Below are 47,043 nucleotides of genomic sequence, written 5' to 3'. Positions count from 1 at the left end.
TTATCAGAAGTTCTGAGTCGGAATTCCCGCCCCCTGGAGGCTGGCCCCGGAGCACGAAGCTGGCCGGGTTCCCCCTCGGGCGGAGACGTAAACGTACTGGAGCGGGGCGCCTCGATGCAAATCGAGGCGCCCCGCTCCCAGTTCACTCGGACGGCTGTCCGACGGTCCGTCAGACCTCCACGACCACCGGGAGGATCATCGGCCTGCGGCGATAGGTGTCGGAGACCCACTTGCCCAGGGTCCGCCGCACCAGCTGCTGAAGCTGGTGGGCCTCGACCACGCCGTCCTGCGCCGAGCGCTCCAGTACCTCGGTGATCCTCGGGATCACGTCGCCGAACGCCGAGTCCTCGATGCCCGAGCCGCGCGCCTGGATGTGCGGGCCGCCGGTGATCTTGCCCGTGGACGAGTCCAGCACCAGGAAGACCGAGATGATGCCCTCGTCGCCGAGGATCTTGCGGTCCTTCAGCGCCGGCTCGCCGACATCGCCGACCGAGAGGCCGTCGACGTAGACGTAACCCGCCTGGACCTTGCCCGAGATCTTCGCCTTGCCCTCGACGAGGTCGACGACCACGCCGTCCTCGGCGATGACGATCCGGTCGTGCGGGACACCGGTGAGGGCGCCCAGTTCGGCGTTGGCGCGCAGGTGGCGCCATTCGCCGTGCACCGGCATCAGGTTCCGTGGCCGGCAGATGTTGTAGAAGTACAGGAGCTCGCCCGCGGACGCGTGGCCCGAGACGTGCACCTTGGCGTTGCCCTTGTGGACGACGTTGGCGCCCCAGCGGGTCAGGCCGTTGATGACGCGGTAGACCGCGTTCTCGTTGCCCGGGATCAGGGACGACGCCAGGATCACGGTGTCGCCGTTGACGATCCGGATCTGGTGGTCGCGGTTGGCCATGCGGGACAGGGCGGCCATCGGTTCGCCCTGGGAGCCCGTGCAGACCAGGACGACCTCGTGGTCGGGGAGGTCGTCGAGGGTCTTGACGTCGACCACCAGGCCCGGGGGGACCTTCAGGTAGCCGAGGTCCCTCGCGATGCCCATGTTGCGGACCATCGAGCGGCCGACGAAGGCGACCCGGCGGCCGTACTCGTGGGCCGCGTCCAGGATCTGCTGGATGCGGTGGACGTGGCTGGCGAAGCTCGCCACGATGATGCGCTTGCGGGCGCCGGCGAAGACCTGCCGCAGGACGTTGGAGATGTCCTTCTCCGGCGGGACGAAGCCCGGGACCTCGGCGTTCGTCGAGTCCGCGAGCAGGAGGTCGATGCCCTCCTCGCTCAGGCGGGCGAACGCGTGCAGGTCCGTCAGGCGGCCGTCCAGCGGGAGCTGGTCCATCTTGAAGTCGCCGGTGTGGACCGCCATGCCCGCGGGGGTGCGGATGGCGACGGCCAGGGCGTCCGGGATGGAGTGGTTCACCGCGACGAACTCGCAGTCGAAGGGGCCGATGCGCTCGCGGTGCCCCTCCGCCACCTCAAGGGTGTACGGACGGATGCGGTGTTCCTGGAGCTTGGCCTCGATGAGCGCGAGGGTCAGCTTGGAGCCGATCAGCGGGATGTCCGGCTTCTCGCGCAGGAGGAAGGGGACGCCGCCGATGTGGTCCTCGTGGCCGTGGGTGAGGACGATGCCCTCGATGTCGTCGAGGCGGTCCCTCACGGACGAGAAGTCCGGCAGGATCAGGTCGATTCCGGGCTGCTCCTCCTCCGGGAAGAGCACGCCGCAGTCGACGATGAGAAGGCGGCCGCCGTACTCGAAGACCGTCATGTTTCGGCCGATCTCGCCGAGACCACCGAGGGGGGTGACCCGCAGGCCGCCCTCGGGGAGCGGCGGCGGCGGGGCCAGTTCAGGATGCGGATGACTCAAAAGACTCTCCTCACCACGCACGCCACGTACCGGTGGGCACGTGGCGCGCGTGACGTTCGTGCGTGTAGCAGTTGTCGTTGTGGTGCGGGCACCGGTGGCCCGCGTATTCAGTTGTTGAGTCAGGTTGCGCGCCGGGCGCGCGAAGTCTGGTGCTAGAGCTGTACCCCGCCGGCAGCAAGATCGATCTTGAGCTGCTCGATCTCCTCGGCGGAAAGTTCCACCATGGGGGCGCGCAGGGGTCCGGCGGGGAGTCCCTGGAGGGCGAGCGCCGCCTTGGTGGTCATCACGCCCTGGGTGCGGAACATGCCCGTGTAGACGGGCAGCAGCTTCTGGTGGATCTCGGTGGCCTTCTGGACGTCGCCGGAGGTGAACGCCTCGACCAGGGCGCGCAGGTCCGGGGTGACCACATGGCCGACGACCGAGACGAAGCCGACCGCGCCCACGGAGAGCAGCGGGAGGTTCAGCATGTCGTCGCCGGAGTACCAGGCGAGGCCGGAGCGGGCGATGGCCCAGCTCGCGCGGCCGAGGTCGCCCTTGGCGTCCTTGTTGGCGACGATCCGCGGGTGCTCGGCCAGGCGGACCAGCGTCTCGGTGTTGATCGGGACACCGCTGCGGCCGGGGATGTCGTACAGCATGACCGGCAGTTCGGCGGCGTCGGCGACGGCCTTGAAGTGCCGGTACAGGCCTTCCTGCGGGGGCTTGTTGTAGTACGGCGTGACGATCAGCAGGCCGTGTGCGCCGGTGCGCTCGGCCGTGCGGGCGAGCTCGATGCTGTGGTGGGTGTCGTTGGTGCCGACTCCGGCGACGACGTGGGCTCGGTCGCCGACCGCCTCCAGTACGGCTCGTACGAGGTCCGCTTTCTCCGCGTCGCTGGTGGTGGGGGACTCGCCGGTGGTGCCGTTGATGATCAGGCCGTCGTTGCCTGCGTCCACCAGGTGGGTGGCGAGCCGCTGTGCGCCGTCGAGGTCGAGTGCGCCGTCCGCCGTGAACGGCGTGACCATGGCGGTGAGGACCCGCCCGAAGGGGGTCTGCGGAGTGGAGGTCGGAGCCATGGCATACACGCTACTCGGTGCTCATCGCACGGTCTGCCCTCGGGGGCTCGGAAAAGTCAGGACAAATGCGGAGCCCGGCACTGCCTGCTCGGGGGTTCAAGCAGTGCCGGGTCCGTTTGATCAGGCTAGATGAACTTCTCCAAATGCCGCAATACGGACACTTCGCCAGGTGGACCCGTACATGTGTGCTCTGCGGGAAAACAAGCGTCCGTTACGGCGCCACACGGCCGTTCGCATTGAAGGCCGCGTAGGTGAGCGGCATGAGCTTCGCCCACTCCGCCTCCATCTTCTCGCCGACCATCTCGATCTCCCGCTGCGGGAAGGACGGGACCTTCGCCTGTTCGTGCTGGGTGCGCAGACCGAGGAAGTGCATCAGCGAGCGGGCGTTGCAGGTGGCGTACATCGACGAGAACAGACCGACGGGCAGGACCGAACGGGCGACCTCGCGGGCGACACCCTCGGCGAGCAGCTTCTGGTAGGCCGTGTAGGCCTGCTGGTAGGAGTCGTCGAGGACACTGCGGACGATCTCGTGCTGCTGCGGCGAACCCTCGACGAAGACGTACTTGCCGGGACGGCCCTCCTGGACGAGCTTGCGGTCCGCGCCGGGGACGTAGAAGACGGGATCGAGCTCCCGGTAGCGGCCGCTCTCCTCGTTGTACGACCACCCCACGCGGTGCCGCATGAACTCGCGGAAGACGAAGATCGGCGCACTGACGAAGAAGGTCATCGAGTTGTGCTCGAAGGGGCTCCCGTGCCGGTCCCGCATCAGGTAGTTGATCAGCCCCTTGGACCGCTCGGGGTCCTTCTGCAACTCGTCGAGGGACTGCTCCCCCAGGGTCGAGACTCGGGCGGCGAACAGGACATCGGAGTCCGAGGCGCTGGACTTCACCAGCTCGACGGAGACGTCGCTGCGCATGGAGATATCGGGGTCACCGACGGGGGTCACGGAAGGTCCTTCCCATCACATCTGCGGTCGGCGCCCACTCTACGCGTCAACCGATTTGGTAATGGAGGGCACCATTTGCGGTACCCGCTCGTCTGTACAGGCAGGAGTTGTCTGTTCGATCCCCGAAGGGAGAAGTGCCCCCATGCTGTTGCGTCGGCGTGAGCCCGTACCGTTCGCCTTTCTCGCCGAAGCCGACAGGTTCCGCAGCGATGTCGCTCCGCCGCCCCGTGAGCGCGCGTCCGCCGGTGAGATAGCCGGGCGTTGGCTGCTGGGGCTGACCATCGTCGCCGGACTCGTGGGCTCCCTGGTCCTCGGGATGCCGGCGCTGTCGCAGGATCAGGCGCCTTCACAGAGCCAGCAGTCCCAGGCGTCCCAGGGGCACTGACTCGGACGGGCCCCTGCAGGTGGCTCGCGGGGACGACGGCGGATAACCTCACCGGGCACATCCACGCCTGGATCGAGTGAGGACCCGCCGTGCCCCTGCCCTTCCTGACGGCCGACCGCGCATTCGACACGACGGACGACGTCGCGTTGCCGTACGACGACCGTGACCGCTGGCGGCGTCCGTACCGGCCCGGTCCCTGGCGGGTGGGGGTGGCGGCGCTCCTGCTGCTGCTCGCCTCGTACGTGCTGTTCGCGGCGGTGATCATCGCGCTGACCGACTCGCCGTCCGAGGCGGCCGCGGTGCTCGGTGTCGCGCTCCTCGTCATCGTCGGCGCGCTGCGGCTGCTGCGCATGGGGGTGTGGGTGAGCGCCCGCGGGGTCCGTCGGGTGGGGTTCCTGTTCACCCGCACGGTGTCCTGGGACCAGGTCGTCGCAGTCCGCACGGCCCAGCAGCCGGTGCGCTGGCTCGGACTTCCGCGCACGGTCCAGGGACAGGCCCTGACCCTCGTACGGCAGGGGCAGGCGCCCCAGGACGTGCCGCCGCTGCTGACCACGCACAACGCGGACTTCCTCGCGCGCGGCCAGGCGTTCGACCGGGCCGCGGACGCGGTGGAGGCATGGGCGGCGGAGTACGGGCGGGTCTGACCCTCATCGGACATGGCGAAGGGCCGCTCGCACCAAGTGGTGCGGGCGGCCCTTCTCCGTGCTGGGAAGGTCAGTGCTGCTGAACCGGCCTGCCGTCGTGCAGAGCTATCGCGCGCTGCATCGCCTTGCGGGCACGCGGGGTGTCGCGGGCGTCGTGGTAGGCGACGGCGAGGCGGAACCAGCTGCGCCAGTCGTCGGGGGCCGCCTCGGTCTCGGCCTTGCGCCTGGCGAAGACCGCGTCGGCCGAGTCGCGGTCGATGCGGCCGCCGGGCGTGCGCTTCAGCTCGTCGACGGGCAGGCCGCCCTCGGCGTCGAGTTCGGCGGCGAGGGCGTTGGCCCTGCGGACGAACTGGGTGTTCTTCCACAGGAACCACAGGCCGATCACCGGCAGGATCAGCACCGCGACGCCGAACGTGACCGTGACGAGCGTGCCGGACTCGATCAGCATCACGCCGCGGCTGCCGACCAGGACGAAGTAGAAGACCAGGACGGCGGCCGTGACGAGGTAGGACAGCTTGGCGCGCATCAGCCCAGGTCCAGGAAGTTCTCCAGGCCGAAGGTCAGGCCCGGGGTCGTGACCACGCGGCGGGCGCCGAGCAGGATGCCCGGCATGAAGCTGCTGTGGTGGAGGGAGTCGTGGCGGATGGTCAGGGTCTCCCCCTCGCCGCCGAGCAGGACCTCCTGGTGGGCCAGCAGACCGCGCAGGCGGACGGAGTGGACGGGGATCCCGTCGACGTCCGCGCCGCGCGCGCCGTCCAGAGCCGTCTCGGTGGCGTCCGGCGCCGGGGCCGTGCCCGCCTCGGCACGGGCCGCGGCGATCAGCTGGGCCGTGCGCGTGGCCGTGCCCGAAGGGGCGTCGACCTTCTTCGGGTGGTGCAGCTCGACGACCTCCACCGACTCGAAGTACGGCGCGGCGATCTGCGCGAACTTCATGTTGAGCACGGCCCCGATGGAGAAGTTGGGCGCGATGAGGACGCCGGTCTCCGGGGAGTTCGACAGCCAGCCGTTCAGCCGCGCGAGGCGTTCGTCGGTCCAGCCCGTCGTGCCGACGACGGCGTGGATGCCGTGGCCGACGCAGTACTCCAGGTTGTCCATGACCGATGCGGGGGTGGTCAGTTCGACCGCCACCTGGGCGCCGGTCTCGGCCAGGGTCTCCAGCTTGTCGCCCCGGCCCAGGGCGGCGACCAGCTCCATGTCCTCGGCGGCGTCGACGGCCTTGACCGCCTCGGCGCCGATCCGGCCCTTGGCTCCGAGAACGGCCACGCGCAGCTTGCTCATCTTCTTGCTTCCTTCACCAAACAGCCGGAACGGACGGGGTCAGGCAACGGTCTCGTGCAGTCGCGCGGCCTGCTTGTCCTTCAGCGGGCCGATGACCGACAGCGACGGGCGCCGTCCAAGGATCTCGCGGGCGACCGCGCGGACGTCGTCCGGGGTGACCGACGCGATCCGGGTCAGCATGTCGTCGACGGACATCTGCTCGCCCCAGCACAGTTCGCTCTTGCCGATGCGGTTCATCAGCGCGCCGGTGTCCTCGAGGCCGAGGACGGTGGAGCCCCGCAGCTGACCGATGGCGCGGCCGATCTCGTCGTCGGTCAGGCCGTGCTCGGCGACCTGGTCGAGTTCGTCGCGGCAGATCTTCAGCACGTCGTGGACCTGCGAGGGACGGCAGCCGGCGTACACACCGAACAGGCCGCAGTCGGCGAAGCCGGTGGTGTACGAGTACACGCTGTAGGCCAGGCCGCGCTTCTCGCGGACCTCCTGGAAGAGCCGGGAGGACATGCCGCCGCCGAGCGCGGTGTTGAGCACGCCGAGCGCCCAGCGGCGGTCGTCGGTGCGGGCGAGGCCCGGCATGCCGAGGACGACGTGGGCCTGTTCGGTCTTGCGGCCGAGCAGTTCGACGCGGCCCGCCGTGCGCACGGCACGCCTGCCGTCGCGCGGGGCGATGGGGACCGCGTCCAGGTTCTTGAGGGCGCCGGCCTTCTCGAAGGCGGCGCGGACCTGGCGTACGACCTTGTTGTGGTCGACGTTGCCCGCGGCCGCGACCACCAGGTGGGTGGGGTCGTAGTGCTTCTTGTAGAAGCGGCGGATGCGGTCGGCGGTCAGGGCGTTGACGGTGTCGACGGTGCCGAGGACCGGGCGGCCGAGGGGGTTGTCGCCGAACATGGTCTGCGCGAACAGGTCGTGCACGCAGTCGCCCGGGTCGTCCTCGGTCATGGCGATCTCTTCGAGGATGGCCCCGCGCTCGACGTTGACGTCCTCCTCGCGGATCAGGGAGCCCGTGAGCATGTCGCAGACGACGTCTATGGCGAGCGGCAGGTCGGAGTCGAGCACGCGCGCGTAGTAGCACGTGTACTCCTTCGCCGTGAACGCGTTCATCTCGCCGCCGACCGCGTCGAGGGCGGAGGAGATGTCCAGGGCGCTGCGCTTGGCGGTGCCCTTGAAGAGGAGGTGCTCCAGGTAGTGCGTGGCGCCGTTCAGGGACGGGGTCTCGTCGCGGGAGCCGACGTGGGCCCAGATGCCGAAGGTCGCGGAGCGGACCGAGGGGAGGGTCTCGGTGACGATCCGCAGGCCGCCCGGGAGGGTGGTCTTGCGGACGGTGCCGATGCCGTTCTCGCCCTTGATCAGGGTTTGGGTACGGGCGACGGCCCGCGCCTCCGAGGAGGTGCGGGCCGTCGCCGTGGAGGTGCTCGACGTCACTTGTCGGTGTCGTCCTTCGTCTCTGCGTCCTCTTCGCCCTCGATCACGGGGATCAGGGAGAGCTTGCCGCGGGAGTCGATCTCGGCGATCTCGACCTGGACCTTCTGGCCCACACCGAGGACGTCCTCGACGTTCTCCACGCGCTTGCCGCCGGCGAGCTTGCGGATCTGCGAGATGTGCAGCAGACCGTCCTTGCCCGGGAGCAGCGACACGAACGCGCCGAAGGTCGTCGTCTTCACGACGGTGCCCAGGTAGCGCTCGCCGACCTCCGGCATGGTCGGGTTGGCGATGCCGTTGATCGTGGTGCGGGCGGCCTCGGCGGCCGGGCCGTCGGCGGCACCGATGTAGATGGTGCCGTCGTCCTCGATCGTGATCTCGGCGCCGGTGTCCTCCTGGATCTGGTTGATCATCTTGCCCTTGGGGCCGATGACCTCGCCGATCTTGTCCACGGGGATCTTGACGGTGATGATCCGCGGGGCGTTCGGGGACATCTCGTCCGGGGTGTCGATCGCTTCCATCATCACGTCGAGGATGTGGAGGCGGGCGTCACGGGCCTGCTTGAGGGCCGCGGCCAGGACGGAGGCGGGGATGCCGTCCAGCTTGGTGTCGAGCTGGAGGGCGGTGACGAACTCCTTGGTGCCGGCGACCTTGAAGTCCATGTCGCCGAAGGCGTCCTCCGCACCGAGGATGTCGGTGAGGGTGACGTAGTGCGTCTCGCCGTCGATCTCCTGGGAGATCAGGCCCATGGCGATACCGGCGACGGGGGCCTTCAGCGGCACACCGGCGTTCAGCAGCGACATGGTGGAGGCGCAGACCGAGCCCATGGAGGTGGAGCCGTTGGAGCTCAGCGCCTCGGAGACCTGGCGGATCGCGTAGGGGAACTCCTCGCGGGTCGGCAGGACCGGGACCAGGGCGCGCTCGGCGAGGGCGCCGTGGCCGATCTCGCGGCGCTTCGGGGAGCCGACGCGGCCGGTCTCGCCGGTGGAGTACGGCGGGAAGTTGTAGTTGTGCATGTAGCGCTTGCGGGTCACCGGGGAGAGGGTGTCCAGCTGCTGCTCCATGCGGAGCATGTTGAGGGTGGTGACGCCCAGGATCTGGGTCTCGCCACGCTCGAACACCGCGGAGCCGTGCACGCGCGGGATGGCCTCGACCTCGGCGGCGAGCGTACGGATGTCCGTGACGCCACGGCCGTCGATGCGCTTCTTCTCCTTGATCACGCGCTCGCGGACGAGCTGCTTGGTCAGGGAGCGGTACGCGGCGGAGATCTCCTTCTCGCGGCCCTCGAACTCCGGCAGGAGCTTCTCGGCGGCGAGCGCCTTGACGCGGTCCAGCTCGGACTCGCGCTCCTGCTTGCCCGCGATGGTCAGCGCGGAGGCGAGCTCCGGGCGGACGGCGGCGGAGAGCGCCTCCAGGACGTCGTCCTGGTAGTCGAGGAAGATCGGGAACTCGCCGGTCGGCTTGGCGGCCTTGGCGGCGAGGTCGGCCTGGGCCTTGCACAGGACCTTGATGAAGGGCTTCGCGGCCTCGAGACCGGCGGCGACGACCTCCTCGGTCGGGGCCTCGGCGCCGCCCTTGACCAGCTGGATGGTCTTCTCGGTGGCCTCGGCCTCGACCATCATGATCGCGACGTCGCCGTCCTCCAGGGTGCGGCCCGCGACGACCATGTCGAAGACGGCGTCCTCGAGCTCGGAGTGCGTCGGGAAGGCGACCCACTGGCCGTTGATCAGCGCGACGCGGACGCCGCCGATCGGGCCGGAGAAGGGCAGACCGGCCAGCTGGGTGGACGCGGAGGCGGCGTTGATCGCCACGACGTCGTACAGGTGGTCGGGGTTGAGCGCCATGATGGTGGCGACGACCTGGATCTCGTTGCGCAGGCCCTTCTTGAAGGAGGGGCGAAGCGGGCGGTCGATGAGGCGGCAGGTGAGGATGGCGTCCTCGGAGGGGCGGCCCTCGCGGCGGAAGAAGCTGCCGGGGATCTTGCCGGCGGCGTACATCCGCTCCTCGACGTCCACCGTCAGGGGGAAGAAGTCGAGCTGGTCCTTGGGGTTCTTCGAGGCGGTGGTGGCCGACAGCACCATGGTGTCGTCGTCCAGGTAGGCCACGGCGGAGCCGGCGGCCTGCTTGGCGAGGCGGCCCGTCTCGAAGCGGATGGTGCGGGTGCCGAAGGAACCGTTGTCGATGACGGCCTCGGCGTAGTGGGTCTCGTTCTCCACTAGCGTTTCTCCATTACTTTTCGTCTTTTGTCCGGACCCGCCCGTGTGGCGGGGGGACATAGGTGGAGAAGCGCGCCGTCTGTTGCGGGCCGGTCTTCGATCGAAGCACCCGGGTTCGCATTGCCCGGGAGCCACTACCGAGGACCGGCGGCGGCGAGGTGCACTTCTCCTCGTGGTACTACGTCGTGCCACCACACTACAAACTAGGTGTGACACTCCGCACGTTTCCATACGTACGGCAAAGGGAGCGGCCCCCGATCGTTTCGGGAACCGCCCCCTTCACGGCGTCCTACTTGGCGCCCGCCGCACCGCGGCGGATGCCGAGGCGGTCGACCAGCGTACGGAAGCGCTGGATGTCCTTCTTCGCCAGGTACTGGAGAAGGCGACGGCGCTGACCGACCAGGATCAGCAGACCACGACGGGAGTGGTGGTCGTGCTTGTGGGTCTTGAGGTGCTCGGTCAGGTCCGAGATACGGCGCGAGAGCATCGCGACCTGGACCTCGGGGGAGCCGGTGTCGCCCTCCTTGGTACCGAACTCGGTGATGATCTGCTTCTTCGTAGCGGCGTCGAGCGACACGCGTACTCCTCGTAGTCTCTTGGGTAGCCACCGAGTGCCCCTGGTCCACTTCTCAGGGGAGCTTCCGTAACTCGGGAGGCGGGGATCCGCTGGGCGCGGCCTCCAGAGCGCTGGGCTCCGGGGGTGCGTACACAAACGGCCGTCAGCCAGGGTATCAGCCCGGCGGCAGTGCCCCGGGCCACGCCGACGTCGTCCACATGCCACGGCGGCTGCCACCCGTACGGGGGACAGCCGCCGTCGGCCGATCGGGGCGCGCGTCAGCTGGTCATGCCGCGGGCCGCCGCGTACAGGTCGAGGACCGCGAGGCACAGCGGGACGAGGGAGAGCAGCACCGCGCCCTCGCTGAGGTCGAGCATGCGGCCCCAGAACGGGGTCACGCCCTTGCGCGGGACGATCAGGGCGACGGCCACCAGGAGCATCGCGCCGAAGGCGACCGCGGCGGAGAGCCAGACGGTGCGGATGTCCAGCGGGGCGTGGTTGTGGTTGTAGAGGAGCTCTTCCATGATGTCGGCCGGCGGGTTCAGGGCGAGGCCGAGGACCAGCAGGCAGAGGGTGACGATGCCCGAGATCATCAGGGTCACGACCTGGGACGTGTAGAGGAAGAGACGGGCCCGCATCAGCATGGCGAGGCCGGCCGCCAGCGAGAGCAGCTGGGCCCAGCCGCTGGTGGAGAAGCCGAGCACCACGCCGGCGGAGGCGACTCCGGTGACCGCGCAGCCGCCGACGAGGCCGAGCAGCAGCTCGTGGCCGCGGCGGGCCTGGTCGGTGATGACCTGGTAGTCGACCGGCTCCTGCTCCTGCTGGTCCTCGGCGCGGCCGCGCTTGGCGATCTGGTCGGGCGAGCGGAAGCCGATGGGCAGCCGGGAGAAGCGGGCGGACCAGCCGGGCAGGAAGCCGATGACGGCGATCATGACGACGGCGGTGACGGCGGCGGTCTCGCGCGGCTCGGCCTCGGAGACGATCGCGGCGAAGGTGGCGAGGACGCCGACGCCGGCGCCGAACGCGGCGGCGATGAAGGCCGCGTCGTTCTGCGGGAGCATCAGGACGAGGAGCACCGCGGCCACGAGGACGGCGGCGAAGCCGACGAGGAGGTTCAGCCGTCCGGGGCCCTCGCCCGCGTCGAGGCCCATGATCCCGGAGCCGCCGACCATCAGGTGCGGCAGCGCGGCGATGCCGAGGGCGACGGCCGCGTGGTGGTCGTCGTAGACGCGGGCCCGTACGGAGGCGAGGGCGACGAGGACGACGCCGGTGACGCCGGCGATGACACCGGGCAGTCCGTGCATGTCGTGGCGCAGCGGCTCGGAGAACCACAGGGCGAACGCCATCATGGTGAGCAGCAGCGCGCCGGAGATGAGACCGACGGTGCGCATCATGCCGTCGTTCCAGCTGCGCCGGTCGGCCTCGACGGCCGCGGCCACCGCGTCCACCACGTCGTCGAAGACGGCGGGCGGCAGCGAGTCGGCGAACGGCCTCAGGAGCAGCAATTCGCCATCGCGTATCTGCTGTTCGGCGAGCGAACGGCCGTCGTCGAGGACGGAGCCGTCCCTGCGCACGAGGTTGTACCCGGTGGGCGCGGCCTCCTCGGGTGTCTGTCCCGACAGCCGCAGGATCTCCGGGTATACGTCAGAGAGCGGCACGTCCTCGGGAAGTGCCACGTCGATCCGGCTGTTCGGTGCCGCCACCGTGACCCGGCAGAATCCGGTTGCTGAAACCGTACTCACCTGACGGTTCCCCCTAGTCCAGTACTCGGTGATTCGTCGCGGTTTGCCAGGGCGAAACCCGCCCCGCGCATCGTTCGGTGCGTCACCCTACCGTCCCCTTGCGGCATCTCCTCATCCCCTCCCGGCTCAACAGGCCCGCAGAACAGTAGGATCAACGCCCGACTCATGTGAGGGCCGAGCCCCATGAGTCGACGAACGTACGGGGGCCGTCACACGGGGGCGGTTCGACATTGCTATCGCGTGAAGGACTGGTGGAACGGTGAGCGTCGTCATCGTCAAACGCCCGCCGCGGGTGTACCCGCCGGAGGTGCCGAGCGAGGAGGTCAAGCTCGAGTCCCCTCCCGAACTGCCTCGTACCGAGGACGACAGTCTGCTGATGAACCTGCTGCCCATGCTGGGCATGGGGTCGTCGGCCGCGTTCTTCTTCATGCCGGGCGCCCAGGGCTTCATGAAGATCATGGGCGGCCTGATGATGGTGTCCACGGTCGCCATGCTGGTCGCGCAGATCGTGCGGGCCAGGAAGGGCCCGTCCGGGCAGATGGCCGAGGCCCGGCGGGACTACCTCAAGTACCTCGCGCAGAAGCGGCGCGAGGTGCGGCGCACGGTGCACAAGCAGCGCGACGCCCAGTACTACCTGCACCCGGCGCCGGAGCAGCTGTGGGCGCTGGTCGCCGAGGGCTCGCGGCTGTGGGAACGGCGTTCCATGGACCAGGACTTCGCCCAGGTCCGCATCGGCCTCGGCCCGCAGCAGCTGGCCACCCCGCTGGTCGCTCCCGACACCGCGCCGGTGGACGAGCTGGAGCCGCTGACCGCCCACGCGATGCAGCAGTTCATCGCGAGCTACGGCACGCTCGGTGAACTCCCCCTGGCCATCGGGCTGCGCTCCTTCTACCACGTGACGATCTCCGGCGACGCCGAGACGGTCTACGGCCAGACCCGTTCCGTCCTCGGCCAGTTGGCCTCGCTGCACTCCCCCGAGGACGTGGTGATCGCGGTCGTGGCCTCGCCGGGCGCGGCGGTGGACTGGGAGTGGACCAAGTGGCTGCCGCACATGCAGCACAAGGAGGCCGACGGCGCGGGCTCGCGGCGTCTGCTCTGCTACGACCTCGGCGAGCTGGAGGAGATGATCGCCCACCAGCTGGAGGGCCGCCCCCGCTGGAGCCGGGACGGTTCGCCGGTGCTGGACCAGCCGCACGTGGTCGTCGTCCTCGACGGCGGCGGGGTGCCCGCTGACTCGGTGCTCGCCTCCGCGGAGGGCCTCCAGGGGGTGACCATCCTCGAGGTGGTGCCCGGTGAACTCGACGAGGCGCGGGGCTCGTTGTCGATCCGGGTGTGGCCGGACGCCATGGAGCTGGAGGCGGGTACGGGTGTCTTCACCGGCACCCCCGACGTGCTGTCGCAGGCGCAGGCCGAGTCGCTGGCCCGGCAGCTGGCGCCGCTGCGCCTCGGTGCCGCCGACGCGGACGAACCGCTGCTGGCGAACCTGGACTTCACCGACCTGATGCAGATCGGCGACGCGGCGGGCGTGGACGTCTCGCGCACCTGGCGGCCGCGCACCCTGCACGAACGGCTGCGGGTGCCGATCGGTCTCGGCGAGAACGGCGAGCCGGTCATGCTGGACATCAAGGAGGCCTCGCAGGAGGGCATGGGCCCGCACGGCCTGTGCGTCGGCGCCACCGGTTCCGGAAAGTCGGAGCTGCTGCGCACGCTGGTGCTGGGCCTCGCGGTCACGCACTCCTCGGAGACGCTCAACTTCGTCCTCGCGGACTTCAAGGGCGGTGCCACCTTCACCGGCATGGGCTCCATGCCGCACGTGTCCGCGGTCATCACCAACCTGGCCGACGAGCTCACCCTCGTGGACCGCATGCGCGACTCCATCACGGGTGAGCTGACCCGCCGTCAGGAGCTGCTGCGGCAGGCCGGCAACTACGCCAACATCACCGACTACGAGAAGGCGCGGGCCGCCGGTGCCGCGCTGGACCCGCTGCCCTCGCTCGTCCTGATCATCGACGAGTTCAGCGAACTCCTCGCCGCCAAGCCGGACTTCATCGAGATGTTCATCCAGATCGGCCGGATCGGCCGTTCGCTGGGTGTGCACATGCTGCTCGCCTCGCAGCGCCTGGAGGAGGGCAAGCTGCGCGGTCTGGACACCTTCCTGTCGTACCGCATCGGTCTGCGCACCTTCTCGGCGGCCGAGTCCCGTACGGCGATCGGTGTGCCCGACGCCTACCACCTGCCGAACGTGCCCGGCGCGGGCATCCTCAAGTACGACACCGAGACGATGGTGCAGTTCAAGGCCGCGTACGTGTCGGGCACCTACCGGCCGAACGGGCCGATGGCGCAGGGCGGCGGCCGGATCGACCGCTCCCCCGTGCTGTTCACGGCGGCGCCGGTGCCGGTGCGGATCCTCGCCGAGCCGGAGCCGGAGACCCGGGGCAACCAGGTCGACGACGCGCTCGCCGACACCGTCCTCGACGTCATCGTCAGCCGCCTGGACGGACAGGGTCCGCCCGCCCACCAGGTGTGGCTGCCGCCGCTGGACGAGCCGTTCAGCCTCGACCAGGTGCTGCCGGCGCTGGGCGTCAGCCCGGAGCGCGGTCTGCACGCCGAGGGCTACCACCTCCAGAGCAAGCTGGCCGTGCCGGTCGGTCTGGTCGACAAGCCCTTCGAGCAGCGGCGTGACGTGATGTACGCGGACCTGTCCGGGTCCGCCGGTCACGCGCTGATCGTGGGTGGCCCGCAGTCCGGCAAGTCGACGCTGGTGCGCACGATGATCACGTCGTTCGCGCTCACCCACACCCCGGCCGAAGTGCAGTTCTACGCCCTCGACTTCGGCGGCGGCGGCATGCTCGCGCTGGAGAACCTGGCCCATGTGGGCGGCGCCGCCTCCCGGTTGGACCAGGAGAAGGTCCGCCGTACGGTCGCGGAGGTGCACGGGATCCTCAACGCCCGTGAGGAGTTCTTCCGTTCCAAGAGCATCGACTCCATGGGCACCTTCCGAAACCGGCGGGCGCAGGGGCACTACCCCGACCAGCAGTGGGGCGACGTCTTCCTGATCATCGACGGCTGGGCGACCTTCAAGAACGACTACGAGATGCTCGACCCGGTCATCGCGGACATCGCGACGCGTGGTCTCGGTTTCGGCATCCACCTGATCGTCACCGCGACCCGGTACACCGAGATGCGTCCCGCGCTGCGCGACCAGATCCTCAGCCGGCTCGAACTGCGCCTGGGTGACGCGATGGAGTCGGAGTTCGACCGCAAGCGGGCCGAGAACGTGCCGATGGGCAAGCCGGGCCGCGGTCTGTCGCCGGACAAGCTGGACTACCTCGCCGCCACGCCCCGTATCGACGGGTCGACGCAGGTGGAGGACCTGGCCGACGGCATGGCGCACCTGGTGCAGAGCGTCAACAGCGCCTGGCAGGGCCCGACGGCCCCCAAGGTGCGGATGCTGCCGACGATGCTGCCCGCGTCCGAACTGCCCGGCGGCGGCGACTTCGGCAGCCGGGGTGTCGCGATCGGCGTGGACGAGCTCACCCTGTCCCCGGTGTTCGTGGACTTCGAGACCGACCCGCTGTTCGTCGTCTACGGCGAGAGCGAGTCCGGCAAGTCCTCGCTGCTGCGGTTCATCGCCAAGCAGGTCTCCGAGCGCTACCAGCCCAACAAGGCGCTGTTCGTGGTCTCGGACTTCCGGCGCGCGCTGCTCGGCCAGGTGCCCGAGAGCCACATGTACAAGTACTGCGCCTCGGGTCCGCAGCTCCAGGAGGTCATGGAGTCGCTGGCCGGCTCGATGAGCCGCCGTATGCCCGGCCCGGACGTCACCCCGGAGCAGCTGCGCAACCGCTCCTGGTACAACGAGCCGGACGCGTTCATCTTCATCGACGACTACGACCTGGTCGCCACGTCGATGGGCAACCCGATGTCGGTGCTCATGGAGTACCTGCCGTTCGCGCGTGACCTGGGTCTGCGGATCATCCTGGCCCGCACCACCTCGGGCGCCTCGCGCTCCTCCTTCGAGCCGGTCCTCACCCGGATCAAGGAACTCGGCGCCCAGGGCATCGTGTTGTCGGGCGACCCGTCGGAGGGCCCGGTGTTCAACAACATCAGGGCCACTCCGCAGCCGCAGGGCCGCGGTCAGTTCATCTCCCGGCGGGCCAGCGGGCAGTTGGTGCAGACGGGGTATCTGCCGGAGAGCTGAGCCCCTGCACACATACGGCGACGGCGGCACCCGAGGAGGGTGCCGCCGTCGCCGTATGTGCCGCCGTGAGGAGTTCCGGTCAGGTCGACCAGAAGTGCAGGACCGCCTGTGCGTAGGCGACGCGGGGGTCCAGCGCCGAGGGCTGGAGCTTGTACTTGTCGGTGATCCCGGAGAACTTCAGGGGGGCGGGGCCGCTGCCGGAGCGCCAGACCGTGCGCGAGGGCAGGTGCCAGTCGACGCCGTATCCACCGATGAGGCTCGCGGCGGTGTAGAGCAGCGTCAGAGGGGAGACCACGACGTACACCAACCACCCGGGGACGGTGCCGACCCGGCCGGTCAGACGGGTGCCGTCGGGGAGTTCCAGTTCGTACCGGCGGCCCTTCGGCGGGTGCAGCACGGCGAGCACGGATCCGTCGGGCGCCGTCACGGTCAGCCGGCCGTCCGCGCCCGGGGGGGCCACGGTGCACAGCGGCTTGTGGCCCGCCGGGTCCTCGTAGAGGGTGAAGTCCGTGGCGAGGCCGCTCGCTGTGCCGTCGCCCGATGATCCTCTGGCCACGTAGACGGGGTCCGCGCCCCGCACCTTGATGACACTCTGGAGGTCGAGGGCCGTGTTGCCCTGGGGGGCCTGCGCGTGCACACCAAAAACAGTCGTCATCGCCATCTCTCTCCGGTGACCGGCTTCAGCCAGGCAGGCAGTGCGTGATGCGGAAGCCCCGCCGCCGACAAGACCTGAAGGTACCCGTTGACCTGGTCGCGGGTTCCGTCGCGCAGCCACACGTGGCGGAACCGGAAGGCCCGCGTCAGCAGGTACAGGCTGAGCGCGAGCAGGAGGGCCACCGGGGTGCACAGCACCACGGCGACCGTCGTGTCGTACGCCGCCCCGCCCAGGGTGTCGGTCAGGAACCAGGCTCCCACCGCCCCGGGCACGAACAGCAGGCCGCCCCACGCACCGCGGGAGTTCATCCCGCCCAGCAGGTCGCGGTGACGCAGGAGCATCGCCGCGACCTGCGGGTCCGACAGGTAGTCGATGCCCTTGTCGGCACCGATCGCGCGTGCCGCTTCGGGCAGGCCCGGCACCGTCGCCAGCTGCGCGGACCTGACCTGCAACAGGTCGAGGCCCGGTGCCGGGACGGTGCCTTCGGCGTCGTTCATCCGAACACGTCTCGCACGGACTGGGCCTGGAGGGGCACGTGGGCGCCGTTCGCCGCGTCCGCGGGCCCGCTGGGGGGAACGGCCGCCGGCTGCTCGGGCACCTGCGCCTCGACCGCGCTGTCGCTGTGCACCTCGATGGTGTTCACGATGTTGAAGAACAGGTCGGAGTACAGGTCCCAGTCCTGCATGCACGGAGTGCTGAGTTCGAACAGCACCATCTCCGCCTCCCGACGGAGCGGCAGGAAGACGGCGATCTTGCCGACCTGCACCTCCTCGGTGCGGCCGGAGTCGGTGAGCTCGGCCGGGAGCGTCGTGACGTCCGCGGTGAACCGGACCGCCGCCTCGCCCGCCGTGAGCCACACCGTCTCGACCTGGGCCGCTTCACCGCCGAGGCCCGAGAGTTCCGCGGCGACGCTCGCGGCCGTCATCTTCCGGCCGTCCGGCACCGACTCCAGCAGGGCGCCCGTCACCGTCGCCGTGCTGCGCCGACCGTCGAGGTCGAGGAGACAGAAGCCGGCGTAGTCGACTCCGGCCTCCATCATCTGGGCGACCAAGGGCAGTTGGGTCGCCGCGTACTGGAACCAGAGCTCGGGCGTGCCCTGCGGGTAGATGTCCTGGGCCAGCTCGATCAGCGCCTGGCCGACCTGCTCCTCGGCCTCGTACACGGGGAGTTCGAAGAAGGCGGGGGGCACCCGGAACGTCAGGCGGGGCGTGGCGATGACCGCGGTGCCGGCTGGGCCGCCCCCGGGAAACATGGTGCTCATCGGTTACGCCGCTCCCGCCGCAGACATGAACGCGTTGCTGGGCGGCGCGGCGGCCGCCTTGGTGTCGGCGCCGCCGCCCGAGATGAGGCCGAAGGCCAGGCCCACGCCCTTGATGCCGCCCATCGTGCCGCGCATCAGCCCGCTGCCGACGTCCACCGCCTCGTCGGCGAGGCCCATCGCCTTGCCGGCCCGCGCAAGTCCCTTGTACATGAGACCGTCGGCCATGCCTCGGGCCATGTTGACCGAGGTCGCCATCTCGTCGGCGTGGGAGAAGACACCGGCGAGCCGTTCGCCCGTCGCCGCGGCCCTGGCCGCCTTCGCTCCCGCGGTGATGCCCTTGACCGCTCCGATGCCCGGCAGCACACCGAGTCCGGCCCCGACCCAGTCCATCACGCCGACCTTCTCGCCGCGGGCCGTCCTGGCGCCGTAACCGGCGAGCGCGAGGGCGCTGGCGCCGATGGCGAGGCCGCCGAGGATGGCACCCACGGGCGGGATGGCCATGGTGGCCAGGGAGAGGATGGACAGCACGGATCCGATCTTGGAGAACAGGTCCGCGTTGTCGGCGAGGAAGTCCGTGAAGCCGTCCCAGGCGCCCTTCAGACCGTCCGTGATCTTGTCCCAGACGCTGATGTCCGGCGGCCGGTTGTTCGCGGCCTCGCGAATGGCGTGCTCGGCCTTCGCGGCCTGCTCCTCCCAGTACTTGCGCAGCGCCTCGGCGTCCTGGATGAGGAGCTTGAGGTCGGTCGCGGCGTCCTGGGCCGCCCGGGTGGCGGAGTCTGCCTCCTCCGACAGGGCCTTGGCCTGCTGTTCGCTGATCTGCTGGAACTGCACGCCCTCGATCTTGACGTTGACCCGGTCGACGTCGGCGTTCTTCTGGTCCAGCCGCTTACGGGCCTCGACCGCGCGGTCCTCCAGGTTCCTGGCCTGGCGCTGCATGGTCTCCAGCTCGTCGTGCCAGCCCTTGAGCGCCTTGGAGCAGGCGGCCATCGACTCGTGGCCCTGCTGAAGGTACTTGGGCAGCTCGCCGACCTTGTCCTGGAACTTCTTGGCGGCCTCGCCGTCCCAGATGCCGTCCGTCTTCCCGATGCCGACGAGCATCTCGCGCATCTCGTCGAGCTCGTCGCCGACCGTCCTGACGTCGTACGCGAGCGACTCGATCGTGTGCAGGTCGCCCTTGGCCGGATTGAACGTCAGTCCGGGCCAGTTGGGATCGTCGAACATCCCCATCGTCTTCTCCCCGTTGTGTGCGTGGTGTCTCAGTCGCGTGTGCGAGGTGTGTCAGTCGCGTGTGCGAGGTGTCTCAGCGTTGCCGACGAGGTGTCTCGGCGTTGGTGCGGGCTACTTCTGACTGAAGCCCTTCTGCAAATCCTGGTCGACGGTCTGGTACGCCTCGAGAGTCTTCTGGAGCCCCTCGTGCAGCTGCTTGGCGCCGTCGGCGATCCGCTTGATGCCGTCGCCCCAGTCGTCCTGGAAGCCGTCGCAGGCGTTGTCGAGACCGTCCGTGCCCAGACCCTTGGGACCGACCTTGTTGAGCCGCTCCTGGGCGCCCCGCATGCGATCGCCCACCTGGTCCAGCCTGCTGATCAGGGTCTTCATACGATCTACATCGATCTGGAAGTCAGCCATCCCCGTTGCCTCCCCGTAGCGTCATCGGTGATCGCCGGTCAGACTATCGGAGCAGCAACTTCCGGCCCACCTCGCGATGTTCGCTGTCGCCAATTCATGGCATACGCACGCTAGGCGCGGTCCCACACGTGCAGCACGGCCTGCGCACAGGCCAGCCGGTGGTCCAACCTGTTCGCGGCCAGACGGTACTTGCGGCCTGTCCGGTACTCGATGGCCGGCTCGGGCTCGTCGGCCGCACGCCACCGCGTCCACGTCGGCGGCTCCATCTCCCAGGCGGCTTCCTTCTTCGCCTCGCCCTTCTCGCCGAGCAGCAGCCAGAGCGAGGCCTGGGTGGCCATGACGGCCCAGCACAGGAAGTACAGCGGGGAGATCAGGACGAACACCGTCCACGCCGTGCGGGCGCCGACTTCGCCGGTCAGTGCCTCGCCCTGGGCGGGCTGCACGCTCCAGCGCACGCGGCGGGGCCACGGCAGGGTCCTTCCGCTTCGCCGGGTGATGCGGCCGAGCGGGGCGCCGTCGCCGCCGTACACCTCGTGGACACCGTCACCGAGGGACCGTACCGAGGTGAGCGGTTGGCCGTCGGGGCCGGTCAGGGTGAACGCCGGGCGCGTCTGGCGGCCGCCGTTGGGGGCGTCCCGGGGCACGTGGACGTATGCCAGCGGCTCGCCGTTCGTGCCGGGGCCGGTCTGCTGGACGGTGGCGGTCGGCTCGCCGGGGGCGACCTTGTCGTAGCTGCGCAGTCTCTTGTCGGGGACGTGGATCACGGTCTCCGCAGGAGCGGGCGCGTGGCCGTACGGTCCCGGTCGCTGCGCCTGCGAGGCTGATGCCTGACTGCTGTGCTTCATGGCCGCCCACGGTCGGTCCGGTTGACGATGACGGTCGACAGACTCTCAAAACCGGGTCGGCGATGTCGCGGGGTGGTCGGCGTCGGCGGAGCCCGGGGCGACTTGTCCACGGAACATTCACGCCACGCCCCCCGAGGGACTACGGCCGTCCCGGATCAGCCCCCGGCGCGGCGGGCCTGCCACAGGTCCCGCAGCAGGGCGATCTCCGCCATGTGGTGGATGAGTTCGAGGTTGGAGCCCCACAGCACGGAGATGTACGGCTCGTCGGGGGCGGAGCTGTAGGGGTACTGGGAGAAGCCGATCGTGTCGAGCTGCTCCTCGGTGACCCGGCCGACGGCTTCGCGCCAGCGGTCGAGCAGGGACCAGAAGCGTTCCTGGGCCAGGGCCGCGGAGGGGGTGAAGTCGACCAACTGGTGCGGATCGGTGCGGCGTTCGCCGAAGGTCCACTCCCATTCGCCGGCGAAGCAGGAGTGGAGGTGCCCGAGTCGCCAGGCGATCGTGGTGACCGGGCTGACGTCGGGCTCCACCGGGCCGGTGTGGGCGAGGACCTCCTCGACCCGTTCGACGCTCACGCTCCAGTCCTCGGCGATCTTGGCGACGCTCATGCCGTCGGCTGCCTGCCGGGCGACCTCGGCGTACTCGTTGGAGGGGATGTCCGGGGCGCCCTTGTCGATCACCCACGCGCCGGGGCCGTACGCCCTGGGAGTCACCGCCTCGCTCCGGCGCCGGATCGACCAGCAGCCGGGCACCGGCTCCCACAGGTACTCCTCGTCACCGAGCCCTTCGAGCCGGATCTGCGCCCGCTCCCGGACGCAGTCGAACTGGTCCAGCAGTACGCCCAGTCGGTCGGTCCGTATGCGTCCCGTCTCCATGTCCGACTCCCCTCGCGGCCCGTGTCCAGGCGGAGGCTAGCCGCCCGTCCGCGGGGAGCGCGACGGATTTCCTTGGCCTTGGGTTCCGTACGGAGAGGCTCGGGCCGCGTTCGGACAGGTCTGCGCCAACTGGACCTCAGATCAGGTCAAGTGACTGTGGATCAACTTGTTCACAAGATTCGATCAAAGTTACGTTGCACCAAGAAACTTTCGAACGGGGGTCCTTGTGGGTGTAGTCCTGCCGAGCGAGCTGGATGCGGCCCTGGACCTGATAGGTATCAGCTGGCCGAACGTCGACGAGGACGACTACCGCGACATGGCCCAGGCCATGCGGGAATTCGCAGACGACATCGACGACGGCGCGGCGGACGCGCACCAGGCGATCACCGATCTGGTCGGCGGCAACGAAGGCCTCGCGATCCAGGCGCTCGAACGGCACTGGGACCTCGTCAAGGGCAAGCATCTGACCAACCTCGCCGAGGCGGGCCGGGTGGCGGCCACCGCGCTGGACGCGGTCGCCGTGCTGATCGAGGGCGCGAAGATCGCCGCGATCGCCCAACTCGGCATTCTGGCCGCGGAGATCGCGGCAGCCCTCGCCGCCGCCCCGCTCACCTTCGGTCTGTCCACACTGGGCGGGGTCGCCGGTACGCAGGTCACCCGGATCGCCGTGAAGCGCATCTTCGAGGAGGTGTGCGAGGAGATCGCCGGGCGGATCATGGAGGTCGCGATGGGCCCGGTCTTCCAGGCCCTCGGCGCGATGGCGGGCGACCTGGTGGTGCAGATCGGCGGCAACGCCCTCGGCACCCAGAACGGCGTCGACCTCGGCCAGACGGCGAAGGCCGGCGAGAAGGGGCTGGGCGAGGGCGTCGACAGCCTCAAGTCGGGCGGGATGCAGTTGGCGAGCGCGGGCGGGGGCGGCGGCTCGATGCAGCTGGCCGGTGCCGACGGCGGATCCAGTGGGTCCGGCTCGGGCGGCGGTGGTGGCGGTGGCGGTCAGTTCAGCATGGACCTGGAGTCCTACGACCGGGCGGGGAACGGCCTCAAGAGCGCGGGCGGCAAGATCCGCGACGGCGCCGGCAGCAAGCTGACCCGTGCCAGGTCCTCACACGGCCGCGCCCGCGGCAAGGACCCGCTCACCAACCTCCTCGACCCCATGGTCGACGAGGTCATGGAGGGAATCGGAAAGGGCATCAAGCGCTCCGCCGCCCACCTCGACGAGAGCATGACCGGCGGCCTGAAGCAGATGGCCAAGCGGCACAAGGACAACGACGAGGGAATCGCGACCGAGCTTCAGGGCATCAGCAGGAAGCACGTCTACCACGTGGACGATCAGGGAAAGGTCACCCGCCTCACGTCCACAGGGCACCAGGACCTGACCGCCGAGGACCGGGCCCGCCTCACCCCGCTGAATCTCCAGGGAGACAATGTCGGACGGCGGGTGGCAGCCGACTACCGACTGCCCGACCCGCCCGACCGCAAGAGGAAGTCGTCGACGCAGGTCGGCTTCGGAAGTACCGATCTGTCGCAGGCCACACGTATGGCACGCGACGCGAACAAGGACTACGGGCAGACGAGGAAGGGCAAGTTCTCGAGTCGGAACTATGCCGCGGCCCGTTACGGCGAATCGGGATCGAAGGACGAGTTCATCATTGTCGGCCGCAGTAAATGGCCTGCTTCCCATTCGGAACGCCAGGTCGGGATCCCGTTCCTCAACAATGGAACCGAAAAAGGCATGAGTGAGCTCTATACCGAGCGTGAGCCCTGCACGACCGGGCCGGGCGCGAAGGATTGCAGCGCCTGGATATCGGAACACCTGCCGGAAAGTGTGCGCGTTTCCCACACAGTGGAGTACGGCCACACCACGGATTCCAAACAGAAGGGCAACGATGAAATGGAGCGCTACCTCAACGGTATCAATCCGAAAAAGAGGCACTGATTGACCAGGGGTGGTGGCGGTCGATAAAATACCCGCCCCAGCGACAGCAGTTGTGAAATAACCGACAGGACAGATAATGCCCCAGCTTGTCGACCGCGCGATGATGGAGTCGGTCTTCTCTCCGGAAAGGCTTGTGACCCTGGAGGAGGCGAAGCTGCCCCGGGAACTCCACGAGTCGGCTCGCAGGATCCTCACCGGGGTCGGCCTGCCGGACGACCGGAGTTCCTTCTTCGTGCTCGACGGAGCCCTCTTCGAGGGAGAGACTCCCGACAAGTTCCGCCGCTGCGCGGAGCTCCGTCACTTCTCCGACTACAAGGAGATGCCGGAGGGTTGGGAGAACTGGCTCGTCCTCGGAGAGATCTTCTACGACGCCGTTGTCCTGGACCCGCTGTCCGGGACCGTGTACTGCCTGCCTGACGGCGAGCCCGGCACCTACCCGATCAACCAGAGTCTCGACTCCTTCGTCTACTTCGCCTATCTGCTGGAACTCGAGCGTCCCAACTACGACTTCACCGTGTCCGACGAGATCCCCGACTCGGAGGGCGTCGCGATGTCGCTGCGAGAGAGGATGCGCCGAGCGGATCCCCTTCCGTTCGAAGGGGTCGAGCCCGCCTGGTCCGAGGAGTTCGACTGGGAGGCCGACGACGCACCTCGCATGCCCGCGTGGGATGTTGTTCTCTCGAACGTGTACGAGTCCATTGGTTAGGCGGATTCCTTTTATGACAGCCCCTGAAGACGGTGTTCGGCGCTTCGGACAGGAGGTCGCCGCTGACGCCTCTGGTCCGCCCACGAGCATCAGCAGGCTGGCAGGGGTGGCCGTGCCCCTGCAAGTCGGGCCGTACTTCATCACCGACGCAGATGACGCCGTGCGCCTCGAGGAATACGCGGAGGCCATGGGCCGACGAGTCGCACGGGAGTCGTGCGCGGACTGGGCGCGGCTCGGCTCCGACCGGGGGTTCGAGATCTGCGCCGACCGCGAGGGCGTCGTACACGCGGTACTCCTCGACTGGAACGAGGAGTTGAGATTCGTCAACGCGACCCCGGAGATGTTCGCCGAGTCGCTCCTCGTCCTCGACCAGGCCCTCGCCGCGATCCTCGGCACCGACGAACCCCGGGCGGCCTCCGCCGCGTACGCGGAGTTGGAGCAGCGGTTGCGGAGCATCGATCCGCGGGCGTTCGAGGGGCGCGAGCACTGGTGGCCCCTCGTCCTCGACGACATCCGGGACACCGCGAGCGCGGAGTGGTTCACCGCTTTCGAGATCGTCGACGGGCAGGGCGAGAAGCAGATCCTCACGCAGGCCGGCGACATCGGCGTCCACCCGGAGGAGCGGCTGTGGGCCCGGTTGCGGGCAGCGGGGGTCGAGCCCGAGCAAGTGCTGCGGATCCACACCGAGTTGGAGGCCTGCTTCATGCCGGGCCACTACTGCTCGCTGTGGCTCGGGCAGGTCTTTCCCGAGGCGCAGCTGACGCACAACTTCCCGTACGGCGAGACGGCCGAGTCCCGCGCCGAGGGCATCCGGCAACTGCGTGAGGCAGCGGCCCAGCAGCCGCAGTAGAGGGGAATCAGCACATCATGACCGCCGGTACGACCGTCACGCCCACCGTCCCGCCGGACATGGCCGCCTGGCCGCCGCTGGACGAGGACAAGCGGTCCGCGGGGCAGCGATTGTTCCACTGGGCGGCCGACGGCGAGGGGCCCCGGCTGTGTCTGGTGCGGGGCGCCGGGGGCAGCGGCAAGAGCGCTCTGCTGGCCTGGCTCCTGGCCGGGACCGTCGGCCGACCGGGGCTCACGATCCACGCCACCGTGCCGTCCGAGGGCCTGACCACGGAGACCTTCGCCTGGGAACTGGGCCGCCAGCTCGGCTACGGCGCCCTCTCCCCCGACCGCCTGCTCGACCGAGTCGGCGCGGACGAACGGCCGTTGCTGCTCCTCGTCCCCGATCTGCACCGGGCGGGAGCGGGCCCGGCGGACCTGCCGTCCGCCGCGCCGGAGACCCTGGTCGCGGAACTGCTGGAGCCACTCCTGGCCCTTCCCCACCTGCGCGCGGCCGTCGAGGTCGGGACGTCGGCGCTGCTGGCCACGCACAGCGGTGCCACTGTCGTGGACCTGGGTGAAGGCGACGGCCGGGACACCGGGCGGGCGTCGTACGCCGATCTCGCCGCCGCGGTCCCGCGTACCGCCGACGACCGCCCCGACTGGTCCCGGGCGCCCGCGCCGGTGCGCCGCCGCATCCTCGACGCGGCACTGCGCACCGACGGCCAAGAGACCGCCGTCCGGGGCCTGTTGACTGATCCAGGTTTCCTGGTGCACGGCTCCGCCGCCGCGCTCACGGCCACCCTCGCCGACGAGCGCATCCCGGTGCCCGGCCGGCTGCGCGAGGTGTGGCGACTGGCCGCACCGGAGTTGACGGCGTATCACGCCGACAGCGCCGAACGCGCCGCCCTCCTGCACTCCGCCGCGATCGGCACGGACCCGGACCTCGCCGAGTATCTGCGGCCGCTCGCCGCACAGCACTGGTGGTCCGCGGAGTGGGCCCGGCCCGCCCAGCCGGTGACCGCGCTGGCCCTGATCCCAGGCGAGGAGCGCTGGTTGATGGCGTCGGACGCGACCGGACGGCTGCGGACGTACGACGCGAAGGGCGGGACAGGGGCACCTCTCACCGCCTCGCCCCGCCTCCCCGACGAGGCCGCCGCCTCGCCCTCGGTGCACCCCCTCGCCGTACGACCGCGCTCCCTCGCTCCTCGCGACGCCCGCTCGGCGCTGCTGCTCGACGGGTCCGACGCGCTGCTGCCGCTTGTGACCGAGGACGACCCGACCACGGCGTTCGCGCTCGGGCGGATCGCCGAGCACCATGGCGCGGCGGCGCTCAGCGAGGAGGAGTCGCTGGTCACCGCGCTCGGTGGCGGCGGTGCCCGTAGCCCGTACGCTGTGGTCGGCGACCGCGGCGGCTCGGTGCATGTGTGGTCCCTGGGCGAGTACCAGGACGTACCGCGCTCCTGCAGGGTGCACGAACAGCCGGTCACGGCCGTCACCTGTGTAGACACCGCCGACGGGCTGACGCTCACCTTCAGTGCCGGCGCGGACGGTTCGGTGCGGCTGTGGGAGATCTCGGCCGAGCCGATGCCGGTGCCGGTGCAGCAGCGGCCGTACCGGACCACCGCGCTGGCCGCGGCGGACACCTCCGTCGGCCCGGTGCTCGCGGTGGCCTGGAGCGACGGCGGGGTGCATCTGTGGCACGTGCTGTCCGGCAGGATGCGGGAGTTGCCCTGGCTCCGCGTCTGCGACGCCCTGGCGCTGACCCCCGAGGGGTTGTTGGTCATCGGGGACGCGGAGGGGCTGTGCGGCGTACGGCTGCGGTGGGATGGGCTCTGGGAGGGCTGAGGCGGGTGTCGGTCAGCCGAAGGGGCTGTCGGTCGCGGTGACCGACGCCCTCGTTGCGCGGGCCGGTGTCGGGGCAGTGAAGGAGATCCCCGCGCTCACCAGCGTGGCCGGTTCGAGGAACTCCTCCTCCGCCTCGAAGATCTCGGTGGACAGGGACCACCACCGCCTGCGGCGTCCGGGGGAAGGCGAGCTGGAAGGTGGCCGTGCGGACGGCCGACATGCTCTCCCCCTCGACGCCGAACAGCGCCCCGTGGACCGTGACCGCCTGATCGGCCACCACGACCGCGGCGAGCCCCGCTGGCAGCGGGACCACCGCCTTGTGGTCGCCGTCCTTGCGCAGGACGAAGGAGCTGAAGCGGACCAGTCCTTCCTCGACCAGTCTGCCCAGAGCGGCATCGAAGCCGAGGGCGCCAAATCGCTTCCGAACCCGGACGACCACGACCCGCACCCGCAGTTCGGGGAGGCGGCGCCGGGTAATCAGAGGTGCTCGGGAAACCGATCGAGGCTGGCGACGCCCGCCTTCAGCTCGCCTGCTCACTCCGGCAAAGGGGCAGCACCGCCATCGGTACGCGCCACCGCCTGCACCATGAAGCCGACGGCAGGAGCCAGCACACCCGTGGCAGCGACCCACCACCGCCAAGCCCCACTGTCGGGGACGAGCAGCAGGGCAACCAGACATCCCAACGCCACCGTGAACCCCGCAACCCCCGACAGAGAGGCGGTCACGAGCCATCCGGCCCCGAGGTCCAGTGTCCGAACCCGCCGCTCGGTATCGGGGCGCGCAGCTTCGGTCAGTCCTTCCGCTACGACCTCCTCGGCCACCCGTACCGGAACGGCGCCGGGCAACTGCCACCCGTCATCGCTCACCAACTCGGCGAGTACGTCCCGGCCTCGACGCTGCATGGGATGCCAGAGCAGCCAGCCCCGCGTGCCGGAGAGCACTTCTCCGGCCTGCTCGATCCCCATCTTCGAGTGAAAGGGAATCTCCTGCCCACGCCCCTCCAGCACAAGGCACAGCAACCTACGCGTGTTCTCCCGGCGCTTCTTCTCATCCACGTCTTCGGGGCTTCCTGACGGAGGTACTTCGGTGTGCTGTTTCGTACCGGTGACGGTCACTCGCAGGGCGTGCCAGTCGGGGGTCACGGTGCGGGCGGGACGGTGGATGGCCTCGGTTCGCCATGCCCCGACGAGCAGGGCGAGGGTCACCAAGACCCACACGATCCCCAGGTCCCGCGCTGTGTCCGACTCCACAGCTCGACCGGCGAGTTGGCGCTTCACCTCGGAGAGCCGATCGTCACCGATGACACCGAGTTCAGGCTGCTCCGGTACGTACGCCACGTACAACTTGCTGCCGATGCCCTGACGCCGGTGCGTGGCGGCCTCGAAGGTGGCGGATACGCCTTCCTGCGGGGTCGTCGAGGGAATCAGGACGGTGTAGTCGGCCTGTGCGGAGGAGCGAGGGCTCCAGCCCGCGTCTTCGTGCTCGATCTTCACGATGGGCAGCCGTTCGATCACCGCGCCCGCCTCGGCCAGCACGGCGCTCGTACCTGTGCCGCGAGCGTCGGCGGCGGCCAGAGCCACCCACAGCGCCGCCAGCGTAGGCACCACGACCAACAGGCTTACGAGGCGCGCCGACTGCCGGCGGGCACCGCTCAAACGCGACGGCACCGCGGCCTCGCGGTGCCCCGGAGCGGCCGAGGCTGCTCGCACGACCCACCGGTAGGTATCGCGCCGGAACTGGTCGCCGTTACGCAGCGTCGCCGTCGCCCAGACCACGAGAGAAGTGGCAAGCGACGCCAGTGAGGACCACAGGACGACGGTACGCACCGGTGTGGCTCCCAGAAAAAGCCACGCGGTGATCAGCAGCACGAGGGTCGACGGGACGGCCAGGGTGACGAACCATCCGCACCGTGGGAAGTAGCGGGTGTCGGTCACGTCCTTGCTCATGGTCCATGCGCTCACCCGAACGCTCCATATCTCCGCTGATCAGGACGGTCCCGGAGAGCCCTGGCCTCCTCACCCGCATGCTCTTTCGCATCAGCGGCCGCGCCAGGACGGTCCTTTTCCTCCTCCGCGTTGGGATCACCGTTGACCGCGCCATCGCTGGACTTGGAAAGGTTGCCACCCGCCCCGAGACCGAAGCCGATGGGGACGTTGGTGGCCAGATCGCCCGTGAGACCGCGGGCCCGCGACAAGGACCGTCCGTCCGTCGCCCGGTGAACTGCGGCGCTTCCGGCCCCACCCGTGAGCCCTCCGGCCAGGGCCCCCAGCGTCATCTGTGAGGCGTCGAACCGGTCACCGTTGCGAAGGTTGTTGACGGTGTCACCGGCAACCGAGGAGAACGCTCCCAGCGCCGCGCCGTCCACCGCCGTCGCCACGACTCCTCCGCCGAGCCTGGACGCCAGATGGCCTCCCGCGAACGTGCCGCCAAGTGCGCCGATCCCACCGTTGTACAAGTTGCTCATGTACTCGGGCTTCTCGCCCGTGGCCAGGTTCGTCACGATGCCCGTGCCGGTCCCGGCGGCCCACTGCGCACCCAGTTCGACAGCGAGCCTTAGAGCCTTTTTGTCTCTCACGCACGTCCGGATGGTTTGGAACACACGCGCGGCAGCGCCCAACAGCCGCCCCAACCTCGTAGCCGCCTCCGCTGCCTGCGCCCCCAACCGCAAGGCGTTCGCTGCCCCAGCCGCCGCCGAGAACCCCACGGTGACAAAGGAAAGGAGGACGGACGCACCTACGGAGACACCGATCTCCAGGTAGATCTTGTGGATCTCGTCGTTGATCTCCTCGATGTCGTCGGCCGCCTCCTCCAACCCCCGCGCCGCCTGTGCGAAGAGCGGCAAGGTCTCCTCGACCCCTCGTCCGACCCGCTCCCAGTGCTCACGGAACGCCTCCGCGGACTCCCCCCGCCAGTGCTCGCCAAGACTCCCCCGAACCCGCCGGTCGAGGGCGGCGTGCGTCTCCTCCAGCTCCTCCCCCATCGTCCGCCACCCCTTGGCGGCAGCACGCAGCACATCTGGACGTCCCCCGGGATTCACGACCTCGATCCCAGCCTCGTAGACCTTCTCGACGACCCCCTCTCCGCTCACCTCTTTCCTCCCTTGAACAGATCGGCAAGAGCGTCGTCCGCTGCATCGGAGTTCCTCGCGTTGTCCCTGAGTGCCTGCCCCACCTCGTCGAGATGCCGGGCGAGTCCCCCCAGTGCTACGGCCATCCCGGCGGCCAACTCGACGTAGGACTCCGTCACTTCCTCCGACTCCGTCAGAAACCCGAAGCCGTCATGGATCTGCTCCGCGCCCGTCCTCTGCTGAAAACTCGTGACCGCGCTGGCCAGGTCGTACGCCCGCGTACCGAAGGCGTCCCCCAACGCGGCCAACTCTTGCGGCTGTAAACAAAAGTCACCGGACATGCGACGCTCAACCCCCCATCGCCTGAAGAGTCACGTCCTTCCACACGATGGGGGTAGATCAGCCTTGGTCAGCCCCGAACCGTGATTCAATCGCTCAATTGATCAAGAGCGATTCCGACGGCGCCCGTCGTGGCGCCCGTCCCTCCCGCTCCTGTCGCGACAAGCGTGGTTCCTCGTCTGCCGCCTCACTCCAGGCGTCCTCCCCGCCCTCGAGGACGAGCAGAACCTTTCGAACAGCAATGGAGAACGTCCCTTTGACCATGCCGCCGTACCCCGGCCCCGCTCCTGCCATCCCCGCTGTCACGGAGACCCTCCGAGCACAAGCCGCCCGCCAACGCGGCGGCTACGTCTACGCGATCGACCCGTACTTCGACGCCGACGGCGCTGTCCCGCCGTACGGGATCGTCGGCGGCTGGTCCGTCGACGAGGAGGGCCGGCTGGTCACCTTCAGCCACAACCCGAACTACCGGCCGTCCCCCGTGGCCCTGGAGTTCCCCGCTCCCCCGACCCCCCTGGACGCCGCCATGCAGAAGGCCGTGACCGGCTACGCGGGCGAGGCGGAACTGCTCGCCGCTTTTCGCGAGGCCACGCTCATGCTCTTCGCCCAGGAGGGACAGCAGGGCCTGTACACGGTCACCGAGGACGACGGCAGCCGTTACGTCCCCGCCTTCACCCACCCGACCCACACGCCCGACTCCTGGCACCAGTGGCACCACACCCAGGGCCAGCAACTCGCGGCCGCGGGCGTCCCGGTACGCCTCAATCCGGGACATCGCCTCAGCTTGACGATTCCGGCGGAGGCATTGCGGCAGGTGGGCGGCGGGTGACCCCGGTCATCTGAAGACGTGGCGTAGAGGACCCGGCCTGTGTGAAGCAGCCGGGTCCTTCACGAAGTTGGCGGCGTACTGGGAGCCCGTCGCGGTCATCCGCCCGAGGCGCTCGGAGAGGCCGCCCCTGACGTCGCTGCCGAGGGGGTGGCCGCGCACTTGAAGACCTGGCCGTCGAGATAATCCGTGGCGAGAGTCAGGGCAGAGACAAAGGCCTTGGTCAGCTCGTCGTCGAGAGTCCGCGCCGGGGGCGGCTCCTTCACCTCGATCTCGAGCATCGCGTGATCACGTGGCGTGTCACCCGGTATGGCACAGGGCACAGCCAGCCACGCCCGGTTCTGATGTACGTACCCCTTGGCGACCCGCACCTTGGTCCTCTCCAGGTATCCGGTGACCGAACCGACCTTGAAGGTCTTGACGGTGCCGGGGCCCGGGGACTTGTAGCGGTCGAGGTGTTCGAGGGTGTCCGAGTGAAAGAGGTAGTCGATCTCCACGGAGTGCTTCTCGCCGTAGATGTAGCATCTGCCGGCCGCCTTCCACTCCTTGGGTTCGAAATCGTGAGTCTCCTGAGAGGAAATGCCCCCATCTCCCGCGAGCGTCGGAAACGCCTTGCCACGGAGCTTGCCGTCGCACACGGAGGCGCTCCGATCGCCCGTCTCCTCGTCGCCTCCGCCGGTACAGGCGGATAGGACCAGTGCCGCAGTGACGAATGCGATGAGAGGCCGCGCCTTGCGTCGCCCCCCGGGGAATGTGCGTGCTACAGCAGAGCTGGGCAGTGTTCTGTTCTCCGTCCCATGGTGGAGGGGTGCCAAGTCCTTTACGTGGCGAGTCCGCCGATACCGAGGCGCAGACGCTCGGGACGGGGCGTTAGAGAGGTCTCTGTGGGCCCGTGTCACCGCCGAGGGAAAAGTCAGGCCGCCCTCGGTCACCCCGACTCTCGTGTTCAGGAGGGTGAAACCGCCGGGGCGCCGCACCCGTGACGAGCCGCCGACTGCTTCGCGAAGTGGGATAGATCCGCCCTCTCCTGCTTGGTGAGCGGGTCCGAGGTGAACCTGCGGTCGCTGCCCTCGATCGGCGACGCGTGGTAGTACCCGATACCCAGAGCGCCTTGGCAAGTGGCCGACGTCCAAGCCGTGGAGCTGTCGATCCCCGCGGGCGTGTCGTGGCCGCCGTACTTGCCATTGGACACAGCGGTGGACCTGTCACTGAACGGTCCGTATTCGGCACGCATCTGCAGGTCACCGACGAGCACACACTCTTCAACTGGAGCAACCGAAGCGTCGGTCTCCCTCACCTCGGCCGTTGAAGACAGTCCTTCGCACGTCCCGGAGGCCTCACCAGCAGGCTTGGTTTCAGCGGAAGCGGCAGGACTCTTCAGCCCACTCTCACTGCCGAATTTCGTCTTGCAACCCGTCTTTTCTGCTGCGTTCTTCGCAAGCTCGGTGACCGCGCGTGCCAAGTCGAGACGCGTGTCGGCCGTGTTGTCAAAGTCCCACACGCTCACTGCGGCAAGAATCCCGCTGCCGTCCCGACCGGTCCAGTTCGAACAGTTCAGGAGCACGGAGGCACCTGAATCAGCCGTGAACCCTTGCCACCCAGCCCCCAAGGGAACTGGAAGGACGTCGTCTATGCGTTGGAAGGTGTAGATCCCGTATTGAGTGGTCGCTTCGGCAGCTGTCTCGATATGAATGTCAGCATTACCGGCCCTGCAATGTGCCTCCAGATCGGCCGGGCCGGTCACATCACCGGAATCACCGCCACTCTTGAAGCCGGATCCGAACAGACTGAGGCGAGACTTTCCGGACAGGTCGAGAATCTCTTCCACTGGAAGCATGCCTGAACACACCTTGCCAACTTTCGCCGCAGGGTACTGGAGCCAAAAACCGTACCCTACAGAAAGCATCACGAGGATGACCACGACAGCAGTCAGGTAGCGGCGGGCCCGTGGGGGGATCCGTGACGGTCGACTGGATGAGCTACTCATTACTCGCCCTATCCCCTCTTCTGTGCGTAGCTTCTGGATTTGTCATTGGCGTACCCGTTGCCCGCTTCGGCGCCATTGTTGACAGCCGTGTCGATCTCGGCTTGATTCAGTCCACTCGAATTTTCCGCGACCGAGATGGTCGCTGCGTTTCTGAGCTGAGCCTGGACAGCGCTCTTGCTGGATTCCAGGTCGGCCCCTGAGGCGTACAACGCGTCGTCGGACGAGTCGCGCTCGAGGTCCGACACCACCATGTCGATCAGCTGGCCGCTGACATTCCCCGCGACTTCGCCCGCGACCGCTCCCCCCACGGGAGAGGTGATGGCGGCGGTCCCGACGCCGATCCCGATGCTGGTGATGCTCTTGCCCCAGTCGCCGGCGGAGGCGAGGTGGTCGTTGAAGACCTTGTCGCCCTCGGCGGACTCCTGCACGGCGGAATCCTGGCGACCGAGTGAGAGAATTCCGTCGACCTGCGCTCCGGTTTCGGAGATCTCGTAAATGGTTTCCTTGTCGGACAACCCGTACGCATCTGGGTGTGAAAGGTGATAATTCATCAACTCTGCGGAGTACTGGGTCTGCCCATAGCTGATCGCCGCGTATCCGTCCGGATCCTGCCCCACGGTGTACATGAACCGCGTGATGTCCCGCTCACTGAAGTTGGCGGAGACACTGTTCCCAAGCGGGAGGAAGTCTTCCTCGCTCTCTCCGTCCGGACGCAGTCCGCGGTAGACGTCCGGCATGTACTCAGCCGTCATTCGCCCCAGACTGTCCTGCATCCCGTCGTGCGCGAGTTCACCGTCGTCGGAAACGTCTTGCACGAGCTTCTGCATCAAGGCAGCTTGGTCCTGGTTGTGCGCCGGGGTGTCGGCCGAGGGGCTGCTGTCGTACGAGTGCCCGGTGACGGCGGACTCCAGGGCGTGACCGAGGTTGTTGTAACCGTTGGGGTTCTTGGGGTCACCCGTGTAACCCGCCCCTTCGGGCCAGTGCCGGTCCTTCATCAAGTAGTCGTAGTGGTCGACCTTTTCACCGTTGACGGTGGTCTCGGATCCGAAGAACTCGGTCGAGGCCTCCGGGTTGTGGCCCAGGGCGTCCATGTAGCCAGCCATCGGGTCGAGCGCCCCGATGTTGGTCGTGCCCAGCGTTCGCGGATACCCCCAGTAGGCATCCGGGTTCTGCCCGGCGTCGGCAGCGTTCTTGTCCGCGGTGATCAGCGCGTCGCCGTAGTCCTGGAGGAAGTCCTTGTCCCACTTGCCCTCGCTCATCAGGCTGCTGGTGAGCTGGTAGCCGCTGAGGCCGTACGGCGACTCGGTGGGGTTGGCGTTGAAGTCGCGCTGGCCCGCCTTGAGGAGGTCGTTCTGGAACTTGGTGATCTCCGGGTCGGGGCCGCCCTTGCGGTGGTCGTCCGACGTGGTGGCCGTGCCGATGGTCGTGCCCAAGTTGGCCTTGAGCTCCTTGAGTTGGGCCAGCTGCGCCTTGGAGAGCGTGGTGCCGGCCGGCGGGCTCATGAGCTCGTTGTACTTGCTGAGCATGTTCTCGCCGCCGGTCTTGACGGCGAAGTCCCGTGAGAACTCGGGGTCGTTCTTGTTGGCGGACAGGAGCAGGTTCAGCTTGGTGATCTCGGCGTCGGAGAGACGGCCCTTCTTGTTCATCAGCGCGGCTGCCTGATCGGCCTCCACGGCGTCGAGGGTCGTGTAGACGCTGGTGTTGAAGGACTCGCTGTCGCCGTTGGCGTCGCGCTCCAGGGCTGAACTGGCCGCCTCGTCGGCGGCGGTTGCCACCTCCAGGACCCGCGTCAGCCGGGAGACGAGCGAGTCCAGCTTCTTCTTGCGCTCCTCGGCGAAGCCCGGCGAGGCGGACGCGGTCGGGCTGTCCCACCGTGGGTCGACGTCCTCGACGCGGCCGTCGTCGGAGACCTTGTAGTGGTCGTCACGCGCCTCGTCGAGCAGGGCGTGCAACTGCTTCTGGGAGGCGGCGAATTCACCGTGCGCGTCCTGCAACAGCTTGCCGATGCGCTCCGCCTCGGTGGCGGCGTTCTCGTACTCCGTACGGGCCTTGCCCATGGTGACGAAGGCGGCGTCGGCCGCGTCCCCGTCCCAGTGGCCCTTGAGGTGGTTGATGACGCGCTGCTCGAACTCCCTTTGCAGCGCCTCGTACTTGGCCGGCAGAGCCGCCCAGGACGCGGCGGCGTCGGCCAGCGGGGCGAGGTCGGCCTTGTCGAGGTAGGGGATGGAGACCATGTGCGACTGCTCCTTGTGAAGGGGTTCCGGTACGACTCGATGGCGCACCCGGGTGCGGCGCCGCACCCCTGCGGCTCTCGCGCGTCTACGCCCTTAGGGCGCACCCGGGGCGGCTCAACTCACCCGAAGGGTGTGCTGATCGCGTTCTGCCGGGCCCGTTCCTCCTGCTCGGTGCGGGTGTAGTGCCCGCTGGTGGTGTGGAGCTTGTCGCTGATGTCCTGAAGCAGGCGCTTGAGGTTCTGGACCTGGGAGCCCCAACGGACGTCCATGGTCACCAGGGAGCCGGCAGTCGCCCAAGAGCCGCCCTCGGCCATCCCGCCTGCGGTGTGCTTGTTCAGACCGCGGGAGGCGCTGAGGCAGTCGTCGTCGGCACCGTTGTCGACGTTCTCGGTGTCACCACGCAGTTCCACGAGGGCGTTGGCGGCTTCGTCGAGGCGCTGGGTGTCGACGTTGGTGCCACCACCGCCACCGCCTCCACCGACGTCCGCGGGCACGGAGTTCAGCCGCGTCCGAGGAGTCCCGCTCTGTGATGCCCCGTCGAAGGGAGTACTCATCCCTTGTCCCATCCCCGTTGTGTCAGTGGTGGACATGCCCTTCCCTCACACGACCGCGGGTTACGTCGCACGCGTTAGCCGTGAGGTGCCCTTTCCGGCCGAACCGAAGGCTCGGCGCCTAGGCAAGGACATGCCAATCAAGCAGGCCGAACATACCGGATCTTCCTTTACGTGGACCAGCGGTCACCGAACCGTGAGACCCAGACGGCTTGACGGGCGTCTGCCCGCCAAGCCATGAGTCATCGATCGGCGGCTTACGCCACTTACTGCCGAGGCGGTGGAGCGGGCTGCTGGTAGGGATTGTGCTCTGGCGGAGCGGGCTGCTGGTAGGGGTTCTGCTGCGGCAGAGCGGACGGCGGTACGGACTGCGCATAGGCGACAGGACCGCTGGGCTCGACACCCCAGGGGCCTTGCGCCTGCACTCGACGACCGCTCTTGAAGAGCCAGAAGCCGCCGAGCAGGAGGAAGAGGGTGATGAGGGCTCCTACGGCCGAAACACCGACCTTGAAGGAGTCCACCCCCTGCGAGTACGTCTTCGGTGTGCCGTCGTCTCCGGGTCCGAAGTGCAGACCGGTCCCCGTCTCACCGATCGCCACCTTCTCCTCCGGAGTGAGCTTCGCCGCAGCCTGTAGTGCCGCCTCGGCATTGATCACCCCGTAACCGGTCTCCGCGCTGTATCCACGGGTTGCGTGTGAAGCGGTCCTCTCAAGGACGGCTTCGACCTGGCGCGGCGTGAGATCTGGGTACTTCGAGACGATCAGTGCGCTCACGCCCGCAGCCAGAGCGCAGGCAGTTGATGTTCCCTCACCGGACGTACGCCCGCTGGAGCGGGAATCCGCTTCGTTGATCGCGACGCCCGGAGCCGCGATGTCGATGTAGGAGTGCACGGACGAGAACGACGCGCGCGAACCGTCCTGGGTCGAAGCAGATACGGTGATGACGCCCGGGTAGGCGGAGGGGTACGAAATGGCGTTGTCATGCCCCGCCCGCTTGTCCCCCAGGTTGCCGACCGCACCAAAAATGGTGACGCCCTTCGACAGGGCGTAGTCGATGGCTTTCACATCCCCTACTTGGTAACCGCCAAAGGACTGCCTGGAACCGATGGACAAGGAGATGACATCGGCTCCGTGGTCCGTCGCGTAGGCGATTGCCTGCGAAAGCGCGTCAGGGTTGCTCAGGCGGCCGCCTTGGTAGTTCGGGTCATCCTCGTCTCGGATCACGCGTAGGCCGAGAACCTTCGCTCGAGGAGCGACGTCGAGGACACTGGAGGCCATCGCTGTCCCGTGCCCGCCGTACCACGGCTGGGACTTGTCATTGGCCTTGAGGAAATCCGGGCCTTCGGTGGCACGGCCTTTCAGCGCTGGATGGTCGGTGCGGATCCCGGTGTCAATCACCGCCACGGTGACGCCCTCCCCCTGACTGATGGCGTGGGCGGCCGGCACGGACATGGCGGGGAGTTCCCAGCCCTGGGGTGGAGCGGCGGATGCTGTGGTCGCCGTGCTCAAGGTCAGGGTCGCCGCCAGAAAAGCGCCCGTCACGATGTGCTTGCTCACTTCCCCAACACCGTCCTCCGCAGATCCTCGGCGTAGATGGCCGCGAGGGCCTGCGCGGTTTCCCTGTAGGGGTGCCGTTCCTCCCAGCCGATGAAGGTCCAGGGTTCAGGCAGCTGACCGACCGGACGTGCGGGGTCGGTGGGCCCGGTGGTGATGGTCACGGCATACGGCGAATCAGGCATGAAGACCTGTGCTGAAGCGCCTCCGATGCCCATCTTCTCGCTCCAGTCGGCAGCCTGTGTGCCAGGAACGGCGAACGGTCGGACAGTCGGCGCTCGATCAGAACCCGCGGCATCGCTCTGAATTCTCTCGATCTTGGAGTCCACGGCGTTTGCGGCCGCGGGCGAATCGGCTACGACCAGTCCGATGGTTGCGGCCATTTCGCCGCTCAAGTCGGTGTACGTCGCTCGGAGTACGACCTTGCATCCTTTGGCCGTCACATCCCTTGCGAGATCAGCGGTGAACGCCGCCTCGCAAGAAGTGTTCTTGGAAATCCCCTGACGGGCCCAAACGCTGGCATCGCTGCCAACCGTCTCGCTGGTGAGGCGAGCGGGAAAGATGTCATCGCTTTGCAGATTGTGCCACGCCTTGGGGATGAAAGCGTCGTTCGAGTTGCGCTCCTTGGAACTCTGAACGGTCTTGTAGACAGTCAGAGCCGTACCTAGGAGCGGAATAACCGCAAACAGGATCAGCAGGATCCCGAATACTTTGCGGGCTCCACCCTTCGATTTAGCCTGCGGCGTCGGCTGATACACCGACGAGGGCCCTCCCGAAGCCGGGTACGGCACACCGTATTGGGGAGAATCGGGCTGAATGTGCCCTGGAGGCGGCTGACTGGAGTGCACTGACTTCCTTTTTACTTTGGCACAACTGAATGCAGCAGATGTGCCATGATCGCTCGCGGCATGTGACCACGGTCGGCATCGATTGCCATCTGAGCCCATGACTCCACCGGGCGGTCGAGCGATTACTCGGCGCGGCCCCATGCAGTACGGGCGCGGCGCTCACCGGCGTCACGCCCGTTCAACGATCCAAGTCGTGCTCGGCTACTGCTGCGGCGGCCACTGACTGTGGGGCGGCGAGGGCTGCTGGTACGGGTTCTGCTGTGGTGGGGCTGGTTGCTGGTACGGGTTCTGGTGCGGTGCGACGGGTTGCTGGCTGTACTGCGGGTGACTCGGGGGGCCACCCGGGCCGCCACTGTTGTTCTTGTTCCGCTTGGACGCCCTGACAACCAGGAAAACGATCAGGCCGACGATAGCGAGGCCAACGACACCGATGACCGCCCAGATGAGCATTGCTTTGTTGTCGGCCTTCTCTTGTTCGGCAGCCGATGAACCCGGCGACGAGGTCGCGGACTTTTCCTTCAAAGACTCTGGAACTGTGAGCGGACCGTACTTCGAGCCTGCCGGGATATCCTCTTTAAGGGCCGCCAGCGGCTGGATGATCCCGTACCCATACCCTTTATCCGGCAGGGAGAGACCCTTCTCAGAATCCGGCAAAGCCGCCGTCTTCACCAAGCGGTTTACGATCTGTCCTGCCGTCAAATCAGGATACTTCGAGCGGAGCAAGGCAACCGCCGCTGATGTGTAGGCGGCAGCGTCTGACGTGCCGTTTGCCGCATGATAACCGTGACCATCTGCGTTCGCTGAGACGATATTGGCACCAGGAGCGGTCAGTGCGACGTAACTACCCGTGTTAGAGCCACTCCAGAGGAGCCCGTCATTCTTGACGGCACCGACACCCAGCGCTCCAGGCGAGGCCGCTGGATAGCATTTTCCACCTTTGTCTTCCTCGTTGCCAGACGCGCCCACGACCAAAACGTCTTTACTCAAAGCATAAGCCACAGCATCTGATACATCTTTCAGCGCTTGCGGATCACTAGAATCAAAGCACTGCGAGACATTGATTACGGAGGCGCCATTGTCAACCGCGTACCTAATCGTCCCTGAAAGCCCCACCTTGGGCGAATCTCGGATTGGCAAGATTTTTGCCTTCGGCGCGAGCCCCATGACTCCATCATTCACTCCATGTCCATGAGCAGCGATGATCGAAGCCATGCCTGTACCATGATTTTCCCCAGGGCTCGGCTCGGTGCTTCCTCCATCTACAAAATCCTTACCCTCTAGGACATTTCCCTTCAGGTCGAGATGATCTGCATTCACCCCGTTATCGATTACTGCTACAACGACGCCACTGCCCTGGGAGATTTTCCACACAGATTCGGCGTTAAGAGCCTTCAGCGCCCACTGATCATCTCTAACTTGATCTGCATCTGCGGTCGGCGCAGATGCAAACAACACCCCGCTGACTGCTACGCCGGATCCCAAAACTCGAAGTGTTCGCCCGAAGCCCATCTGTGTTTCCTCCCTGCGGCCGACACGGGGATGCATCTCATGAGTGCATCCCCGTGCCTTCCTACCAGCTACAGCACGCCGACTGGTCTATTCCTCGATGACCCGAGGTGCCACGTCACGCTGCGGAGTCCAGGTCTCTTCATCCTCGACCAAGTAGTCGGGACGCTCGCCCTCGCGCTGCTCGTCTTCTTTGCGTCGCCCAGTACGTGAGCCGGGGGCGCCTGCAATGCCGCCCTTGCGAACAGCGCTTGCACCCTTTCCTACGGCACCTCGGCTGCTGTGCAGACCCGACCCGCCGGCCGTGCCTCTGCCCGCGCCCGGACCAGACTTTGGCGTGCCGCCAACCACACCACCACGAGCTGTGCCTCCGACGCGTCCGGTCGCACCCTTGGCACCTCCAGCGCCTCCGGCACCTACGCCGCCAACGCCTCCGGCACCAGCGCGACCCGCCATACCAGCAGCACCCGCGCCTGCACGACCCGCCATACCGGCGCGAGCGGCACCGGCTCCAGCGGCCCCGCCGCCCACGGCACCACCAATGAAGCCGCCTCCGCCACCGATGCCACCACCGCCAGCCACTCCACCACCGGCCGTGCCCGGGCCACCAACCGTGGTGCCCCCTGTACGGCCACCCGCGATGCCGTCAATCGCAGTCCCGACATGTCCTGTCGGTGGAGTCGGCTTGTGTGCTCCACCGGTAACTCCTGAAGGCGGAGTCACCGCCTTGGGCGAGCTGATGCCACTCGTCTGGGCCGTCCGGGCTGAGCCCGCCGACACACTCTGCGGGCTTCGGGGTGAACGTGCCGTCGGCATAACTACCGGTGTGGGCGGCGTGCCTCCGGGGTCACCCGGATAATCTGTTTCGTCATCCCGAAACCGCTTCTTCTGCCACGACCCCATAGCCTTGGCCTGGGAGTTGTAAGAAGCCCCCAGCGTCTCCATCTTCGCGGCCATCTTCAGCTGCGCCTCCCGGCCCGCCGAAAGGTCGTCCGCGTTCGCGTCGAGGGCGTCCTGCGCGCCCTTTCCAGCGGCCAGGTCCTTCTTCAAGCCGTCGTCGCTGCGCGTGAAGCCGTCGCCCAGGCTGTTCATCGCGCTGGAAAGCTTGCTCGGCTTCTCCATCGCCATGACTTCGGGCTTGATGAGGCTCAGCGTGTGGCCCGCGTTCGCCATTGCCGTCGAGGTGTGGCTGGCGTACTTGGCGGTGTCGCCGATGCTCTTGCTGACCTGCTTCGCCTTGGCGGCGAACCTGTCGGCCGCGGCCCCCTTCCAGTGTTCCTGGATCCGGGCCACTTCCTTCTCGAACTCCGACTGGATGCTCGTCAGCTGGGTCGACAGCCCCATCCAGCCCTTGGCCACGCCGGACACGAGCTCAGGCCTGGCGTGCTGCACCATGGCCTTCATCTCGTCCATGTCTTTGCCGCTGGCAAAGGGCGTCGTGTGCTTCTCGTTGAAGCACATGTTCATCTCGGTGTAGTCGTAATCGATGTGGCCGTCGCTCTCAGCCATGCCCCTGTGCCCCCTCGTTGATTTGCACCTCAGCCCTCACCATGATCATCGATCACTGCTTTCCCGCGTTGGGAAAACTTGCCTGGGCGTCGTAGTCGGAGTCCTGGTACGCCCCGTGCGCGTATTTCGTCTTCTGCCCGAACTCGTCCATGACGGAATTGAGGTACATCACAGCATCCTCGATGTACGTCTTGATCTCGTTGTGAGCGTTGGCGAGCTTTTCCGCCTCGTCAAAGCCCGTTCCCAGGGCGCCTGCCGGAAGGTAGGTGTTGGTCTTCGAGTCGGTGTCCGCCTTGCCGAGGTCACTGAGGACTCGGTTCAGTGCGGTGACCGTCTTCTCGAGTTCGTCGAGATCGACGCTTACTTCTTCAGCCATGCTCAGCTCCCCGTTGACTCCACGTTGTTACCCACACCCTGCTTGCGTCGCCAGTCGCCCAGTACCCGGCCGCCGCCCACCAGCAGCAGCACCAGGGCGAAGCCCGCCGCGACCACGTACAGCGCGTACCGTTCCGTTCGTTGCTGTTCCGTCTCGCCGAGGACCAGTGTCGCGGCCTGGACGTCGGCCGCGTCGCCCACGGGGCCGGCCGAGTCCGGCTTGGGGCCGTCGGCCGAAGGCGTCGTCGTGTCGTCGTTGACCGCTGCGGTCGGGTCGACGACGCCCCAGCCGACGAAGTCGTCACGACCCGCCTTGGTCCGGTCCGCCGTCTGCTCGATCTGGGTGATGACCTGCTTGTAGTCCCAGTCCGGGTGCTTGGCGCGGATCAGGGCGGCGACACCCGAGACGTACGGCGCCGCGAAACTCGTGCCCTGGTCGACGCAGTTGCCGCCCACCGGGACCGTCGAGACCATGTCGATGCCCGGTGCCGCCACCCCCACGAAGGGGCCCGACTGGGAGAACGGAGCACGGGCGTTGTTGCGGTCCGACGCCGCGACCGCCAGGACGCCGGGGTACGCCGCCGGGTACGTCTCCTTGACCTTGCCGTCCGCCCCGTCGTTGCCGGCCGCGGCCACGATCAGCGCGTCCTTCGACTGGGCGAACTTGATGGCCGACTGGAACTCGGCGTCGACCGCCGGGTCCATCTTCGACGCGGTGTCCTGCGAGATGTTGATGACCTTCGCGCCCTGCGAGGCCGCCCACCTGATGGCGGCCATCATCGTGCCGACATTGCCGCTGCCCTGGTCGTCGTTCTGACGGACCGGCAGGATCGTCGCCTCCGGGGCCAGGCCGATGAAACCGGTGCCGTCGAGCTTCCGTGCCGCGATGATGCCCGCCACCTTGGTGCCGTGGCCCACCTTGTCCGTCTTGCCGTTGCCGCCGGCGTGCAGGTAGTCCTTGCCGTTGACGACAGCCTTCTTGAGCTGGGCGTTGACGGTGTCCACACCCGTGTCGATGACGGCGACCTTGACGCCCTTGCCCTTGGTGTCCTTCCACAGCTGGTCGAGGACCACGCGCTGAAGCGACCAGGGCGTTCCCTTGATCACGTCGGACGGGAACGAGCAGCTGGTGTCGTCGACCTGGAAGCGCACGTCGTCGTCGGCCAAGACGGTCCGCACCCGGTCCGCGGCGGCTGCCGGCGCGGCGCCCGCGAAGGGCAGCCCACAGGCCAGGACCGCCAGGACGGCGGTACCTGCGGCGCTCCGGCGCGCGGCGGCGGTACCTGCGACGCGTCGACGCGCCGCGCGCGATGCCCCGGATCCCACTTGTTACGTCCTCCCGTTATGTTTCCCCGTACGGCGTGTGGACCAGCCGCGGCGAGCCGAGCCGGTGGCCAGGACCCTGCGCGAGAGGCCCCGCGCGAGAATCCGTCCCGCACGGGACTCAGCCCCGCACAGGACAGGGGCCGGTCCCACGCCGACGACCCGACCTCAAGCCACTGAAGCCACTCAAGCCACTCAAGCGACCACGAGCCGACATCCCGCTACGCACCAAAGCCCCGGCTATGAACCGAAACGTCCACACACCTCGTGAAGCACCGATGGGGGCGAGTGCGCTGTCGCGCACTCGCCCCCATCAGGCGGTCACGTCAGCCGCCCCAGATCTGGGCGTTCTTCGACTCGGTCGCCTGGTAGTTCTGCGCGGCGCTGTCGAGGGCCTTCGCGATGGCCTCCAGCGTCTGCTGCATGGAGGCGGCGCGCTGGTCCCACTCGGCCTGCTTGGCGCGGTAGGACTCCTGGGCCGAGCCTTCCCAGCTCGCGGAGATCCGCTTCACGCCGCTCTCGAGCTCGTCAAGCTGCGTACGGATCTTGCCCGCGGTGCTGCGGACGTCCTGCGCGGCCTGGGAGATCGTGGCGAAATTTACAAGAATCTGCCCGGACATCTCTTCTGTGTCTCCTCAGATGTATGGATGGTCGATCACGGACGTACGCCGCGGCGCACGGGTGCGATCATCCGAAGGGGGACGAGGCCGCGATGTTCTGGATGGACGCGCGCTGCTCCTCTTCCGAAGCCGCGTAGGCCTTGGTGCTCTGGTCGATCGCTTCCTTGATGTCGTTCAAGATCTGGTTGATCTTGTTCGCATCCTGGTTCACCTGCGACTGCAGGTTGTTGTACGCGGTGGCCGCCGAGCCCTTCCAGCCGCCCGTGATGGTGTCGATCACGGTCTGCAGGCGGGAGATTTCGCCCTGGATCGAGGAGTTGACCGAGGAGATCTTGCCGCTGAACGCGACCATCTCCTCCTCGGTCATGGTGAACTGCTGTCCAGCCATGTCGTGTCCCCCATGAGACGTAGGAGTTCTGAGTAGACCCTCGCTCGGAACGCCGGCCCCGAAGGGGGTCGGTCGTACCCAGTCCGGTCTGGTTCCACTCTAGTCGCATCCGCTGACAGAGCGAACATCAGTTGGGGCATGTAGCAAGATCGCGATGAAGTCAACTCACCATTTTCACAAGTGCGTTCGTGAAGTGTGAGCCCCTCGCGAGCCGCCACCCGGCAAACAGGCCGGCGGCCGAGCAGCAGACCTACGACCCCTGCGCCTGCTCCGCGTTCCCGCTGCTCAGTTCCGGCCCGGCCGCCAGCAGGTCGGCCCACGTCGCCGGCACCACCGCCGCGCGGATCTTGCCGTAACCGAGGCGCACCTGCGAGGTGTTGGTCTGCTGGGCGCCGTTGCCGTCGGCCTTCTCGCCGCCCGTGACCTCGCTGTCGTTGCGTGCCGGGACCGAGTAGCGCAGGCCGGTGTCGGTGACGAGGAAGGTGCTGCCGCCGCCGGCGTCGGTGCCCGTCACCCGCTTGAAGAGCAGGCCGCTGCCGGGCGAGACGTAGGTGCGCGAGCCGCTCTGGGAGAGGTCCTTCGGATAGTCCCGGCCGCTCCAGACCGTCATCAGGGGCCGGTTGGTGTTCTCGTTGGTCGCCCCGCCGTGCCAGATGCTGCACGAGACCTTGTTGCCGCCCGCCTCCCACCAGCGCGTGTTGGCCTGCACCACCGTCTCCTCGGGCCACTTCTTCGGCGCCATCCACTCACCACTCTCCGGATGGATGTCGTTGAACCCGACCTGGACCGGCGCCGGGGTGGCGCCCGCGTACACGGCGTTGATGAACGGACTGCTGAGCCACATCTCGGCCGTGAAGTCGGAGATGGGCCGCACCTCGTTCTTCAGCACGATGTACTTCTGCTGCCGGTCCCCGGTACCGGTCACCAGGACCATGCCCACCTTGGCGACGCGGGTCGGAAGCCCGTCGACGTTCGCCTGCGCCCCGGCGTCCCCGCCCAGCGACGGGAACTCCAGGTCGCCCACGACGTTCAGCGTCTTGATGAAGTCCGTGCTGACGCGCTGCGGCTGCACCCCTTCGCCGAACACGGCCCGCTGGATGTCCTGGAGCGTGTTCTCGCTCGCGAGCCGCCAGCCCGTGCCGCCGATGAGATAGGCGCTGCCGTCCGGAGTGACCATGTACCGCGGCCCGTTGCCGCTCAGCGAGCCGGGGTCCTTCGGTCCCTCGACGTACAGGACCTTGTTACCCCTCAGCTCCCCGCGCTTCTGCAGCAGCTTCTGGTAGTCGCTCTTGTCCAGCACGTACGTGGCGCTGACCGGCTGTCCGTCCTGGCCCGGGGCCTGGCACAGCGCCCAGGTCTTCGCCGTCTTGGCGTCCTCCGGGGACGGCAGCCGGTCCGGGGCGAAGGGGATGCCGACCGTCGCGCCCATCGAGTACTTGCTGTTGTCGAGCACCGACTCCTTGATCTTCAGGACCTGGGGGTTCTCACCGTTCAACAGCAGCTTGGCGGAGGCCAGGTTGAGGACCGGGTGCAGGCTCGGCTTGCTCTCGCCCTTCGTCTTCACCAGCACGTAGCGCGTCGTCGACTCGCTGCCGACGAGGATGTTCTTGCCCTGTGCGTCCCAGCCCTTCGGCGCGGTCGGGCTGAGCATGCCCCAGGCGCCGAATCCGATGAGCACGAGGACCGCCACACCGAGACTCGGCAGGACGGTCTTCAGGGGCCGCGGTGCCGCCTCCTCCGAACCGTGCGGCGACGGCTGAAGAAACGCCGCCACCGTGCGCCTGCGCGCGAAGGAGTAAGCGTTCAGCTCATCCCGACGTGTCGCCATCGATGGGTCAACTCCCCGTTATTTCGCTTTGTTTCCGAATGCGGAACTCCCCAGGGCCGCCCGGTACTCCGTGGCGTTTGCTCCTGCAGGGGCCTCTACTATGCCGTGTGACGATCGCACCGTACGGTACGGGGTACGGTGATCCGCCGCCAGCTCGAGTCGCGGCCAGACAATGCAAAGGGGTTGTTCCGGGGGATGAGCACTGCGACCAGGTCCCGGCGCCGAAACGGCAGCCGTCGTACCCAGGAGAACCAGGGACCGGGGCCGGAGCCGGAACCGGCACAGCCGTCCTCGGGCGCGCGGCCCGCGAGCCCGGCCGCACCCTCGCTCGCCCGGCGCCCCGGCAGCATCGGCCCCCTGCGCGTCCAGCAGCTGGTCGGCTTCGAACTGGCCGCCGCGGTCCTGCTGATCGGCTGGCTGCTGCGCCCCATCGGTCTCACCGTCGGCATCGTGCTGGCCGTACCCCTGGTCCTGGCCGGGCTGCTGCGCCGCCGCGGCCGTCCGCTGCCCGAGTGGTTCACCACCGCCCGCGCGCTGCGCGACCGCCGCAGGCGCAACGCCGAACCCGTGCCGCCCGGCACCGACCCCGGTTTCGCGCCGGCCGTCGAGTGCGACCCGGCGCTGCGCACCTACAGCTTCCAGGACCGCGAGCAGCGCGAGATCGGCATGCTCGGCGACGGCACCTTCCTCACCGCGCTGGTCCAGGTGCAGGCCGCCGACACCCCGCTGCGTCCGGCCTACGGCACCGGGGACATCCCCCTGGACCTGCTCCAGGGCCTGCTGGAGGTGGACGACATCCGGCTCGCCTCCGTCCAGGTCGTCCAGCACACCCAGCCCGCGCCCGCCCCGCATCTGCCCCCGCAGGCCATGGCGGTCCGTTCCTACGGCCCCCTCCAGGCCCAGAGCATGACGCCCGGACTCCGTATCACCTGGGTCGCGCTCAAGCTCGACCCGGAGTTGTGCCCGGAGGCCGTGGAGGCGCGCGGTGGCGGTATGCAGGGTGCCCGGCGGGCGCTGCTGCGGGTCGCCGACCAGCTGGCCAGCCGTCTCATGGGCGCCGGCATGCAGGCCAAGGTGCTGAGCGAGGCGGACATCTGCGGCGCCGTCGCGACCTCCAGCTGTGTGAACCCGATGGCCACGACCGGCGGTGCCGCGCTCGACGGCAGCCGCTCCGGACGCCGTACGGCGGAGAGCACCCGCACCTGGCGCTGCGACGACCGGCT

General features: G+C 68.2%; 41 protein-coding genes (1 of these 41 running past the window's edge). 9 read left to right on the top strand and 32 right to left on the bottom strand.

Going from position 1 to position 47,043, the window contains the following annotated elements; all coding sequences use genetic code 11:
* Positions 1–169 precede the first annotated feature (169 nt).
* The 3 genes from AQJ54_RS06670 to thyX form a co-directional block, all read right to left on the bottom strand.
* Positions 170–1,855 carry a ribonuclease J gene (locus AQJ54_RS06670; RefSeq protein WP_062026640.1) on the bottom strand — a complete coding sequence of 562 codons (1,686 nt, stop codon included), beginning with the start codon at positions 1,853–1,855 and terminating at the stop codon, positions 170–172.
* Between the two features lie 152 nt (positions 1,856–2,007).
* Positions 2,008–2,907, bottom strand: a complete 900-nt coding sequence (gene dapA, locus AQJ54_RS06665; protein ID WP_062234756.1) for a 4-hydroxy-tetrahydrodipicolinate synthase — start codon at positions 2,905–2,907, stop codon at positions 2,008–2,010.
* A gap of 211 nt (positions 2,908–3,118) precedes the next feature.
* The gene (gene thyX, locus AQJ54_RS06660; RefSeq protein ID WP_062027170.1) at positions 3,119–3,823 is read right to left on the bottom strand and encodes an FAD-dependent thymidylate synthase; all 705 of its coding nucleotides are present in this window, start codon (positions 3,821–3,823) and stop codon (positions 3,119–3,121) included.
* Positions 3,824–3,998: 175 nt separating this feature from the next.
* Here thyX and AQJ54_RS06655 point away from each other — a divergent pair, with 175 nt between their 5' ends.
* Both AQJ54_RS06655 and AQJ54_RS06650 read left to right on the top strand, forming a co-directional pair.
* On the top strand, positions 3,999–4,238 hold the full coding sequence (locus tag AQJ54_RS06655; protein WP_030315604.1) for a hypothetical protein: 240 nt from the start codon (positions 3,999–4,001) through the stop codon (positions 4,236–4,238).
* Positions 4,239–4,327: 89 nt separating this feature from the next.
* Positions 4,328–4,882, top strand: a complete 555-nt coding sequence (locus tag AQJ54_RS06650) for a PH domain-containing protein (protein WP_062026642.1) — start codon at positions 4,328–4,330, stop codon at positions 4,880–4,882.
* Between the two features lie 70 nt (positions 4,883–4,952).
* Here AQJ54_RS06650 and AQJ54_RS06645 read toward each other — a convergent pair whose 3' ends face one another.
* The 6 genes from AQJ54_RS06645 to eccD all read right to left on the bottom strand — a co-directional run bounded on the left by AQJ54_RS06645 (position 4,953) and on the right by eccD (position 12,090).
* A complete protein-coding gene (locus tag AQJ54_RS06645; protein WP_062234753.1) occupies positions 4,953–5,408 on the bottom strand; it encodes a tetratricopeptide repeat protein in 456 nt (151 codons plus the stop codon).
* Positions 5,408–6,160 (bottom strand): 4-hydroxy-tetrahydrodipicolinate reductase, encoded by a 753-nt coding sequence (gene dapB, locus AQJ54_RS06640; protein WP_062234750.1) that lies wholly within the window; start codon positions 6,158–6,160, stop codon positions 5,408–5,410. Before dapB ends, AQJ54_RS06645 begins: the two co-directional genes overlap by 1 nt.
* Before the next feature lie 39 nt (positions 6,161–6,199).
* On the bottom strand, positions 6,200–7,579 hold the full coding sequence (locus tag AQJ54_RS06635; protein ID WP_062234747.1) for a M16 family metallopeptidase: 1,380 nt from the start codon (positions 7,577–7,579) through the stop codon (positions 6,200–6,202).
* Positions 7,576–9,792: a polyribonucleotide nucleotidyltransferase gene (locus tag AQJ54_RS06630; RefSeq protein WP_062234744.1), complete on the bottom strand. Its 2,217-nt coding sequence runs from the start codon at positions 9,790–9,792 to the stop codon at positions 7,576–7,578. Before AQJ54_RS06630 ends, AQJ54_RS06635 begins: the two co-directional genes overlap by 4 nt.
* A gap of 289 nt (positions 9,793–10,081) precedes the next feature.
* A complete protein-coding gene (rpsO, locus tag AQJ54_RS06625) occupies positions 10,082–10,369 on the bottom strand; it encodes a 30S ribosomal protein S15 (protein WP_020138875.1) in 288 nt (95 codons plus the stop codon).
* A 257-nt stretch (positions 10,370–10,626) separates the two neighbouring features.
* A complete protein-coding gene (eccD, locus tag AQJ54_RS06620; protein WP_243659704.1) occupies positions 10,627–12,090 on the bottom strand; it encodes a type VII secretion integral membrane protein EccD in 1,464 nt (487 codons plus the stop codon).
* Positions 12,091–12,349: 259 nt separating this feature from the next.
* Here eccD and eccCa point away from each other — a divergent pair, with 259 nt between their 5' ends.
* Complete coding sequence (eccCa, locus tag AQJ54_RS06615) at positions 12,350–16,288, top strand: type VII secretion protein EccCa (RefSeq protein ID WP_062234741.1); 3,939 nt, start codon at positions 12,350–12,352, stop codon at positions 16,286–16,288.
* Positions 16,289–16,367: 79 nt separating this feature from the next.
* On the opposite strand, the gene AQJ54_RS06610 is transcribed toward eccCa, so the two are convergent.
* From AQJ54_RS06610 to AQJ54_RS06580, 7 genes are all read right to left on the bottom strand, one after another.
* A complete protein-coding gene (locus tag AQJ54_RS06610; protein WP_248845309.1) occupies positions 16,368–16,943 on the bottom strand; it encodes a hypothetical protein in 576 nt (191 codons plus the stop codon).
* On the bottom strand, positions 16,940–17,440 hold the full coding sequence (locus AQJ54_RS06605; RefSeq protein ID WP_062234736.1) for a hypothetical protein: 501 nt from the start codon (positions 17,438–17,440) through the stop codon (positions 16,940–16,942). Before AQJ54_RS06605 ends, AQJ54_RS06610 begins: the two co-directional genes overlap by 4 nt.
* Positions 17,437–18,204: a hypothetical protein gene (locus AQJ54_RS06600; protein ID WP_062234733.1), complete on the bottom strand. Its 768-nt coding sequence runs from the start codon at positions 18,202–18,204 to the stop codon at positions 17,437–17,439. The genes AQJ54_RS06605 and AQJ54_RS06600 overlap by 4 nt, the downstream gene beginning before the upstream one ends.
* Before the next feature lie 3 nt (positions 18,205–18,207).
* The gene (locus AQJ54_RS06595; RefSeq protein ID WP_062234731.1) at positions 18,208–19,431 is read right to left on the bottom strand and encodes a putative T7SS-secreted protein; all 1,224 of its coding nucleotides are present in this window, start codon (positions 19,429–19,431) and stop codon (positions 18,208–18,210) included.
* Positions 19,432–19,542: 111 nt separating this feature from the next.
* A complete protein-coding gene (locus AQJ54_RS06590; RefSeq protein WP_062026653.1) occupies positions 19,543–19,830 on the bottom strand; it encodes a DUF6317 family protein in 288 nt (95 codons plus the stop codon).
* Positions 19,831–19,940: 110 nt separating this feature from the next.
* On the bottom strand, positions 19,941–20,675 hold the full coding sequence (locus AQJ54_RS06585; RefSeq protein WP_248845308.1) for a hypothetical protein: 735 nt from the start codon (positions 20,673–20,675) through the stop codon (positions 19,941–19,943).
* 155 nt (positions 20,676–20,830) lie between these two features.
* The gene (locus tag AQJ54_RS06580) at positions 20,831–21,547 is read right to left on the bottom strand and encodes a DinB family protein (RefSeq protein WP_062234725.1); all 717 of its coding nucleotides are present in this window, start codon (positions 21,545–21,547) and stop codon (positions 20,831–20,833) included.
* 226 nt (positions 21,548–21,773) lie between these two features.
* Between AQJ54_RS06580 and AQJ54_RS42945 the strand changes: the two genes are divergently transcribed.
* The 4 genes from AQJ54_RS42945 (at position 21,774) to AQJ54_RS06560 (ending at position 26,865) form a co-directional block, all read left to right on the top strand.
* The gene (locus tag AQJ54_RS42945; RefSeq protein WP_063806395.1) at positions 21,774–23,483 is read left to right on the top strand and encodes a nucleic acid/nucleotide deaminase domain-containing protein; all 1,710 of its coding nucleotides are present in this window, start codon (positions 21,774–21,776) and stop codon (positions 23,481–23,483) included.
* Positions 23,484–23,559: 76 nt separating this feature from the next.
* The gene (locus AQJ54_RS06570; protein WP_062234722.1) at positions 23,560–24,189 is read left to right on the top strand and encodes an SUKH-4 family immunity protein; all 630 of its coding nucleotides are present in this window, start codon (positions 23,560–23,562) and stop codon (positions 24,187–24,189) included.
* Positions 24,152–25,039, top strand: a complete 888-nt coding sequence (locus tag AQJ54_RS06565; protein ID WP_079069755.1) for a nucleic acid/nucleotide deaminase domain-containing protein — start codon at positions 24,152–24,154, stop codon at positions 25,037–25,039. The genes AQJ54_RS06570 and AQJ54_RS06565 overlap by 38 nt, the downstream gene beginning before the upstream one ends.
* A gap of 17 nt (positions 25,040–25,056) precedes the next feature.
* Positions 25,057–26,865, top strand: a complete 1,809-nt coding sequence (locus AQJ54_RS06560; protein WP_062234716.1) for a WD40 repeat domain-containing protein — start codon at positions 25,057–25,059, stop codon at positions 26,863–26,865.
* A 534-nt stretch (positions 26,866–27,399) separates the two neighbouring features.
* Here the strand turns inward: AQJ54_RS06560 and AQJ54_RS06550 are convergent.
* From AQJ54_RS06550 to AQJ54_RS06540, 3 genes are read right to left on the bottom strand one after another with little or no spacing between them, the layout of a single operon-like run.
* Positions 27,400–28,827: a hypothetical protein gene (locus AQJ54_RS06550; RefSeq protein WP_248845307.1), complete on the bottom strand. Its 1,428-nt coding sequence runs from the start codon at positions 28,825–28,827 to the stop codon at positions 27,400–27,402.
* Positions 28,824–29,954 (bottom strand): WXG100 family type VII secretion target, encoded by a 1,131-nt coding sequence (locus AQJ54_RS06545; protein WP_062234710.1) that lies wholly within the window; start codon positions 29,952–29,954, stop codon positions 28,824–28,826. The genes AQJ54_RS06550 and AQJ54_RS06545 overlap by 4 nt, the downstream gene beginning before the upstream one ends.
* Positions 29,951–30,274 (bottom strand): hypothetical protein, encoded by a 324-nt coding sequence (locus tag AQJ54_RS06540; RefSeq protein ID WP_062026662.1) that lies wholly within the window; start codon positions 30,272–30,274, stop codon positions 29,951–29,953. Before AQJ54_RS06540 ends, AQJ54_RS06545 begins: the two co-directional genes overlap by 4 nt.
* 260 nt (positions 30,275–30,534) lie before the next feature.
* On the opposite strand from AQJ54_RS06540, the gene AQJ54_RS06535 reads away from it, so the two are divergent.
* Positions 30,535–31,101, top strand: coding sequence for a type VII secretion system-associated protein (locus tag AQJ54_RS06535; protein ID WP_248845320.1), 567 nt, complete (start codon positions 30,535–30,537; stop codon positions 31,099–31,101).
* A 95-nt stretch (positions 31,102–31,196) separates the two neighbouring features.
* On the opposite strand, the gene AQJ54_RS06530 is transcribed toward AQJ54_RS06535, so the two are convergent.
* From AQJ54_RS06530 to eccB, 13 genes are all read right to left on the bottom strand, one after another.
* Entirely contained in the window at positions 31,197–31,736 is a 540-nt protein-coding gene (locus AQJ54_RS06530; protein ID WP_062234704.1) for a hypothetical protein, read from the bottom strand.
* A 308-nt stretch (positions 31,737–32,044) separates the two neighbouring features.
* Positions 32,045–33,019, bottom strand: coding sequence for a hypothetical protein (locus AQJ54_RS06525; protein WP_062234701.1), 975 nt, complete (start codon positions 33,017–33,019; stop codon positions 32,045–32,047).
* 74 nt (positions 33,020–33,093) lie between these two features.
* The gene (locus AQJ54_RS06520; protein ID WP_062234698.1) at positions 33,094–35,319 is read right to left on the bottom strand and encodes a DUF6571 family protein; all 2,226 of its coding nucleotides are present in this window, start codon (positions 35,317–35,319) and stop codon (positions 33,094–33,096) included.
* A 119-nt stretch (positions 35,320–35,438) separates the two neighbouring features.
* Complete coding sequence (locus AQJ54_RS06515; RefSeq protein ID WP_248845306.1) at positions 35,439–35,873, bottom strand: hypothetical protein; 435 nt, start codon at positions 35,871–35,873, stop codon at positions 35,439–35,441.
* Positions 35,874–36,136: 263 nt separating this feature from the next.
* A complete protein-coding gene (locus AQJ54_RS06510; protein ID WP_062234692.1) occupies positions 36,137–37,426 on the bottom strand; it encodes a S8 family serine peptidase in 1,290 nt (429 codons plus the stop codon).
* On the bottom strand, positions 37,423–38,181 hold the full coding sequence (locus AQJ54_RS06505; protein WP_062234689.1) for a hypothetical protein: 759 nt from the start codon (positions 38,179–38,181) through the stop codon (positions 37,423–37,425). The genes AQJ54_RS06510 and AQJ54_RS06505 overlap by 4 nt, the downstream gene beginning before the upstream one ends.
* 291 nt (positions 38,182–38,472) lie before the next feature.
* Positions 38,473–39,780, bottom strand: a complete 1,308-nt coding sequence (mycP, locus tag AQJ54_RS43290) for a type VII secretion-associated serine protease mycosin (RefSeq protein ID WP_169808224.1) — start codon at positions 39,778–39,780, stop codon at positions 38,473–38,475.
* Between the two features lie 87 nt (positions 39,781–39,867).
* Positions 39,868–41,286, bottom strand: a complete 1,419-nt coding sequence (locus AQJ54_RS43285; protein WP_079069753.1) for a PPE domain-containing protein — start codon at positions 41,284–41,286, stop codon at positions 39,868–39,870.
* A 52-nt stretch (positions 41,287–41,338) separates the two neighbouring features.
* Positions 41,339–41,662 carry a hypothetical protein gene (locus AQJ54_RS06490; protein ID WP_030315658.1) on the bottom strand — a complete coding sequence of 108 codons (324 nt, stop codon included), beginning with the start codon at positions 41,660–41,662 and terminating at the stop codon, positions 41,339–41,341.
* Between the two features lie 2 nt (positions 41,663–41,664).
* The gene (mycP, locus tag AQJ54_RS06485) at positions 41,665–42,903 is read right to left on the bottom strand and encodes a type VII secretion-associated serine protease mycosin (RefSeq protein WP_037819571.1); all 1,239 of its coding nucleotides are present in this window, start codon (positions 42,901–42,903) and stop codon (positions 41,665–41,667) included.
* 407 nt (positions 42,904–43,310) lie between these two features.
* Positions 43,311–43,604: a WXG100 family type VII secretion target gene (locus AQJ54_RS06480; RefSeq protein ID WP_007385065.1), complete on the bottom strand. Its 294-nt coding sequence runs from the start codon at positions 43,602–43,604 to the stop codon at positions 43,311–43,313.
* Positions 43,605–43,671: 67 nt separating this feature from the next.
* Positions 43,672–43,992 carry a WXG100 family type VII secretion target gene (locus AQJ54_RS06475; RefSeq protein WP_007385064.1) on the bottom strand — a complete coding sequence of 107 codons (321 nt, stop codon included), beginning with the start codon at positions 43,990–43,992 and terminating at the stop codon, positions 43,672–43,674.
* Between the two features lie 250 nt (positions 43,993–44,242).
* Entirely contained in the window at positions 44,243–45,820 is a 1,578-nt protein-coding gene (eccB, locus tag AQJ54_RS06470) for a type VII secretion protein EccB (protein ID WP_062234682.1), read from the bottom strand.
* Positions 45,821–46,015: 195 nt separating this feature from the next.
* On the opposite strand from eccB, the gene eccE reads away from it, so the two are divergent.
* A protein-coding gene (gene eccE / locus AQJ54_RS06465; protein ID WP_062234679.1) for a type VII secretion protein EccE crosses the window boundary here: on the top strand, positions 46,016–47,043 show its 5' portion. It continues 313 nt past the right edge of the window; the window shows 1,028 of its 1,341 coding nt (coding positions 1–1,028); the start codon lies at positions 46,016–46,018; the stop codon falls past the right edge of the window.

This window comes from Streptomyces griseorubiginosus, assembly GCF_001514195.1.
Taxonomy (GTDB): domain Bacteria; phylum Actinomycetota; class Actinomycetes; order Streptomycetales; family Streptomycetaceae; genus Streptomyces; species Streptomyces griseorubiginosus.
This window is presented reverse-complemented; position numbering and strand designations above follow the sequence as displayed.

Bases quoted from the DNA above. Each gene is read 5' to 3' on its own strand.
- dapA (WP_062234756.1), bottom strand. From the start codon at position 2,907: ATGGCTCCGACCTCCACTCCGCAGACCCCCTTCGGGCGGGTCCTCACC.
- thyX (WP_062027170.1), bottom strand. From the start codon at position 3,823: ATGCGCAGCGACGTCTCCGTCGAGCTGGTGAAGTCCAGCGCCTCGGAC.
- AQJ54_RS06645 (WP_062234753.1), bottom strand. From the start codon at position 5,408: ATGCGCGCCAAGCTGTCCTACCTCGTCACGGCCGCCGTCCTGGTCTTC.
- dapB (WP_062234750.1), bottom strand. From the start codon at position 6,160: ATGAGCAAGCTGCGCGTGGCCGTTCTCGGAGCCAAGGGCCGGATCGGC.
- AQJ54_RS06610 (WP_248845309.1), bottom strand. From the start codon at position 16,943: ATGACGACTGTTTTTGGTGTGCACGCGCAGGCCCCCCAGGGCAACACG.
- AQJ54_RS06605 (WP_062234736.1), bottom strand. From the start codon at position 17,440: ATGAACGACGCCGAAGGCACCGTCCCGGCACCGGGCCTCGACCTGTTG.
- AQJ54_RS06600 (WP_062234733.1), bottom strand. From the start codon at position 18,204: ATGAGCACCATGTTTCCCGGGGGCGGCCCAGCCGGCACCGCGGTCATC.
- AQJ54_RS06595 (WP_062234731.1), bottom strand. From the start codon at position 19,431: ATGGGGATGTTCGACGATCCCAACTGGCCCGGACTGACGTTCAATCCG.
- AQJ54_RS06590 (WP_062026653.1), bottom strand. From the start codon at position 19,830: ATGGCTGACTTCCAGATCGATGTAGATCGTATGAAGACCCTGATCAGC.
- AQJ54_RS06585 (WP_248845308.1), bottom strand. From the start codon at position 20,675: ATGAAGCACAGCAGTCAGGCATCAGCCTCGCAGGCGCAGCGACCGGGA.
- AQJ54_RS06580 (WP_062234725.1), bottom strand. From the start codon at position 21,547: ATGGAGACGGGACGCATACGGACCGACCGACTGGGCGTACTGCTGGAC.
- AQJ54_RS06570 (WP_062234722.1), top strand. From the start codon at position 23,560: ATGCCCCAGCTTGTCGACCGCGCGATGATGGAGTCGGTCTTCTCTCCG.
- AQJ54_RS06565 (WP_079069755.1), top strand. From the start codon at position 24,152: ATGTTGTTCTCTCGAACGTGTACGAGTCCATTGGTTAGGCGGATTCCT.
- AQJ54_RS06560 (WP_062234716.1), top strand. From the start codon at position 25,057: ATGACCGCCGGTACGACCGTCACGCCCACCGTCCCGCCGGACATGGCC.
- AQJ54_RS06540 (WP_062026662.1), bottom strand. From the start codon at position 30,274: ATGTCCGGTGACTTTTGTTTACAGCCGCAAGAGTTGGCCGCGTTGGGG.
- AQJ54_RS06535 (WP_248845320.1), top strand. From the start codon at position 30,535: ATGCCGCCGTACCCCGGCCCCGCTCCTGCCATCCCCGCTGTCACGGAG.
- AQJ54_RS06520 (WP_062234698.1), bottom strand. From the start codon at position 35,319: ATGGTCTCCATCCCCTACCTCGACAAGGCCGACCTCGCCCCGCTGGCC.
- AQJ54_RS06515 (WP_248845306.1), bottom strand. From the start codon at position 35,873: ATGAGTACTCCCTTCGACGGGGCATCACAGAGCGGGACTCCTCGGACG.
- mycP (WP_169808224.1), bottom strand. From the start codon at position 39,780: ATGGGCTTCGGGCGAACACTTCGAGTTTTGGGATCCGGCGTAGCAGTC.
- AQJ54_RS43285 (WP_079069753.1), bottom strand. From the start codon at position 41,286: ATGGCTGAGAGCGACGGCCACATCGATTACGACTACACCGAGATGAAC.
- AQJ54_RS06490 (WP_030315658.1), bottom strand. From the start codon at position 41,662: ATGGCTGAAGAAGTAAGCGTCGATCTCGACGAACTCGAGAAGACGGTC.
- AQJ54_RS06480 (WP_007385065.1), bottom strand. From the start codon at position 43,604: ATGTCCGGGCAGATTCTTGTAAATTTCGCCACGATCTCCCAGGCCGCG.
- AQJ54_RS06475 (WP_007385064.1), bottom strand. From the start codon at position 43,992: ATGGCTGGACAGCAGTTCACCATGACCGAGGAGGAGATGGTCGCGTTC.
- eccB (WP_062234682.1), bottom strand. From the start codon at position 45,820: ATGGCGACACGTCGGGATGAGCTGAACGCTTACTCCTTCGCGCGCAGG.